Origin of the sequence: Streptomyces sp. T028 (genome assembly GCF_048159505.1) — a bacterium.
Taxonomy (GTDB): Bacteria; Actinomycetota; Actinomycetes; order Streptomycetales; family Streptomycetaceae; genus Streptomyces.
In genome coordinates this window covers 160,041-217,711 of the sequence record NZ_JBLRVZ010000021.1, presented here as the reverse complement: position 1 = coordinate 217,711, position 57,671 = coordinate 160,041, and the positions used below count along the sequence as shown (strand labels likewise).

Annotated in this window: 47 protein-coding genes and 1 pseudogene (2 of these 48 cut by a window edge); 28 read left to right on the top strand and 20 right to left on the bottom strand. The window is 70.9% G+C overall.

What is annotated here, in order from left to right; translation table 11 throughout:
• From ACLZN2_RS21860 to ACLZN2_RS21815, 10 genes are all read left to right on the top strand, one after another.
• Nucleotides 1-4,322: the final stretch of an amino acid adenylation domain-containing protein gene (locus tag ACLZN2_RS21860; protein WP_416980594.1), read on the top strand. It extends 6,139 nt beyond the left edge of the window; the window shows 4,322 of its 10,461 coding nt (coding positions 6,140-10,461); its start codon lies beyond the left edge, outside the window; the stop codon is at nt 4,320-4,322.
• Complete coding sequence (gene ccrA / locus ACLZN2_RS21855) at nt 4,322-5,566, top strand: crotonyl-CoA carboxylase/reductase (RefSeq protein ID WP_416980578.1); 1,245 nt, start codon at nt 4,322-4,324, stop codon at nt 5,564-5,566. Before ACLZN2_RS21860 ends, ccrA begins: the two co-directional genes overlap by 1 nt.
• A gap of 84 nt (nt 5,567-5,650) precedes the next feature.
• Complete coding sequence (locus tag ACLZN2_RS21850; protein WP_416980576.1) at nt 5,651-5,860, top strand: MbtH family protein; 210 nt, start codon at nt 5,651-5,653, stop codon at nt 5,858-5,860.
• A 5-nt stretch (nt 5,861-5,865) separates the two neighbouring features.
• Nucleotides 5,866-6,501, top strand: a complete 636-nt coding sequence (locus ACLZN2_RS21845; protein ID WP_416980574.1) for a 4'-phosphopantetheinyl transferase family protein — start codon at nt 5,866-5,868, stop codon at nt 6,499-6,501.
• A 44-nt stretch (nt 6,502-6,545) separates the two neighbouring features.
• Entirely contained in the window at nt 6,546-10,256 is a 3,711-nt protein-coding gene (locus ACLZN2_RS21840; protein ID WP_416980572.1) for an ABC transporter ATP-binding protein, read from the top strand.
• The gene (gene ispH / locus ACLZN2_RS21835; protein WP_416980570.1) at nt 10,253-11,287 is read left to right on the top strand and encodes a 4-hydroxy-3-methylbut-2-enyl diphosphate reductase; all 1,035 of its coding nucleotides are present in this window, start codon (nt 10,253-10,255) and stop codon (nt 11,285-11,287) included. Before ACLZN2_RS21840 ends, ispH begins: the two co-directional genes overlap by 4 nt.
• 17 nt (nt 11,288-11,304) lie before the next feature.
• Nucleotides 11,305-13,140: a 1-deoxy-D-xylulose-5-phosphate synthase gene (locus tag ACLZN2_RS21830; protein ID WP_416980568.1), complete on the top strand. Its 1,836-nt coding sequence runs from the start codon at nt 11,305-11,307 to the stop codon at nt 13,138-13,140.
• A 48-nt stretch (nt 13,141-13,188) separates the two neighbouring features.
• Entirely contained in the window at nt 13,189-14,352 is a 1,164-nt protein-coding gene (gene ispG / locus ACLZN2_RS21825) for a flavodoxin-dependent (E)-4-hydroxy-3-methylbut-2-enyl-diphosphate synthase (protein WP_416980566.1), read from the top strand.
• A gap of 80 nt (nt 14,353-14,432) precedes the next feature.
• On the top strand, nt 14,433-14,786 hold the full coding sequence (locus tag ACLZN2_RS21820) for a nuclear transport factor 2 family protein (RefSeq protein ID WP_416980564.1): 354 nt from the start codon (nt 14,433-14,435) through the stop codon (nt 14,784-14,786).
• A gap of 55 nt (nt 14,787-14,841) precedes the next feature.
• Nucleotides 14,842-15,903, top strand: coding sequence for a branched-chain amino acid aminotransferase (locus ACLZN2_RS21815; RefSeq protein WP_416980562.1), 1,062 nt, complete (start codon nt 14,842-14,844; stop codon nt 15,901-15,903).
• A 299-nt stretch (nt 15,904-16,202) separates the two neighbouring features.
• Here ACLZN2_RS21815 and ACLZN2_RS21810 read toward each other — a convergent pair whose 3' ends face one another.
• From ACLZN2_RS21810 to ACLZN2_RS21790, 5 genes are all read right to left on the bottom strand, one after another.
• Complete coding sequence (locus ACLZN2_RS21810) at nt 16,203-16,856, bottom strand: MFS transporter (RefSeq protein ID WP_416980560.1); 654 nt, start codon at nt 16,854-16,856, stop codon at nt 16,203-16,205.
• Nucleotides 16,832-17,662 carry an MFS transporter gene (locus tag ACLZN2_RS21805; protein WP_416980558.1) on the bottom strand — a complete coding sequence of 277 codons (831 nt, stop codon included), beginning with the start codon at nt 17,660-17,662 and terminating at the stop codon, nt 16,832-16,834. The genes ACLZN2_RS21810 and ACLZN2_RS21805 overlap by 25 nt, the downstream gene beginning before the upstream one ends.
• 111 nt (nt 17,663-17,773) lie before the next feature.
• Entirely contained in the window at nt 17,774-17,977 is a 204-nt protein-coding gene (locus tag ACLZN2_RS21800; RefSeq protein ID WP_416980556.1) for a hypothetical protein, read from the bottom strand.
• A gap of 250 nt (nt 17,978-18,227) precedes the next feature.
• On the bottom strand, nt 18,228-19,016 hold the full coding sequence (locus ACLZN2_RS21795; protein ID WP_416980554.1) for a 2-keto-4-pentenoate hydratase: 789 nt from the start codon (nt 19,014-19,016) through the stop codon (nt 18,228-18,230).
• Entirely contained in the window at nt 19,013-19,645 is a 633-nt protein-coding gene (locus ACLZN2_RS21790; protein WP_416980552.1) for a TetR family transcriptional regulator, read from the bottom strand. Before ACLZN2_RS21790 ends, ACLZN2_RS21795 begins: the two co-directional genes overlap by 4 nt.
• A 122-nt stretch (nt 19,646-19,767) precedes the next feature.
• Here ACLZN2_RS21790 and ACLZN2_RS21785 point away from each other — a divergent pair.
• The 4 genes and pseudogenes from ACLZN2_RS21785 to ACLZN2_RS21770 all read left to right on the top strand — a co-directional run bounded on the left by ACLZN2_RS21785 (nt 19,768) and on the right by ACLZN2_RS21770 (nt 24,785).
• Nucleotides 19,768-21,379, top strand: a pseudogene (locus ACLZN2_RS21785) (bifunctional 3-(3-hydroxy-phenyl)propionate/3-hydroxycinnamic acid hydroxylase).
• Nucleotides 21,380-21,488: 109 nt separating this feature from the next.
• A complete protein-coding gene (locus ACLZN2_RS21780; RefSeq protein WP_416980550.1) occupies nt 21,489-21,971 on the top strand; it encodes a hypothetical protein in 483 nt (160 codons plus the stop codon).
• Between the two features lie 107 nt (nt 21,972-22,078).
• The gene (locus ACLZN2_RS21775) at nt 22,079-22,717 is read left to right on the top strand and encodes a TetR family transcriptional regulator (RefSeq protein WP_416980548.1); all 639 of its coding nucleotides are present in this window, start codon (nt 22,079-22,081) and stop codon (nt 22,715-22,717) included.
• A 190-nt stretch (nt 22,718-22,907) separates the two neighbouring features.
• On the top strand, nt 22,908-24,785 hold the full coding sequence (locus ACLZN2_RS21770; RefSeq protein WP_416980546.1) for a PASTA domain-containing protein: 1,878 nt from the start codon (nt 22,908-22,910) through the stop codon (nt 24,783-24,785).
• Nucleotides 24,786-24,892: 107 nt separating this feature from the next.
• Here ACLZN2_RS21770 and ACLZN2_RS21765 read toward each other — a convergent pair whose 3' ends face one another.
• The 3 genes from ACLZN2_RS21765 to ACLZN2_RS21755 all read right to left on the bottom strand — a co-directional run bounded on the left by ACLZN2_RS21765 (nt 24,893) and on the right by ACLZN2_RS21755 (nt 28,779).
• Nucleotides 24,893-25,612 (bottom strand): glutamine amidotransferase-related protein, encoded by a 720-nt coding sequence (locus tag ACLZN2_RS21765; RefSeq protein WP_416980544.1) that lies wholly within the window; start codon nt 25,610-25,612, stop codon nt 24,893-24,895.
• 78 nt (nt 25,613-25,690) lie between these two features.
• Complete coding sequence (locus ACLZN2_RS21760) at nt 25,691-27,025, bottom strand: aminotransferase class I/II-fold pyridoxal phosphate-dependent enzyme (RefSeq protein ID WP_416980542.1); 1,335 nt, start codon at nt 27,023-27,025, stop codon at nt 25,691-25,693.
• Nucleotides 27,026-27,165: 140 nt separating this feature from the next.
• A complete protein-coding gene (locus tag ACLZN2_RS21755) occupies nt 27,166-28,779 on the bottom strand; it encodes an MFS transporter (protein WP_416980540.1) in 1,614 nt (537 codons plus the stop codon).
• Between the two features lie 186 nt (nt 28,780-28,965).
• Between ACLZN2_RS21755 and ACLZN2_RS21750 the strand changes: the two genes are divergently transcribed.
• Together ACLZN2_RS21750 and ACLZN2_RS21745 are read left to right on the top strand one after the other, a co-directional pair.
• Nucleotides 28,966-29,604 (top strand): TetR/AcrR family transcriptional regulator, encoded by a 639-nt coding sequence (locus ACLZN2_RS21750; RefSeq protein ID WP_416980538.1) that lies wholly within the window; start codon nt 28,966-28,968, stop codon nt 29,602-29,604.
• Nucleotides 29,605-29,639: 35 nt separating this feature from the next.
• A complete protein-coding gene (locus ACLZN2_RS21745) occupies nt 29,640-30,425 on the top strand; it encodes a DUF2993 domain-containing protein (RefSeq protein WP_416980536.1) in 786 nt (261 codons plus the stop codon).
• Between the two features lie 11 nt (nt 30,426-30,436).
• On the opposite strand, the gene ACLZN2_RS21740 is transcribed toward ACLZN2_RS21745, so the two are convergent.
• Nucleotides 30,437-31,072, bottom strand: coding sequence for a TetR/AcrR family transcriptional regulator (locus ACLZN2_RS21740; protein ID WP_416980534.1), 636 nt, complete (start codon nt 31,070-31,072; stop codon nt 30,437-30,439).
• Nucleotides 31,073-31,207: 135 nt separating this feature from the next.
• Here ACLZN2_RS21740 and ACLZN2_RS21735 point away from each other — a divergent pair, with 135 nt between their 5' ends.
• From ACLZN2_RS21735 to ACLZN2_RS21715, 5 genes are read left to right on the top strand one after another with little or no spacing between them, the layout of a single operon-like run.
• Nucleotides 31,208-32,353, top strand: coding sequence for a VOC family protein (locus ACLZN2_RS21735; protein ID WP_416980532.1), 1,146 nt, complete (start codon nt 31,208-31,210; stop codon nt 32,351-32,353).
• 36 nt (nt 32,354-32,389) lie between these two features.
• Nucleotides 32,390-33,328, top strand: a complete 939-nt coding sequence (locus ACLZN2_RS21730; protein WP_416980530.1) for a fumarylacetoacetate hydrolase family protein — start codon at nt 32,390-32,392, stop codon at nt 33,326-33,328.
• Between the two features lie 19 nt (nt 33,329-33,347).
• Complete coding sequence (locus tag ACLZN2_RS21725; RefSeq protein ID WP_416980528.1) at nt 33,348-34,928, top strand: bifunctional 3-(3-hydroxy-phenyl)propionate/3-hydroxycinnamic acid hydroxylase; 1,581 nt, start codon at nt 33,348-33,350, stop codon at nt 34,926-34,928.
• Nucleotides 34,925-36,892, top strand: a complete 1,968-nt coding sequence (locus ACLZN2_RS21720) for an acetoacetate--CoA ligase (RefSeq protein WP_416980526.1) — start codon at nt 34,925-34,927, stop codon at nt 36,890-36,892. The genes ACLZN2_RS21725 and ACLZN2_RS21720 overlap by 4 nt, the downstream gene beginning before the upstream one ends.
• Entirely contained in the window at nt 36,889-37,227 is a 339-nt protein-coding gene (locus ACLZN2_RS21715) for a DoxX family protein (RefSeq protein ID WP_416980524.1), read from the top strand. The genes ACLZN2_RS21720 and ACLZN2_RS21715 overlap by 4 nt, the downstream gene beginning before the upstream one ends.
• A 211-nt stretch (nt 37,228-37,438) precedes the next feature.
• On the opposite strand, the gene ACLZN2_RS21710 is transcribed toward ACLZN2_RS21715, so the two are convergent.
• On the bottom strand, nt 37,439-38,770 hold the full coding sequence (locus ACLZN2_RS21710) for an MMPL family transporter (RefSeq protein WP_416980522.1): 1,332 nt from the start codon (nt 38,768-38,770) through the stop codon (nt 37,439-37,441).
• Between the two features lie 220 nt (nt 38,771-38,990).
• On the opposite strand from ACLZN2_RS21710, the gene ACLZN2_RS21705 reads away from it, so the two are divergent.
• Nucleotides 38,991-41,087: an ATP-binding SpoIIE family protein phosphatase gene (locus ACLZN2_RS21705; RefSeq protein ID WP_416980592.1), complete on the top strand. Its 2,097-nt coding sequence runs from the start codon at nt 38,991-38,993 to the stop codon at nt 41,085-41,087.
• A 421-nt stretch (nt 41,088-41,508) separates the two neighbouring features.
• Here the strand turns inward: ACLZN2_RS21705 and ACLZN2_RS21700 are convergent, their stop codons facing one another.
• The 8 genes from ACLZN2_RS21700 to ACLZN2_RS21665 all read right to left on the bottom strand — a co-directional run bounded on the left by ACLZN2_RS21700 (nt 41,509) and on the right by ACLZN2_RS21665 (nt 53,055).
• On the bottom strand, nt 41,509-42,072 hold the full coding sequence (locus ACLZN2_RS21700; RefSeq protein WP_416980520.1) for a hypothetical protein: 564 nt from the start codon (nt 42,070-42,072) through the stop codon (nt 41,509-41,511).
• A 45-nt stretch (nt 42,073-42,117) separates the two neighbouring features.
• On the bottom strand, nt 42,118-42,678 hold the full coding sequence (locus ACLZN2_RS21695; protein ID WP_416980518.1) for a hypothetical protein: 561 nt from the start codon (nt 42,676-42,678) through the stop codon (nt 42,118-42,120).
• 387 nt (nt 42,679-43,065) lie between these two features.
• Nucleotides 43,066-43,893, bottom strand: a complete 828-nt coding sequence (locus tag ACLZN2_RS21690) for a YihY/virulence factor BrkB family protein (RefSeq protein ID WP_416980590.1) — start codon at nt 43,891-43,893, stop codon at nt 43,066-43,068.
• 53 nt (nt 43,894-43,946) lie between these two features.
• Complete coding sequence (locus ACLZN2_RS21685; protein ID WP_416980516.1) at nt 43,947-44,474, bottom strand: hypothetical protein; 528 nt, start codon at nt 44,472-44,474, stop codon at nt 43,947-43,949.
• Nucleotides 44,475-44,674: 200 nt separating this feature from the next.
• The gene (locus tag ACLZN2_RS21680) at nt 44,675-46,291 is read right to left on the bottom strand and encodes an FAD-dependent oxidoreductase (RefSeq protein ID WP_416980514.1); all 1,617 of its coding nucleotides are present in this window, start codon (nt 46,289-46,291) and stop codon (nt 44,675-44,677) included.
• A gap of 12 nt (nt 46,292-46,303) precedes the next feature.
• A complete protein-coding gene (locus tag ACLZN2_RS21675; RefSeq protein WP_416980512.1) occupies nt 46,304-47,107 on the bottom strand; it encodes an alpha/beta fold hydrolase in 804 nt (267 codons plus the stop codon).
• A gap of 38 nt (nt 47,108-47,145) precedes the next feature.
• Nucleotides 47,146-50,349, bottom strand: coding sequence for an ATP-binding protein (locus ACLZN2_RS21670; RefSeq protein ID WP_416980510.1), 3,204 nt, complete (start codon nt 50,347-50,349; stop codon nt 47,146-47,148).
• 84 nt (nt 50,350-50,433) lie between these two features.
• Complete coding sequence (locus ACLZN2_RS21665; RefSeq protein WP_416980508.1) at nt 50,434-53,055, bottom strand: FAD-dependent oxidoreductase; 2,622 nt, start codon at nt 53,053-53,055, stop codon at nt 50,434-50,436.
• A 200-nt stretch (nt 53,056-53,255) separates the two neighbouring features.
• Between ACLZN2_RS21665 and ACLZN2_RS21660 the strand changes: the two genes are divergently transcribed.
• Both ACLZN2_RS21660 and ACLZN2_RS21655 read left to right on the top strand, forming a co-directional pair.
• Entirely contained in the window at nt 53,256-53,990 is a 735-nt protein-coding gene (locus tag ACLZN2_RS21660) for an alpha/beta fold hydrolase (protein WP_416980503.1), read from the top strand.
• The gene (locus tag ACLZN2_RS21655) at nt 53,975-54,184 is read left to right on the top strand and encodes a 2TM domain-containing protein (RefSeq protein WP_416980501.1); all 210 of its coding nucleotides are present in this window, start codon (nt 53,975-53,977) and stop codon (nt 54,182-54,184) included. The genes ACLZN2_RS21660 and ACLZN2_RS21655 overlap by 16 nt, the downstream gene beginning before the upstream one ends.
• 59 nt (nt 54,185-54,243) lie before the next feature.
• Here the strand turns inward: ACLZN2_RS21655 and ACLZN2_RS21650 are convergent, their stop codons facing one another.
• The gene (locus tag ACLZN2_RS21650) at nt 54,244-54,387 is read right to left on the bottom strand and encodes a hypothetical protein (protein WP_416980499.1); all 144 of its coding nucleotides are present in this window, start codon (nt 54,385-54,387) and stop codon (nt 54,244-54,246) included.
• Nucleotides 54,388-54,730: 343 nt separating this feature from the next.
• On the opposite strand from ACLZN2_RS21650, the gene ACLZN2_RS21645 reads away from it, so the two are divergent.
• From ACLZN2_RS21645 to ACLZN2_RS21630, 4 genes are all read left to right on the top strand, one after another.
• Nucleotides 54,731-54,997 (top strand): Scr1 family TA system antitoxin-like transcriptional regulator, encoded by a 267-nt coding sequence (locus ACLZN2_RS21645; protein ID WP_416980497.1) that lies wholly within the window; start codon nt 54,731-54,733, stop codon nt 54,995-54,997.
• A complete protein-coding gene (locus tag ACLZN2_RS21640) occupies nt 54,994-55,197 on the top strand; it encodes a DUF397 domain-containing protein (RefSeq protein ID WP_416980495.1) in 204 nt (67 codons plus the stop codon). Before ACLZN2_RS21645 ends, ACLZN2_RS21640 begins: the two co-directional genes overlap by 4 nt.
• 70 nt (nt 55,198-55,267) lie before the next feature.
• Complete coding sequence (locus ACLZN2_RS21635; RefSeq protein WP_416980493.1) at nt 55,268-55,648, top strand: DUF6153 family protein; 381 nt, start codon at nt 55,268-55,270, stop codon at nt 55,646-55,648.
• A 94-nt stretch (nt 55,649-55,742) separates the two neighbouring features.
• Nucleotides 55,743-57,302, top strand: a complete 1,560-nt coding sequence (locus tag ACLZN2_RS21630) for a multicopper oxidase family protein (protein WP_416980491.1) — start codon at nt 55,743-55,745, stop codon at nt 57,300-57,302.
• A gap of 52 nt (nt 57,303-57,354) precedes the next feature.
• On the opposite strand, the gene ACLZN2_RS21625 is transcribed toward ACLZN2_RS21630, so the two are convergent.
• Nucleotides 57,355-57,671: the end of a heavy metal translocating P-type ATPase gene (locus tag ACLZN2_RS21625; protein WP_416980489.1), read on the bottom strand. It continues 2,068 nt past the right edge of the window; 317 of the gene's 2,385 nt are visible here — the last part of the coding sequence; the start codon falls outside the window, past its right edge; its stop codon occupies nt 57,355-57,357.

Here is a 57,671-nt window from a genome sequence, read left to right as displayed (position 1 = left end):
TCGGCGCGGGGGCCGCGGAACTCGGCGACGGCGGATCACCCTCTGGTTGGTCGAGCGCGTCCGACCTGAGGATCCCGCTGCTTCCCGCCGACCCCGGGATGCCCTTCGGGCACTCCCTGGAGATGAACGCGGTCACCAGGGAGCAGGCCGACGGCCCGAGCCTGAACGTGACGTACTCCTGGCCGGCGGGTCTCTTCGGCCGCGCCGACATCCAGGAGCTCGCCGATCTGTGGTTCGAGGCGCTGCGCGCGCTGGCCGATCCGGGCGGGGGCGGTGTGGGCTCCGCGCTGACGCCGGACGACCTGCCGTCGTCGGGACTGACGCAGCCCGAGATCGACGAGCTGGCGGCGGCTCCGGATGGACTGGCCGACGCGTTCGCGCTGACCCCGCTCCAGGAAGGGCTGTTCTTCCACGCCCTGCAGGCGCACGACGGGCCCGACGTGTACACCGTCCAGCTGGTCCTCGACCTCGAAGGACCGCTGGACGCCGAGGCCCTGCGCGGGGCTGGTCGGGCGGTGCTGGAGCGTCACCCCAATCTGCGGGCTGGCTTCCGCCACCGGGCCACCGGACAGGCCGTCCAGATCGTGCCCCGTGACGTGACGCTGCCCTGGGACGAGACCGACCTGAGCGGACTGCCCGAGGACGTCCGGCAGGGGCGTCTGGCCTCGCTCACGGAGGCGGCCCGTGCACAGCGGTTCGACCTGGGCCGGCCGCCCCTGGTCCGGTTCCTGCTGATCCGTCTGGGCGAGCAGCGGCACCGGCTGGTCATCACCAAGCACCACATCCTGCTCGACGGCTGGTCCATGCCGTTGTTCCTGCGCGAACTGGTGACCCTGTACGAGAACGGCGGTGACACGTCGGCGCTGCCCGACCCCGTCCCGTTCCGTTCGTACGTCTCCTGGCTGGCCGGGCAGGACCGCGCGGTGAGCGAGTCGGTCTGGCGTGAGGCCCTCGCCGGGGTGGAGGAGCCCACTCTGCTGGCTCCGGGCCGGGCATGGCCGGCCGATCCGGCCCTGCCCGAGCGGATCGTCCACGACCTGTCGCCCGAACTCACCGCGGAGCTCCGGCGCCACGCCGCCCGCGCCGGCGTCACCATGAACACCGTGGTCCAGACGGCCTGGGCACTGGTGCTGGGCCGTCACCTCGGCCGCGACGACGTCCTGTTCGGTACCACGGTGTCCGGGCGCCCGTCGGAGCTCCCGGGTGCGGAGAGCATGATCGGGCTGTTCATCAACACCCTGCCGGTCCGGGTGCGGCTCGACCCTTCGGAGCGGTGGAGCGCCGCCCTGACCCGGGTCCAGGGCGAGCAGGCCGCACTCCAGGGGCACCAGTACCTGGGTCTGGCGGACGTACAGCGGATCGCGGGCCACAGGACGCTTTTCGACACGGCCTTCGTGTACGAGAACTACCCGCTGCCCGAGAGCACCGAGAGGGCTCCCTCGCAGCTGCGTGCGACGGCGGTGCACGGCCGGGACGCGGCGCACTATCCGCTGGTCCTCGTCGCGTCGCTGCGCGACCGGGGGCTGCGCTTCCGGCTGGATCACCGGTCCGATGTGCTCGGTGGACCCCTTGCCGCGGTCCTGCTGGAGCGCCTGACCCGGCTCCTGGAGTCGGTCGCGGCCGACCCGGACCAGCCGGTGGGACGAATCCCTCTGCTGGCCCGTGAGCAGCTGGCGGACCAGGCGGACGGGGGGATGCGCACGGCGCTTCCCGAGATCGCCCCGGAGGACGGGGCGGCGCGGCCCACGGTGCACGGCCGGATCGCGGCCCTCGCCGCCCGTACCCCGGACGCCGTGGCGCTCAGCCTCGGTGGCGAGCGGATGACCTGGCGGGAGCTGGACGAGCGGGCGAACCGGCTCGCCCGGCTGCTGCTGGAACTCGGTGTCGGCCCGGAGGACCGGGTGGGCCTTCTGTTAGAGCGGTCGTTCGACCTGGTCGTCTCCTTCCTGGCCGTGCTGAAGGCCGGAGCGGTGTACGTGCCGCTGGAGCCCGGGCACCCCGAGCAGCGGCAGCGGACCGTTCTCGGACTCGCGGGCGCGAGGGTGCTGCTCACCGACGCGGCCCGGACGGCTCGGGAGGCCCGCCGGCCGACGGACCGAGGCGACGCGTGGCGGACCGTGGCGGTGGACACCGATCCGCGTCTGGTGCGACAGGAGCCGACGGCGCCCGACGTGGTCGTTCAGCCGGACCGGCTGGCGTACGTGATGTTCACCTCCGGTTCCACCGGCCTGCCGAAGGGCGTCGCGGTGACCCATCGTGACGTGCTGGAGCTGGCCGCCGAGCCGTGCTGGGCCGCCGGCGGACAGCAGCGGACGCTGTTCCACTCGCCGCACGCCTGGGACGCCTCGACCCTGGAGCTGTGGGTTCCCCTGCTCAACCACGGCACCGTGGTCGTGGCCCCGCCCGGTGAGGTGGACCTCAGGGCCATGGCGCGGCTCCTGGTGGAGGAACGCATCACCGGACTGTGGCTGTCGGCGGGCCTCTTCCGCTGGCTGGCGGAGGAGGAGCCCGGCTGTCTCGCGGGGCTGCGCGAGGTACGGACCGGCGGCGACGTCGTACCGGCCGACGCCGTGCGCAAGGTGCTGGCGGCCTGCCCCGACACGCTGGTGACCAACGGTTACGGCCCCACGGAGGCCACCGTGTTCGCCGTGCACAACGTGATAAGGGCGGGCGACCCGGTGCCGGACAACGTGCCGATCGGTGTTCCCCTCGCGGGCAGTACGGCATACGTCCTGTCCCCGTGGCTGGAGCCCGTCGGGCCCGGCGTCGTCGGCGAGCTGTACCTGGCGGGTTCCGGACTGGCCCGCGGCTACGAGAACGCCGCGGGAACGACGGCGGCCTCCTTCGTCGCCGACCCCTTCGGTCCGGCCGGTTCGCGGATGTACCGTTCGGGCGACCTCGCCCGTCGGCTCCCCGACGGCACCCTGGAGTTCGTCGGCCGGGTGGACGACCAGGTGAAGCTGCGCGGCTTCCGGATCGAGCTGAGCGAGGTCGACGCCGCGCTCATGACCCTCCCGGACGTGGCCCACGCCGTCTCCCTGATCAGGGAGGACCGGCCCGGTGACAAGCGGCTCGTCGGCTACGTGGTGCCGGTGCCGGGCCGTCCGGTGCCGGAGGAGACGGAGTTGCGCGGTTTGCTGGCCGACACACTCCCGGACTATCTCGTGCCCTCCGCGCTCGTCGTGCTCGACGCCCTGCCGCTGACCTCGAACGGCAAGGTGGACCGGGCGGCACTGCCGGCCCCCGTGGCGGGGGCGCCGGGCCCGTTTCGCGGCCCCCGCACTCCCCAGGAGGAGCTGGTCTGCGCGCTGTTCGCGGAGACGCTGGGGATCCCCGAGGCCGGGATCGACGACGACTTCTTCGCCCTGGGCGGGAATTCGCTGCTCGCGGCCGGGCTGGTCAGCCGGATCCGTAAGGTCCTCGGCGTCGAACTGGGCATCCAGGCCCTGTTCCTGGCCCCGACGGTCGCCGGACTCGTCGCCGTCGTCGACGAGGGCACCGGACCGGGCGCCCACAACGGCCTGGACGTCCTGGTGCCGCTGCGCCCGCACGGTGACCGGCCGCCGGTGTTCTGCATCCATGCCGCAGGCGGCCTGAGCTGGCGGTACGCAGCCCTGCTGCGGCACCTGCCGGGCGGGCACCCGGTCTACGGACTGCAGGCCCGCGCCTTCAGCTCCCCCGGCCACCGGCCGGCGAGCGTGGAGGAGATGGCCGCCGACTACGTCGAGCAGATCCGGGGAGTGCAGCCGTCCGGGCCCTACCACCTGGTGGGCTGGTCGTTCGGCGGGCTGGTCGCCCAGGCGGCGGCCGTGCTGCTGGAAGAGGCCGGAGAAGAGGTCGCCATGGTCGCGGTCCTCGACTCCTACCCCGCGGCGCCGGGCGAGCGGGCCGTGGTCCCGCCGACCGGGCAGGTCCTGGGCGCACTGCTCGACGCGGCCGGTGTCGGTCCCGACCGGGGCGGCGCCGAGCTGACCCCCGAGGCGGGCGCCGCACTGCTGCACGGCCGCGGCGGACCGCTCGCGGCGCTGCTGGCCGACCGGGTGGAGACGGTCGTGGACTCCTACCGCTCCGGGATCGAACTGCGCTCGCGGTACGTGCCGCGCGAACTCAGCGGGGACCTGCTGCTGTTCGTGGCGGGTGACGGCGATGCCGGCGCGGCCGACGGGAAGGCGCAGCGGTGGCGCCCGTACGTACGCGGCCGGATAGAGGTCCACGCGGTCGACTGCCGACACGAGGACATGCTGCGGCCCGTTCCGCTGACCGTGATCGGCACGGTGATCGCCGCGCGACTGAAGGTCTGTGACACACGGAAGGACGTCTGATGGCACGCGAGTTGTACGAGCTGGGCGAGACACCACCGCTCGGTGAGGTGCCCCGCTACATGTACGCCGGAGTGATCCGGCAGGAGCGGTACGGCCCGCCCGCGCGGTCCATGCGGATCGAGACGGTCGAAGTGCCCCAGGTCGGGCGCGGCCAGGTGCTCATCATGGTGATGGCGGCCGGGATCAACTACAACGGCATCTGGGCCGGACTCGGCACCCCGGCCGACGTCATCGCGGACCGGCAGCGAGCAGGGGACCCGCACGACTTCCACATCGCCGGCTCCGAGGGCTCGGGAGTGGTCTGGGCCGTGGGGGAGGGGGTCAAGCAGCTGAGGGTGGGCGACCACGTCATCGTCGGCGGCGTCGCCTGGGACGAGTCGGCCCCGGACATCCGGCTCGGCGTCGACCCGACCGCCTCCCGGTCCCAGCGGGCCTGGGGGTACGAGCTGAACTTCGGTTCGTTCGCGCAGTTCACCGTGGCCGACGAGTACCAGTGCCATCGCAAGCCCCCGCACCTGACGTGGGAGGAAGCCGGCTGTTTCCTGGGGGGCGGCTCCACGTCCTACCGCATGCTGCTCGGCTGGCACCCGCACACCGTGCGGCCGGGAGACCCCGTGCTCGTCTGGGGCGGCGCCGGCGGGCTGGGTTCCATGGCGATCCAGATCGCGCATTATTTCGGTGGAATTCCTGTCGCCGTGGTTTCGGACGACGACAAATTCGACTACTGTAAGCGCCTGGGAGCCCGCGGAGTCGTCAACCGGAACAATTTCGACCACTGGGGTCGACTGCCGGATCCGGATGATGCCGTCGCCTACCGGGAATGGATGTCGGGCGTCCGTGAATTCGGCCGCGCCTTCTGGGATGCGCTCGGTGAACGCAGATCCCCGAGCATCGTCCTGGAGCATCCGGGCCGGGCCACCCTGCCCACCTCGGTCTACGTCTGCGACCGGGCCGGGATGGTCGTCACCTGTGCCGGCACCAGCGGCTACGACGGGGCTCTCGACCTGCGGTTCCTCTGGATGTTCCAGAAGCGGCTGCAGGGTTCCCACGCCGCGAACGTGCGCCAGACCGCGGCCGTCATCGATCTCGTCGCGGCGGGACACGTCGACCCCTGCCTGAGCCGGACCATGCCCTTCACGGATCTCGGGCAGGCGCACCAGATCGTCTACGACGGCAAGCAGCCGCCGGGCAATGTGGCGGTCCTGGTGAATTCTCCTGAGCCAGGACTCAGGGATGTTTGCTGAATTCTTCCGAAAAAGGTTGCCGATCCCTCTGCCGGTTGGGTAGAAAATAGTGGCAGCGGAAAAGAAAAAGGAAAGGGAAAAGAAATGACGAACCCGTTCGAGAACGCCGAGGGCCGTTACGTCGTGCTGGTCAACGACGAGGGTCAGTACTCGCTGTGGCCCGACTTCGCCGAGGTGCCGGCAGGCTGGGACGTCGCGTACTCCGAGAACGACCGCCAGTCCTGCCTCGACTACATCGAGGCCAACTGGACCGACATGCGGCCCAGGAGCCTCGTCCGCCAGATGGCGGCCTGACTGGCGTGACCGGCCCCGGCGCCGTCACGGTGCTCTGGGGCCCCGTCGACTCGGCCGAACGGCGTGCGGCCCACGCCACCCTGCTGCGCGCCGCCGCGGAGCTGTCCGGCAGCCCGCCGCACAGCATCGGGATCGAATACGAGACCGGGGGCCGGCCCCGGCTGACGGGACCGGCCGCGGTACTCCACGTGAGCGTGAGCCACAGCCCGGGCGCGCGGGCGGTGGCGCTCAGCACCCACGCACCGGTGGGGGTGGACATCGAGACCGTACGGCCGCTCCCGGCATTGCGGATGGCGCGGCGCTGGTTCGCCCCGGCGGACGCCGACTGGCTGACCCGCCTGCCACAGCCGGAACGGGTCCGGGCGTTCTACTGGCTCTGGACCCAGAAGGAAGCGGTCGGCAAGGCCCGCGGCCACGGACTGGCCCACGGCGGGCTCACCCAGCGCTTGCCCACCCCCACGCACCGGCCATGGCGTTTCCGGCCCGGCACCCCCGCCACGCCGCCCGCACTCGACCCGCTGCCGGACGGCACTGGCACCGCCTGCGCGGTACTCCCGACCGGGCGCGGACCCCACGTCCTGGCGGTCGCCTGTCTCGACGGCGCCGACGTGCGGATCGACCTGCGGCGGTGCGACCGCTGACCGCGGCACCCCACCCAACCCGACACCATGAGAGGAACTCCGGCATGACCACTGGGCACGACCGCCCGCACCAGGGCTCCTGGGCCCGCCGGCTGACCCTCCGCTGCCTGTGCCACCGCCGCAGCGCGCTGGTGTCGGTCCTCGCCGCCGGCGCGGGGACGGCGGTGAGCGCGCTCGTCCCCATCGTGACGAAGGTGCTCGTCGACGAGGTCGTCATCCGCCCCACCCGCTCGGCCGCGCTGTGGACGGGACTGCTCCTGTTAGCCGCCGCCGTCGGATACCTCGCCGCTTTCCTCCGCCGCCTGTACGCCGGCCGGCTCGCCGCCGACGTCCAGCACGAGCTGCGCGTCGATCTATTCCGCTCGCTGGCGGCGATGGACGGCGTCCGCCAGGAGGAGCTGAACACCGGGCAGTTGCTCGGCCGTGCCTCCGGCGACCTCAACATGGTGTTCGGTCTCGTCTCGACCGTTCCCACGGCGATCGCCAGCGCGGGCACGCTTCTGGTCTCCCTGGCCCTGATGGCCGCGCTGTCCCCCCTGCTCGCGCTCGTCGCGCTCACACTGGTGCCGGCGCTGTGGTTCATCGGCCGGCGCAGCCGCACCTGGCTCTACCCCGCGACGTGGTACGCCCAGAACGAGGCGGCCGCCGTCGCGGGCGTCGTCGCCAGCTCCACCGCGGGCATCCGCGTCGTCAAGGGCTTCGGCCAGGAGCACCAGGAGATGGCCAGGCTGACGGCGGCCGCCCGGCGGCTCTTCGCGGGCCGGATGCGGGCCGTACGGCTCAACGCGCGTTACGCCCCCGCCCTCCAGGCCGTGCCCTCTCTGGGGCAGGTCGGGGTGCTCGCCGTCGGCGGCTGGCTGGCCGTCCGCGGTCAGCTGACCCTCGGGACCTTCCTCGCCTTCTCGGCCTATCTCGCCCAACTCGTCGGCCCGGTGAAGACCTTGGCCGCGCTGCTCACCATGGGTCGGCAGACCGGGGCGGGCGTCGAGCGCGTGTTTGAAATGATCGACACCCGGCCCATGCTGACGGAGGGCTCCGCACGCCTGCCCCGCCAGGTGCCCCTCGGCGTCGAGTTCGACCGGGTCACCTTCGCCTACGGCACGGGACGGCCGGTGCTGACCGATGTCTCCCTCCGCATCGCCCCCGGCGAAACGGTCGCCGTCGTCGGCGCCCCCGGAGCGGGCAAGTCCACGCTCACCCAGCTGCTGTCGCGGTTCCACGACGTCTCGGCCGGAGCGGTCCGCATCGGCGGCACCGACGTACGGGACCTGCGATTCGACTCCCTGCGCGGCGCCGTGGCCACCGTGCCCGAGGAAACGGTCCTCTTCACCGGCACCGTGCGCGACAACATCGGCTACGGCCGGCCCGACGCCACGGAGGCGGAGATCCACGCCGCGGCCCGCACGGCGCGGGCCCATGACTTCGTATCGGCACTTCCCGACGGTTACGACACCGAGGTCGGGGAAGGCGGCAGCGCCCTGTCCGGAGGACAGCGGCAGCGCCTCGCACTCGCCAGGGCCGTTCTCACCGCTCCCGGGATCCTCGTCCTCGACGACGCCACCTCCGCCGTGGACGCACAGGTCGAACAGGACATCCACGACGCGCTGCGCGACCGTGCCGAGCGGTGCACGACACTGCTCGTCGCCCGCCGCAGGTCGACCCTGGCCCTGGCCGACCGCATCGCCGTGCTGGACCGCGGCCGCATCGTAGACATCGGCACCCACGACGAACTCCGAGCACGCTGCGCCCACTACCGCACCGTCCTCCAGGACCCCGCCGACCCCGCCGACGGTACTGCGCAGCCCTGCGCCCCCGTGGACAGCCCCGGCGGGGCGCGGACCGCCGTACCCGCCCGACGGTCAGCGTCCACCCCGAAGCCCGCGCCGGACGCCCGTATACGGGCTCGGATCGCGGCCCTCCCACCGGCCACCGACACGCCCGACGTCGACGAGGAAGCGGCCGTACGGGATCTCACGGGCACGGCCGGGCGCTCGTTCGGCCTGCGCCACCTGCTGCGCGGATTCCGGGTGCCGCTCGTCCTCGGGCTGGCGCTGGTCGTCGCCGACGCGCTCGCCGGCCTGGTCCTGCCCTTCGTCATGCGCAACGGGATCGACGGCGGAACGCGCCGGCTCGCCCTCGACGCCGTGTGGACGGCCTCCCTGATGTGCCTCGCCCTGGTCGTGACGCAGTACGCCGTCCAGGGGGCCGCCATCAGGGTCACCGGCCGCACCGGGGAGCGGCTGTTGTACGCGCTGCGCCTGCGCGTTTTCGCGCACCTGCACAGACTCGGGCTCGACCACTTCGAGAACGAGGCGGCCGGCCGCACCATGACGCGGATGACGACCGACGTCGACTCGCTGTCCTCGTTCCTCCAGACCGGCTTGGTCAGCCTGCTGGTCAGCGCGCTGACCCTGGTGGGCGTCCTGGTGGCCCTCTGCGTCGCCGACGCGGGGATGATGCTCGTCGTCCTGGCGATCGTGCCGGTGCTGCTCCTGTCCACGGCGGTGTTCCGCAGGCAGTCGGCCCGGTCCTACACCCGGGCACGGGAGCGGATGGCTCTCGTCAACAGCGCGCTCCAGGAGGGCGCGGCGGGAATGCGGACCACCCAGGCGTTTTGCCGCGAGGAGTCCGCCGTGCGCCGCTTCGCCGGGCGCAGCGACGACTACCGGCGCGTCCGTGTCCGCGGACAGCTCCTGATGGCCGTGTACTTCCCGTTCATCCAGTTCCTCGCCGGCTGCGTCACCGCCATGATCCTGTGGATCGGCGCGGCGCGGGTCGGCGCCGGCACGATGACGGTCGGCACCCTGGTCGCGTACCTCCTCTACCTCGACCTGTTCTTCGCCCCCGTCCAGCAGCTCTCCCAGCTCTTCGACGGCTACCTGCAGGCCCGCGTGTCCCTGCTGCGCATCCGGGACCTGTTGCGGCTGCCCAGCTCCACGCCCGTCACCGAAGGGGCGCTGCCCGTACGGTCACTGCGCGGCGAACTCCTCTTCGACGACGTGCACTTCCGCTACCCCGGTGGCGGCGCGGCGCTGACGGGAATCCGGCTGCGCATCCCGCACGGACAGACGGTCGCGTTCGTCGGTGAGACGGGGGCCGGCAAGTCGACGATCGTCAAGCTCGTCGCCCGGTTCTACGATCCGACGCACGGCGCCGTCCGCCTCGCCGGCACCGACCTGCGGGAACTCGACCTCGCGTCCTTCCGCCAGAGGCTCGGCTTCGTACCGCAGGACCCGTACCTGTTCGCCGGCACCGTCCGCGAGGCGATCGCCTACGGACGGCCGGACGCGACCGAGGCCGAAGTGGTCGAGACGGCGCGGCGGGTCGGCGCCCACGACGCGATCACCGCACTCGACGGCGGCTACGACCACCCAGTCGGCGAAGGCGGACGCACGCTCTCGGCCGGACAACGGCAGCTGATCTCACTGGCCCGGGCTGAACTCGTCCAACCCGACGTCCTCCTGCTCGACGAGGCCACCGCAGCCCTGGACCTGGCCACCGAGGCACTGGTCAACCGAGCCACCGAGCGGCTCACCGCCGGCCGGACCACCCTCATCGTCGCCCACCGCCTGTCCGTCGCCTCCCGAGCCGACCGGATCGTCGTCATCGACCAGGGCCGGATCCACGAGGACGGCACGCACGAGGAACTGCTCGCCCTGGACGGGAAGTACGCCGGACTCTGGCGCGCGTCCCAAGGACACCCGCCCTCGGCCCCGGCATCCCGAACCCTTTCCCACGAACGGAGCGCGCCATGAGCACCATCAGCCTGCCGATTCCAGGGGCAGCCGCCGCCGGCGCGCCCCACGAACCCGCCAAGCGCATCGCCTTGGCCCAGCCGCGCGGCTTCTGCGCCGGTGTGCGCCGCGCCATCGGCATCGTGGAGCGCGCCCTCGATCTCCACGGCGCACCGGTGTACGTCCGCAAGGAGATCGTGCACAACCACCACATCGTCGCCGAACTGGAAAAGCGCGGCGCCCGCTTCGTCGACAGCGAGGAAGAGGTGCCAACGGGCGCGGTCTGCGTCTTCTCCGCCCATGGAGTGTCCCCGGCGGTGCGGACCTCGGCGGCGAACCGCCGGCTCGACGTGATCGACGCGACCTGCCCGCTGGTCGCCAAGGTGCACCAGTCGGCCCTGCGGTACGCCCGCGACGAACGGACCATCCTGCTGGTCGGCCACGCCGACCACGAGGAGGTCGAGGGCGTCCGCGGCGAGGCCCCCGAGCGCACCCTCGTCGTCGAGACCGAGGAGGACGTCGAGCGGCTCGACCTCCCGGCCGACGCGCCGGTGGCCTACCTCACCCAGACCACCCTGTCGTTCGACGAGACCACGCGGGTCGTCGAGGCGCTGCGCCGCAGGTTCACCGACCTCGTCGGCCCGGCCGGCAGCGACATCTGCTATGCCAGTCAGAACCGTCAGAACGCCGTCAAGACGCTGGCCCGCAGCAACGACCTCGTCCTCGTCGTCGGCTCGCGCAACTCCAGCAACTCCATTCGCATGGTGGAGGTCGCCCGGGAGCACGGCGCCGCCGCACACCTGGTGCCGGACGCCGGCCACCTGGACGAGTCCTGGCTCACCTCGGTGTCGCGCATCGGCATCAGCTCCGGCGCCAGCGCCCCGGAGGTCCTCGTCCGCGGACTCGTCGACCGGCTGGCCACCCTCGGCTACACCGATGTCGAAGTGGCGGAGGGAACCCCCGAGGACGTCGTCTTCTCCATGCCCGCCCGACTCGCCGCGCCGGGCACCGGTCGCGTACCGCGCACCTCACTGGCCGACGAAGCGCTGTGACCAGAACAGGATCCGTCATGACGTCGATTGAGTCGGTCCACGGACCGGACGACCTGCGTGCCCTCTCCCCGAGGCAGACCGAGGAACTCGCCGCCGACATCCGGCGGATGCTGGTGGAAGAGGTGACCCGCACCGGCGGGCACCTCGGACCGAACCTCGGGGTCGTCGAGCTGACCATCGCCCTGCACCGGGTCTTCGAGTCCCCACGGGACCGGATCATGTGGGACACAGGGCACCAGACCTACCCCCACAAGATCCTCACCGGCCGGGCCGGGGTCTTCGGTGGGCTCCGGCAGCCCGGCGGCCTGTCCGGATACCCCTCCCGGACCGAGTCCGAGCACGACGTCATCGAGAACTCCCACGCCTCGACGGTCCTGGCCTACGCCGACGGACTGGCCAAGGCGTACGAGCTGAGGGGCATCACCGACCGCGCGGTCGTGGCGGTCATCGGCGACGGAGCACTGACCGGTGGCATGGCCTGGGAGGGCCTGAACAACCTGGCGGCGGCGCCCCACCGTCCGGTCGTCGTCGTCCTCAACGACAACACCCGTTCCTACGCCCCCACGGTCGGCGGCATCCCCGAGCACCTGGCGCTGCTGCGTACCGAGGAACGCCCCCCGCACAGCGTCTTCGAGAACATGGGGATGGCCTACGTGGGCCCCGTCGACGGACACGACGTCGCCGTCCTGGAGCAGGCCCTCCAGCATGCGGCACGCCTCGGCGGGCCGGTCGTCGTGCACTGCCTGACGGAGAAGGGTCGTGGCCATGCCCCCGCCGAACAGGACGAGGCCGACCGTTTCCACGCCGTGCGCCCCCGGCCCACCACCCCGGCCGTCCCGCGGACCGACGGGCCCGCCTCGCCCGACTGGACGGACGTGTTCGGTGCGGAACTCACCGAACTCGGCGCACGACGCCCCGACCTCGTCGCCATCACGGCCGCCATGCTCGCGCCCACCGGCCTGTCCCGCTTCGCCGACCGCTTCCCGGAGCGCACCTTCGACGTGGGCATAGCCGAACAGCACGCCGTCACCTCGGCGGCGGGCCTCGCCCTCGGTGGCCTGCACCCCGTGGTGGCGCTCTACGCCACGTTCCTCAACCGCGCCTTCGACCAGATGCTGCTCGATGTCGCCCTGCACCGTGCACCGGTCACCTTCGTGCTGGACCGGGCGGGTGTGACCGGGGACGACGGCGCGTCCCACAACGGCATGTGGGACCTGTCGCTGTTGCAGATGGTGCCCGGACTGCGGGTGGCGGTCCCGCGCGACGCCGCCACGCTGCGCCGGGCGCTGCGCGAGGCCGTCGCCGTCCAGGACGGGCCCACCGCGCTGCGGTTCCCCAAGGGCAGAACGGGATGTGACATCCCGGCGGTCGACACCGCCGCCGGCATGGACGTGCTGCGCCGCGCCGGATCCGGGGAACGCGACGTGCTGCTCGTGTCGGTCGGCACGATGGCCGGGGTCTGCCTGGAAGCCGCCGACCGGCTGGCCGAGCACGGCTTCGGCGTCACCGTCGTGGACCCGCGCTGGATCACCCCGGTGCCCGCCGCCCTGGTGGACATGGGACTGGACCACGGTCTGGTGGCCACCGTCGAGGACGGCGGACGCGCCGGCGGAGCCGGAGCCGCGGTCGCCCAGGCGCTCGCCGACAGCGGTGCGCGGACCCCGGTGCGCACCTTCGGAGTGCCCCAGCGCTTCCTGGACCACGGCCGACGCGGCGACATCCTCGCCGAGTGCGGCCTGACGGGACGCGGCATCGCACGAGCCGTCGTCGAGGCACTCGCCCGACGTGACGACGCCGTGCGCATCGACGAGCTGGCCCCGCAGCCCGTCGGGGGCCGACCAGCAGTCCGGTAGTCCGGCAGCGCCCTGACCCCGCCCTCGTACCAGACCAGGAGAACGACCATGACGGTCCCGCTCGGAATACCGCCGATGCCCGCGCCGGTCCTCGCGCCGCGCCGCCCCACCCGCCAACTCCGGGTCGGCAACGTGGGGGTGGGCAGCGCATCCCCGATCTCCGTACAGTCCATGACGACCACCCTCACCGCCGACGTCAACGCCACCCTCCAGCAGATCGCCGAACTGACGACGGCCGGCTGCGACATCGTGCGGGTGGCCTGTCCCTCGCAGGACGACGCGGACGCTCTCCCGCTGATCGCCGCCAAGTCGCAGATTCCGGTGATCGCCGACATCCACTTCCAGCCGCGCTACGTCTTCGCCGCGATCGAGGCGGGCTGTGCCGCGGTCCGGGTCAACCCCGGCAACATCAAGAAGTTCGACGACCGGGTCAAGGACATCGCTCGTGCGGCCAAGGACCACGGCACGCCCATTCGGATCGGTGTCAACGCCGGGTCGCTGGACGCCCGGCTCCTGGCCAAGCATGGCAAGGCCACCCCGGAGGCGCTGGTGGAGTCCGCCCTGTGGGAGGCGGGCCTCTTCGCTGAACACGACTTCCACGACATCAAGATCTCCGTGAAGCACAACGACCCGGTCGTCATGGTCCGCGCCTACGAGCTGCTCGCCGAATCCTGCGACTACCCCCTCCACCTGGGCGTCACCGAGGCAGGCCCGGCCTTCCAGGGCACGGTCAAGTCCGCGGTCGCGTTCGGGGCGCTGCTGCGCCAGGGCATCGGCGACACCGTCCGGGTCTCCCTGTCCGCTCCGCCACTGGAGGAGGTCAAGGTCGCCAACCAGATCCTGCAGTCGCTCAACCTGCGCCCCCGCAAGCTCGACATCGTCTCCTGCCCCTCCTGCGGCCGGGCCCAGGTGGACGTCTACAAGCTCGCGTCCGAGGTCGGCGCCGGGTTGGAGGGGATGGAGGTCCCGCTGCGCGTCGCCGTGATGGGCTGTGTGGTGAACGGTCCCGGCGAGGCCCGGGAGGCCGACCTCGGGGTGGCTTCCGGCAACGGCAAGGGGCAGATCTTCGTCAAGGGCGAAGTGGTCCGCACCGTACCGGAATCGAAGATCGTCGAAACCCTGATCGAGGAGGCACTGCGCCTGGCCGAGGCACACGACTCGACCGGGACCGGCCAGGGCGCCCCCCAGGTCGAGGTGCGGGCCGCCGGCTGAACGGCCTGGGCACCTCACAGCGCTCCACACGACCGCAACGCATCCCCGTCCGATGACGCATGAGCCCGAGGAGACCGCCGGTGGACACCGAGCAGCGCATTCGCCGTTACTACGAACTGGTGGACGTGGGTGATGTGCCCGCTCTCGTCGAGCTCTTCGACCACGAGGCCGTCTACTGCCGTCCGGGCTACGACCCGTTGGTCGGCCGAGCGGAACTGGAGCGCTTCTACCGCGACGAGCGAGTGATCAAGCAGGGCCGGCACACACTGACCACCACGCTGGTGCACGAGGACGGCGCGGCGGTGCACGGCACGTTCGAGGGAACACTGCACGACGGCCGGTCGGTCTTCCTGCGTTTCGCGGACTTCTTCACCTTCTCCGAGTCCGGGACGTTCCGAAGCCGTGACACCTTTTTCTACGCTCCTTTGGTCTGATTTCTCCACCCGTTCGGGCCGACGGATCCGAAGATTCCGACGAGAGGAGTGCACAGTGACGACGAGACACGGCTTCGGGGAGCGTTTCACCGACCACATGGTGATGCTGGAGTGGACCGCCGACCACGGCTGGGCCGGCCGTCCGCGGCTGCTGCCCTTCGGCACCCTGGCGTTCAGCCCGGCGACGGCGGGACTGCACTACGGCCAGGTGGTGTTCGAGGGCCTCAAGGCCCACCGGCGGCAGGACGGGACGCTTGCCGCCTTCCGGCCGGATGCCCACGCACGCCGCTTCCGGCAGTCGGCCCGCCGGCTTGCCATGCCGGAGCTGCCCGACAAACTCTTCCTGGAGGCCGTGGACGCGTTCGTCGGCCGAGGCGGTGAGCTGCTGCCCGTCGACGACCCGACTCTAAGCCTGTACCTGCGGCCGGTGCTGTTCGCCAGCGAGCCGTGTCTGGCGCTGCGGCCCGCGCGCGAGTACACGTTTCTGCTGATGGGCTTCGTCACGGGCGGCTTCTTCTCCGACCAACCGGACCCGGTGTCGGTGCTGGTCACCCGGGACTTCTCCCGGGCCGCTCCCGGCGGCACAGGACAGGTGAAGTGCGCGGGGAACTACGCGGGAGCGTTCCTGGCGCAGCGGGCAGCGGCCGATGCCGGGTGCCACCAGGTGGTATGGCTCGACCCGGTGGAGCACCGCTGGATCGAGGAGATGGGCGGCATGAATCTCTTCTTCGTACGCGGAACAGGCCCGGCCGCCGAAGTGGTGACCCCGCCGCTCACCGGAACACTGCTTCCTGGTGTCACCCGCGACACGCTGCTCACGCTGGCCGCACAGCGCGGGTTCACCGTCCGCGAGGAGCGGATCTCCGTCGACCAGTGGCGGTCGCATAGCGAGTCGGGGGTCATCACGGAGACGTTCGCGTGCGGAACGGCGGCGCTCGTGACACCGGTCGGTGAGGCACACGACGGCGACGACCGATGGCTGATCGGGAGCGGTAAACCGGGACCGGTGACCATGGAGTTGCGTGACGCGCTCTGCGATCTCCACCAGGGACGTGCCGTGGACCGACACGGATGGCTGCGCGCCTGTGCCGTGGCCGGGGACGGCGCCCCTGCATGACGTGTCTACCCTGGAGCACCCGACCCGAGCGCCGCAGTCTGCTCAGCCCTGGGCAGGACGGACTTTCAGCCTTGACGCTCGTTTGACGCCCTGGGCGTCTGCACGAAGACGATGAGCCGAGAAACCGGTTCTGACCAGGTATTTTCCGGTTCGGCACATGTCTTGACGCTCGCTCGACGCTGTTTCTGACGGAGCGTGAGGTGGTCGTTCTGGATCGGACAGCATGGGTGAATCGACTTGTCGGCCTCAACTCGTCGAGCAGCGCGTCGGCCTCGAATGAAGTCCCCGCCGTGCCCGAGTCAGTCGGACGTCGGCGGTGCCTTCGGCGCGCGGAACAGGCAGCCGATCGCGGCGGCCAGGACGATGATGCTGACCGCGATCAGTGAGGCGGACAGGCCGTCCATGAAGGCGGACTTGACGCCGTCAGCGAGGGCCGCGCCCCGGGCACCGAGTTGATCGGCGACGTGGAGTCCCGCGGCGGCGGAGTCGCGTGCGGCTTCGGCGGCTTCGGCGGAGAGCTGGTTGAGGGAGTCGGGCAGGTTGGAGCGGTAGTGGCTGCCGTAGATCGAGCCCATGAGGGCGATGCCGACGGCCGAGCCGACCTCGCGGGTGGTGTCGTTCATCGCGGAGGCGACACCCTGCTGGCCGCGGCCCATTGATCCGGTGATGGCGGTGGTGCCCACGGATCCGGACAGGCCGATGCCGAAGCCCGCGAGGACGAGTCCACCGAGGAAGGGCAGGTAGCCGGAATCGACGTCGAGGAGGGAGATGACGAACAGGCCGGCGCTCAGCAGGAGCAGACCGGCGGTCATGGTGGCCTTCATGCCGACTCGCCGGACCAGGTGAGGGGTGGCCTGGGAGGTGGGCAGGACGACGACGGCGACGGGGACGAGGGCGGCGGCGGCCTTGAGCGGGCTGTAGCCGAGGATCAGCTGCAGGTACTGCAGGCCCACCAAGAAGAACCGAAGACGGCCATGAACTGCACGAGGACGGTGATTGCGCCGGCCCGGAAGCCGCGGATGCCGAACAGCGCGGGGTCCAGCAGCGGGTGCTGATTGCGCAGGCCGAGCCAGGCATACGCGGTGAAGGCCAGCACCGTGACGACGAGGGTGGCGATCACCACATGCTCCGTCCAGCCCTGCTCGTTGCCCTCGATGATGGCGAGCACGAGGGTGCCGATGCCGACGGCGGTGCACACGGCCCCGGGTACGTCGGGCGGGGACGGGTGCTCGTCCTTGGTGTCGGGCGCCAGGACGAGGGCGGCGACGGCGGCGGCGAGGGCGGCCGCGGCGCTGGTGATGAAGATCGACCGCCATGAGTACCACTCCAGCAGGGTCCCTGCGGCGAGCATGCCGATGATGGCGCCCGCCGCGGCGAATCCGGACCAGGTGGCCACTCCCTTGGCACGTTGCTCGGGAGGGAAGGCGGCGGTGATCGTGGACAGGGTGCCCGGCATGATCATCGCGGCTCCCAGGCCCATGACGACTCGCCAGACGATGAGGGTGGTGGTGGAGTCCGCGAAGGAGGCGGCCAGGGCGGCGGCGCCGAAGACGATGGTGCCCGCGAGGAGGACGTTGCGGCTGCCGAAGCGGTCACCGATGGCACCGAGGGACAGGACGAGAGCGGCCAGGGCGACGGTGTAGCCGTCGGCGATCCAGGTCAGCGAGCTGTTGGTGGCCGACAGGTCGATGGCCAGGTCGGGCAGGGCGAGGTTGAGCGCGGAGACGGAGGCGATGACCAGGACCAGGGACAGGCACATTGCGAAGAGGACACCGCGGTGGCCGGCGCGGCCGGTCGCGACGGCATCCTGTGTGGCTTCGGCCTGATCGTCGGGCTTGCGGAGCGGGGTTGCGGACTTGAGGAACCTGTCTTAGTCGGTGCCGGGCTGGACGAGCTTGAAGACAAGACGCGCGGCGGTGCGCTGGGCCGCCATCAGTTCCAGTGCCGACTCGGGGGTCCAGTCGGGCAGGGCCCGGCCGCCGGCGTCGGCGATTCCGGCCTTGGCGAGCTCCGCCTGGTAGAAGTCGGGCACCACGTGCTGGTGGACGTCGATGCGCTGTGCTGAAGGGGACATGTAACGGGGCCTTTCATGCGGTCTGCGCGCTATGGCGGGGAAGTCGTGTCATTCCGGCCGCCGACCACGCACTGCCGACCGCGCGACGAGCAGGCTATGGGCGTCGGTGCCCCGGGGCCCGAAGGAGTTCGGTATGGCGGTGACCGTGAGCCATTTGGAAGACCGGGAGAGAGGATCGGGGTCGGGACTGGGGGCGGATCGGGAACCTGGCCTTTGATGTCTCTGGCGGGGTGGCGGGCGGCGCGGTCAGTCAGACGAAGTACACCGAGACCGAGCCGAGGGCTCCGAAACGGGCCTCCGCCTTCTGTCCGGCGCCGACGAAGGGCGCGGTGGTCATGGCGCCGGGCAGGACCACGTGTCCGGGGTCCAGTCCGGTACTGAAGGCGGCAAGGGTGTTGGCCGGCCAGGCGACCGCGGCGGCCGGGTGGCCCAGGACCTCCTTGCCGCTGCCGGACGCCACGTGGTCCCCGTTCACATACAGGTCGACGGTGACCGCCGCGAGGTCAGGCGCGTACTCCATCGGTGTCCAGGAGCCGCAGACCAGCCCCGCGGAGCTGGCGTTGTCCGCGACGGTGTCGGCCAGGGTGATCCGCCAGTCGCGGATGCGGCTGTCGACGATCTCCAGTGCGGGAGCGACCGCCTCGGTGGCCGCGAGAACGTCCTCGGCGGTGACGCCGGGGCCGCGCAAGGGTCGGGCGAGGCGGAAGCAGATCTCAGGTTCGACGCGCGGGGCGCAATACCGTGCGGCGGGGACGGTTGCGCCGTCCTGGTGGATCATGTCGTCGAGCAGGTGGCCGAAGTCGGGTTCGTCGACGCCGAGGAGCTGCCGCATCGCGACCGACGTCAGGCCGACCTTGTGGCCGATGACCCTGGCGCCGTCGGCCAGGCGCCGGGCGATGTTGTCCCGCTGCACGGCGTAGGCGTCGGCGAGGCCGAGGCCGGGCAGCGCGGCCGACAGCGGCTCGATCGGCTCCGCGTGGTGCTCGGCCTCGCGCAGCAGCCGGGCGGCCTGTGCGCGCTGCCGACCGGTGAGGCTCATCCCGGGTTCCTCGCCGCCATACGTATGGCCGCCTCGTGGACCAGTTGCGCATGCAGCTCGAACATGGCCACCAGGTCGACGGCGTCGCCGCTGATCTCCCGCTGGACGAACAGCCCGTCGGCGCCGGCGACGGCATACGTGGTGAGGGTGCGCACGGCGCCTTCGTCCAGGTCCGGAAGCAGGGCCCGGATGACTTCGGTGATCTTCTGGCTCGCGATGTCGCGGACCTGGAGGAACGCGGTCCGGCCGCGGGGCTCCGTGGGCCGTCGCTCCAGGGCGAGCATGAGGCCGAGGCGCAGGAAGTCAGGCGCGTCGACCAGTGACTTCGCCACGTTCGCCGCCATGGCCGTGACCCGCTCCAGGGGCGTACCCGTTTCTTCCCCCGGCAGTTCGACGGCCGCGAGCCAGGTCTCGAAGCTGCGCTCGATGACCGCGGCGATCAGGTCGTCCTTGTCCTTGAAGTGCCAGTAGATCGAACTGGCGGGCAGTCCGCACTTGGCGCTGACCGCCGCGATGGACGTGCCTTCGTACCCGCGCTCTCCCGCGATCTCCACGGCGGCATCCAGGATCCTCTGCCGCGACTCCACCCCGTTGGCGCGCTTCTTGCGTGTCGTCTGCGGCCTGGTCATGCAGTGCCCTTCCTGTCGCTTCGGCCCTTGACCGTCTCTGACCCCCAGCTTACCGTAGCGGCCATTCCAATTGGAGTGACTGTTACAGCAAGAGCCGTCAGGGACGACAGTGAGGTGGCCTGGTGAGCGGTGTCAGCGCCGAGGACAGAGCCGAGGGCAGCGAGGGCAGTACGTACGACGTGGCAGTGATCGGCTATGGGCCGACGGGAGTGTCCGCGGCGAACCTGCTCGGGGCGACGGGCCTCAGAGTCGTCGTACTGGAGCGCGAGGCGGAGGTGTTCTCCCGTGCCCGGGCGATCTCCACGGACGAGGAGGTCGTCCGCATCTGGCAGCGCGTCGGCCTGGCCGACCGGCTGAAGCGGGACATGCTGGCCGAGCGGCCGCTGGACTTCGTGGACGCACGCGGCCGCGCCTTCATCAGCGCGCACCCCACCCCGCGCGGCCACGGTCATCCGCCCCAGATGTTCATCTACCAGCCGGCACTGGAGCAGGTCCTGCGTGAGGGCGTCGACCGCTACCCGAACGTGGAAGTGCTGCTGCGCCATGAGTGCCTGCGGCTGCGGCAGGACGCCGACGGCGTCGAACTCACGGTGGTGGGCACCGACGGCGATTCGGTACGGCGCCTGCGTGCCGCGTACGTCATCGCGGCCGACGGCGGCTCCAGCCTCACCCGCGCGCAGTTGAACGTGGGGTATGAGGGACGGACGTACGAGGACCGCTGGGTGGTCATCGACACAGAGATGCTCAAGCCGTGGCCGGACCACGACCGGCTGCGCTTCCGCTGCGACCCGGCCCGCCCGGCCGTGGACTGCCCGACCCCCCCTCGGTCACCACCGCTGGGAGTTCCCGATCCTGCCCGGCGATGACGAGACGTACCTGACCACTGACGAGGCGATCCACTCGATGGTGGCCAGGTACGGGATCGGCCGGGACCAGATCAAGATCCTTCGGGCCACCGTCTACAGCCACCACGTCCGCTTCGCCGCCCGCTTCCGGGTCGGCCGGGTCTTCCTCGCCGGGGACGCCGCCCATGCCATGCCGCCGTGGATCGGCCAGGGCATGGCCGCCGGCGTGCGGGACGTGGCCAACCTGTGCTGGAAGCTGGATGCCGTGCTGCGCGGCGAGCTGCCGGAAAGCGTGCTCGACAGCTACGAGGCCGAACGCAAACCGCACGTCAAGGAGGTCACCAAACGCGCGGTGTCCGTCGGGCGGATCATCACCGAACGGCGCACCGCCGTCACCCGGGTCCGCGACTGCGTGCTTCCCGTCGTGAACCGCCTCCCGCGCTTCAGCCAGTGGCTTCAGGACTCCAACTGGATCCCCGCAGCCCACTACGCGGATGGCTTCCAGGCCCGCCCCCGCACCAAGGCGACCGGGCACCAGATACCGCAGCCCTGGGTCACCGCCCCCGACGGCAGCCGCGTCCGCCTGGACGACGCCCTCGGCGGCCGGTGGCTTGTCCTGTACGGGGGACTGCCCGTGCCCCAGCCCGCATGGGAGCGCCTGGGCATTCCCTCGCTCGCGGTCACGCCCGCCGGTTCCCGCCCGGCCGAGGGCACCCTTGTCGACAGTGACGGCGTCCTGCTGCCCTGGATGGCCAAACGCCGCATCACCACCCTCGCCCTGCGCCCGGACGGCTACGTCTACGCCGCCGCACCCCCGGGAGCCGAACTCCCCCCGCCTCCGGTCGGATTCACCCCCTCACCGCGCAAGTCCGCCTCCCTCACCCGGTAAGGACCGCCATGCCCACGCACACCGAACGCGCGCCGGCCGGCCCCTCCCGCCCGCCGTCGAGACCCTGGCCGCCGCCAACGACCACATCCTCGGCGAGACCTTCCACTCCATGGCCGCGCTGCGCTACGGCGACCACGTCGCGAAGATGTCCGCCGCACCCCGCTCGGCGAACGTCAAGGCCCTCACCGGCAGCCACGTCGACAAGAAGGCCGGCGAGTCGGCCCTGCGCGACCTCGTTGTCGACTTCTTCGCCCACCACAGTGCCGAGTACGACCTCCGCGCCCAGCTGTGCACGGACATCGACCGGATGCCGGTGGAGGACGCCTCCGTCCTGTGGCCGGAGGAGCTGTCACCGCACCAGACCGTGGCCGTGCTCCACCTGCCCGCCCAGGACGCCTACAGCGACGCCCGCCGCCGCTACGCCGACGACGTCCTCTCCTTCAGCCCCTGGCACGCCCTGGAGGCCCACCGCCCGCTGGGCTCGATCATGCGCTCGCGCCGCGCCGCGTACCCCGCCTCCAGCGACTTCCGCCACCGCTTCAACGGCATCGAGCCGCGGGAACCGTCCGACATCAAGGACCTTCCCGCCTGACCGGGGCCCGCCCGATCCCGGATGCGGCTGCGGATCGGTCGGGCCCCCACCCACGTGCCAGAGTGGAGAGGTCCGTTCTCCATTCCGGCTTCTTCGAGGTTCCTGTCGTGTCCCAGACCGTCGGCCGTGTGCCCCAGCGACGCAACGCACGGGTCAACCGGGCGCGCATCCTGGCCACCGCGCGCCAGGAGCTGCGGCGGAACCCCGACATCACCCTGGAGGAGCTCGCCCGCGCCTCCGGCGTCGTACGGCGCACGCTGTTCGGGCACTTTCCAGGACGGGCGGCACTCCTGGATGCGCTGGCAGAGGAGGCCGCCGAGGCGCTCCAAGCCGCCGTGGCGCTCGGAGCGGAAGAGGCAGAGCCTGCCGATCGGGCGCTCGCACGGTTCTCGCTGTCACTCTGGCCCGTGGGCGACCGCTACCGGATGCTTCTGGCGCTGGCCCGGAGGGACCTCGGCATGGACCGTGTCGCAGGGATCCTGGTGCCCGCCCGGGTCAGGGTCACGGCCATCATCGAGCGGGGACAGCGGGACGGCGTCTTCCACTCCCACCTGCCGGCCCCGGTGCTGAGCGCCGGCTTGGAGGCGATGACGGTCGCCCTGCTGGAAGAGGTCAACTCGGGGGCTCTGGAGGACGACGGCACCCGCGTGGCCGTGACCACGCTCATCGCGGCCGGTGTGTCGGAGCACCAGGCGCGAGCCATCGTCGACGACGTGGCCGCGACCCAGGACGTCCCTCGCGACTGAGCCGCGGCCCGGCCCTTCACCCCGAACATCGAACAGACCCCGGTGCCCAAGGCGCCGGGGTCTTCTCATGCACACCCCCACTTCTTTAGTTACCCGGAGATGTGCAATTATCGTGCTCTCGACTTCCGGCCCACAGGGGAGAAGCGCAGTGAACTTCGGCGGACCAGACGATCTGGCCTTCTCTCACCCCATGCCGGTGGCGGTCTTCGGAGACAGGTACGAGCTGCGCCTGCTGCTCGGCTCCGGAGGCATGGCCGAGGTGCATCTCGCGCACGATCTCCGGCTCGACCGCAGCGTCGCAGTGAAGACGCTGCGCACCGACCTCGCCTACGATCCGGCGCTCCAGGAGCGGTTCCGGCGGGAGGCCCAGTCCACCGCCTCGCTCAATCACCCGGCCATCGCCGCCGTCTACGACACGGGTGAACACCTCTCGTACGGGGCTCAGTTGCCGTACCTCGTGATGGAGTACGTCGAGGGCACGACCCTGCGCGAGGCCCTGCACTCCGGGCCACCGCTGACCGTCGAACGCGCCTTGGAGGTGACGGCCGGAGTCCTGGAGGCGCTCGCTCATTCCCACCAGCACGGCATCGTGCACCGGGACATCAAGCCGGCCAACGTGATGATGACCTGGTCCGGCCAGGTCAAGGTCATGGACTTCGGCATCGCCCGGGACACGCGGGACGTCGGCATGACCCAGACCTCCATGGTGATCGGCACCGCGCAGTACCTCTCCCCGGAGCAGGCGATGGGACACGCCACCGACGCCCGCTCCGACCTGTACTCGGTGGGTTGTCTGCTCTACGAACTCCTCACCCTTCGCCCGCCGTTCGCCGGCGACTCGCCGATGGCGGTGATGTATCAACATGTCCAGGAGGAACCACGGCCGCCGAGCCTCTACAACCCCGAGGTCGGCCCACAGGTCGACACGATCGTCCTGCGGGCCCTGACGAAGGACCCCGCGTACCGCTACCAGTCAGCGCAGGAGATGCTCGCCGACGTAGAGGCGTATCTCGGGGCACCGACTGTCCTGGACCGGACATTCGACGGTGGCGACGAGGAACCGGACGCCGGCGAACCGGCGGAGAGCGGTCGCCGCAGAGGAAGTGCCGCGCTGATCGGGGTGGGTTTCGCGGTCGTCGTCGTGGCGCTCGTGCTCGGCTGGTTCATGTTCGGGCGCGGTACGGCCGACGACGGCAAGGCGGACGTACCTGATCTTGTCGGCGAGACCCTTGAGGACGCCCGGCGTAGGGCGGACAACGTCGGGCTCACGCTCAACGTCACCGAGAAAGAGCCCTGCGCGGACCAGCCTGAGGGCCACATCTGCGAACAGACTCCGGTGGACGGTCGGCTCGACAAGGGCGATGCCGTCTCGGTCACCGTCTCCACCGGCGCGCCGAAGGTCGAGGTGCCGGACGTCACGGACAAGGACGAGGACGACGCCTCCCGGATCCTGGAGGACAAGGGCTTCAAGGTGAAACTCCGGCACAAAGTGTCCGACGACGACGCCGGGACCGTCCTGGAGCAGGACCCGGCCGGCGGCGAGAGCGTCGAGAAGGGCACCGAGATCACCCTCACGGTGGCCAAGGAGGCCGAGAAGGCCACGGTGCCCGACCTCACCGGCAGCACTTTGAGCGAGGCCCGCAAGCTGCTCGCCGAACACGACCTCGAACTCGGCGACACCACCGAGGTGGAGAGCAGCGCCGAGGCCGGGACCGTCGTCGAACAGAGCGCCACCGCGGGACAGAAGGTCGAGCCCGGTACCTCGATCGACGTCCAGCTCGCCAAGTCGGTGCAGACCGTGCAGATCTCCACGGACATCCTCGGAAAAACGCTTGCCGAGGTCCAGAACGAGCTGGGCGCACTCGGTCTCCAGGTCACCGTCGCCTCCGGGTATCCCCAGGCTTCCGACGCCGTGGTCACGTCGAGCACCCCGGCGGCAGGGAGCGAGGTCGAGGCGGGCAGCACGGTGGTCGTCGTCACCGAGGAGGCCGAGGACGCCTCGTCGGACGCCGGGACACCGGCCGGCGACACGGAGACGACGCCGGGCTCGACGACCGACGGCCAGTAAGGCTTCCTGCCTGTGACCACCGCGCCCCAGCAGAGTTTCTGGCGATCAGGCCTACATCCACTCCCCATGCCCTGGCGAACATCACTGGTCGGCTTGTGGCCTGGCTGTCAGCGGGCGGCGTAGTCCGCAGTGAGCCGGTCGAGGAACGTCATGAGCTTGGCGTTCATGCCGGTGTAGTCGTTGGCGCGCAGCTGGTCGGGCTGCTGGACGTAGGGGCGGTCAGCGAGCGCGGCCAGTGTCTTGGCGTCGTGCTCGATCAGGGCCTCGATGCAGTCCGGGGTGAACTCCATGTGGCACTGGAAGCCGTACACGTAACGACTGTAGGCGACGATCTGGCGGGGGCATCCGGCGCTGGTGGCCAGCACGGTCGCGTCGTCGGTGAGGCCCGGCATGTCGTTGTGCCAGTGGCCGGTGTGGAAGGAGTCGCCGAAGCCCGTCAGGAAGGGGTGCTCGCGGCCGGCGTCGGTGAGCGTGATGGGGAAGGAACCGATCTCCGTGTTCGGGCTGGGCGCCCAAGCGGCGCCGAGGGACTCGCCGACGAGCTGGGAGCCGAGGCAGATACCGATGACGGCCTTGTCCGCCTCGATACAGGAGGAGATGAGGGACTTTTCCGCGGCGGCGTCGAAGTGCGGGCACTCCTCGACGGTCGTGCTGGGCTGCTGGGGGCCGCCCATCACGATCAGCAGGTCGATGTCCTGGCCGGACGCGGGCAGCACGTCGCCCTCGTAGACCCGGGAGAGGCCGAGGTCGTGGCCCCGGGATCTGGCCCAGTCCTCGAAGGCCCCGGGGGCCTCGAATGCCTCGTGGACGACGATGTGTGTGCGCATGGCTGTGCGAGCCTCTCTGTTTGATTCTGTTTGTCCGTCGGAAAGGGCAGCCGGGAACCGGGCTGGTCCCGGTGCGGGTCAGGCGGGGTGGGCGTGGAGGACGGCGGCGAGGTCGTCGGTGAACTCGCGGGCCTGCTGCGCGGTGAGCGTGGAGGTGGTCACCCGGATCTCCTGACTGGCGACGGGACCGGCGGCGAAGAGGTGGCCCGGCTGCACCGCCCACCCGCGTCGTGCCAGCGCATCCGCGACCTGACGCGCCTCCGTGCCCAGTGGAACCCAGACGTTCAGGCCGTCCGGCCGGTAGCCGCCTGGACGGCCGATATCCCGCTTCCCCAGCTCGGCGAGCAGCAACGCGCTGCGCTCGGCATAGGCGTCACGCGCCCGGGCGGTCAGGTCCGTCACGTGCGGGTCGCTCAGCAGCCGGTACACCGCGTACTGCAGCAGTCGGCTCACCCACGTCGTCCCGGTGTTCAGCCGCGTCTGCAGACGGTGGGCGCTCTCCTCGTCCGTCGCGACGAGCGCGAGGCGAAGGTCCGGCCCGAGGAACTTCGACACCGAGCGCACCAACGCCCACCGGGAGACCTCGGGCGGCGTGATCCGGTCGTACGGCGAGTGGGAGACGGCCCAGAAGTGGTCGTCCTCGATGACCAAGACCTGGGGGTACGCCGCGAGGACCGACCGCAGTTCGGCGGCGCGCTCGCGGGTGACGCTCACACCGGTCGGGTTGTGGGCCCGCGGCGTCAATACCACCGCCCGCGCCCCGCCCTCCAACGCCGCCCGCAGGGCGTCCGGCCGCATCCCCGCCTCGTCGACCGGGACCGCGACGGTGCGAAGGCCGTTCAGACGCAGGGTGCCGATGCTGGCCAGGAAGCACGGATCCTCCACCGCGACCGCGTCGCCCCGGGTGAGATAAGCGTTCAGCAGCCGCTCCGTGGCGTCGACCGCGCCATGCGTGACCAGAATCTGGAAACCGTCCCGGGAGACGTCCGGCGCGAACCGCTCCCGCGCCCATGCGGCCAGGTCCGGATCGACCGACGGCGCGCCGTACAGCGCGGGCCGGTACCCGCCGCCCCGAAGCGCCTGCAGCGCATCGGGGAGCAGCTCCGGGTCGGGGTTGCCGCTGGCCAGATCGATGAGCCGGCCACCGAACCACGCCCCCTCACCGGCCAGTTGCGGTACCCCCGTCACGACCGTCCCGCCGCGGCCGCGGGTCTCCGCCTCGCCGGCGGCCACCAGCTGCCGGTACGCCGAGGCCACCGTGTTCCGGTTCACCCCCAGTTCCTCGGCCAGCTTGCGCACCGGCGGGAGCAGATCCTGCGGCGCCAGCTGACCCGACGCGATCAGGTCCCGCACACTGCCCGCGATCTCCGTCGCCGTCGTCCCGCTGATCTCCACCGGGTACCACCTCCTCACCGCAAGAACATTTGTCATAGGATATAAAAAATATGTCCTATGACAAATTCAGGGACGGTGGCCGTGCGCCGCTCAAGGCACGGCCCGTCCTGGGGGTGTGGGAGGCCGGAATCGGGGTTCCGGCCTCCGGTGTACGGGGCTCAGGCCCCCACGGTCTCGGTCTGTTCCTCGGTTGCCGGCGCCGTCTCTTCCTGGCGGTGCTTGCCGGTGTGCTTGCGGCCGGGCAGGACGGCGATGACGATCAGGGTTCCGGCGGCCATGATGATGCCGCCGATGAGGCTGGTGTGGGCGATGGCGTGGGCGAAGGACTCGTGCACCGCGCCCAGCAGGGTCTGGGCCTGCTCGGCGCCGCCCTGGGGGTTCTTGGCGACCTGCTCGGCGACCGCGATGCCGCCGCCGACGGAGTCCTTGGCCACGTCCATGGCCTCGGCCGGGAGGTGGCCGCCGACCATGTCGGTCAGCTTGTCCTTGTAGGACGTGGCCAGCAGCGACCCGAGGATGGCGATGCCCAGGGCGCAGCCGAGTTCCAGCGCGGTGTCGTTGGCGCCGCCGCCTACGCCCAGTTCCGACTCGGGGAAGGAGCCCATGATGGTGTCGGTGGCGGGGGACAGGCTCAGGCCGATGGCGAACCCGAGCAGCAGCAGGGGTGCCAGGAAGTCGGTGTAGGTCGAGCCGGACTCGATCTGCGTGAGCAGGAAGACGCCCGCCGTGCCGATCACCATGCCAGTGCCGACCACGACCTTCACGCCCAGCTTCGGAGCCAGCTTGCCGGTGACCGCGGCGCCGACGAACACGGCTCCGGCCAGGGGCAGCAGGCGGATGCCGGTCTCCAGGGCGTCGTAGCCGAGGACGAACTGCAGGAACTGGGTGGAGTAGTAGATCGAGCCGAAGGTGCCGAAGAAGAAGAACAGCACCGCGAGCATCGAGCCGCTGAAGGGGCGCTCGGAGAACTTGCGGACGTCCAGCATGGGGTTGGGGTGCTTCAACTCCCAGGCCACGAAGGCCAGCAGACCCACCCCGGCGACCACGGCCGCGGTGATCGGGCCGGCGCCCCAGCCGAAGTGCGGGCCCTCGATGGTCGCGTAGACCAAGCAGCCGACCGAGACGATCGACAGCAGACCGCCGACGTAGTCGATCCGGCCCATGCCCTCCGCCTTCGACGGCGGCACCAGGAGCAGCGCACCGACCACGCCGAGGACGGCGACGGGGACGTTCATGAGGAAGGTGGAGCCCCAGGCGTGGTTCTCCAGGAGCCAGCCGGCAGCCAGCGGGCCGGCGGCGATGGCGAGGCCGGAGGTGGCGGACCAGGCGGTGATCGCCTTGGCGCGCTCGGCGCGCGGGAAGATCGCGACCAGCAGTGACAGCGTGGCCGGCATGACGACGGCCGCGCCGACGCCCATGATCGCGCGGGCAACGATGACGAGGTTCGTCTCGGAGACCAGGCCGCCCATCACCGAGCCGCCGATGAAGATCAGCAGGCCCAGGACGAGCGCACCGCGGCGGCTGTACTTGTCGCCTATCGCGCCGAGCACGAGCATCAGCGCGGCGTAGGGGACGGTGTAGCCGTCGATGACCCACTGCAGGTCACTGCTGCTCAGCCCCAGGTCCTTGGTCATGTCGGGGGCCGCCACGATCAGCGACGTATTCGCCATGACCACGATCAGCAGGCTCAGGCAGAGCACCAGCAGCGCCCACCAGCGGCGTGGATACGGCTCGGTCATCTTCTCGACGGGTGTCTTCGCAAAGAGCGGCATCGTCAGGCTCCTCGGCAGGAGGTGAAGCGGAGGCTTCGGGGTGCGGATCGATGGGAGCGGTGCGCGTGAGGCCAAGAGAAGGCCATGCACCATGGGCAGTTAATTGCCCGCTGATGTGCAGACTAGTTTATTGCCCGTGGGTGTGCAACTATCGAGTCGTCCTCCCCGCCGAACCGGAGGTCCGACATGACCCAGGCACCCGTTACAGCCGCCCCGGAACGCAGCCGAACCCTGCTCACGCGGGCCCGCATTCTCGAAGCGGCCAGGCAAGAACTCGGCCGCGACCCAGAGAGCAGCCTCGGCGACATCGCCGAGGCGGCAGGCGTGGTGCGCCGTACGGTCTATGGCCACTTCAATGGCCGGGCCGCACTCATAGAGGGGCTGGTGGAGGAGGCCGCGCAGGCGTTGCGGGAGGCGCTCGCGGTGCAGCGGGCCCCGGTGGCGGATGCCGTCACGGAGCTGGCGCGCTTCGTCCTCGCGGTATGGCCTGTCGGTGACCGCTACCGCATTCTGCTGCGCCTCGCCCCTCACGACCTCGGACCCGAACGGGTTGCCGAAGTCCTCGCCCCCGCGCGCGACACGGCGGAGACGATCATCTCCCGGGGGCAGCGGCAGGGAGCTTTTCAGACGAGCGTTCCGCCGGCGGTGCTGACCCGGGCTCTGGAGGGACACCTGCTGGGGCTCCTGGACTGCGTGAACAGCGGGGCCTGGAGCGACGACGGCACGGGCACCGCGACCGCTGCCCTGATCGCGATGGGCGTGGACGGTCCCAGCGCCGCGACGTGCGTTCGCGGGCTCGGCCGACCCGAAGGCGACGCCGCGTAGACACCTTCCCGATGCACCACTCGAATTGGAGAACCATGTACCAGTCCCACCCCGACGAGGAGTACGTCGGCGAGCCCTACTACGGCGACGGTGCCGTGTACGTAAGCCCCCCGACCCGAACCCGGCGGCGTCTGATCATCGCCGCCGCATCCGTGGCGGCATTGCTGATCGGTACCGTCGCGGTCGACCGGATCGCCGCCGCGCGCGCGGAGAGTCGTACGGCCAAGGCATTCCAGGACGGCATGGGAACCGCCGATCGGCCATCGGTGCACGTCAGCGGCTTTCCCGTGCTGACCCAGCTCGCCGAAGGCCGCCTGAACCACGTCGACCTCACCGCCCACGACATACCCGCGAACGGCACGACCCGGCCTCTGCCGGTGACAAAACTGACGGTCGACATGGACGGACTGAAGACTTCGGGAAGCGCCGACGAGGCGCATGCCCGCAGCGTTCGGGCAACCGCTCACCTGTCCTACGCGGACGTGTCGAGCGCGCTCGGCGTGGAGGTGTCGCAGGGCGACGAGTCGGGCCGGATCAACGCCACGGCCAGTCTGCCGCTCGTCGGCGACGTGACCGTGAGCGCGGCCGTTTCGGCGGCGAGCGGCAACAGCATCTCCTTCACCGACGTCCGCGCCGAGCAGGGTGAACTGCTCCCTCCGCTGAAGTCGCTGATCGACAAGGCGCTGGACGAGCCCATTCCTCTGCAGAACGTGCCCGAGGGACTCCACCTGCGGTCGGTCGCCACCACAGAGAACGGGATCGACGCCCGCTTCACCGGCCGATCGGTCACCTTCAGCCCAGACTCGTCGTCGGGCTCCTAGCGGCAGGGCGGTCAGTCAAGGTCGGGCAGGGGGCGCCGGGCGACCTCGTGGGCGTCGTCCGGTGACAGGCCCAGCATCCGCAGGACCATCTCGGCGAGGTTCACCGCGGCCTCGTCGCCGTCCACCTCCGGGCGGGCAAAGCGCAGCTCCACCAGCGACAGCAGGGTTCCGCCCAGCGCAGAGAGGGCGACCACTGGGTCAAGGGTGGTGAAGCGGCCGGAGGCGATGCCGACCTGGAGATCGCGCAGGGCCCGGCGGGCCAGGCCGTTGTCCGAGTGGATGTGTCCCAGTCCTCGGCGGCGCAGGACCTGCATCAGCTCCGGATGGGAGTCGGCCATGCGGGCGCTGAGTCTGAAGCCGGCGGCGACCAGCTCCGCCGGGTCGTCGATCCCGGCCAGGCGCTCGTCGAAGTTCTGGCCGAACTCCTCCAGGGCGTCCACCACTGCCGTCTCGAACAGCTCCGCCTTGGAGTCGAAGTGGTTGTAGAAGGAGCCGAAGCCCACGTCCGCACGTTCGGCGATCGCCTGGATGCTGGCGCTGGTGTCACCGCTCTCGGCGAGTATCTGCCGGGCCGCTCGCACGAGAGCCCTGCGGGTCTCCGCACGACGCCGCTCGAACCGGTTGCTGGGCGGGGCTGACGTAGACATGCGCAGAGTCTAACCGTCGGGACGATGACGATCGCAGTCCTGATGAATTCGTCATTTCCTGCCGCGAACATCTTGACGACAGAACTGTCACAGTTGATGATTTCCTCATTACGGCAATGTTGCTCGGAGGGCACCATGTCTGAAATCCGCGTCAACGGGGCCGACGTCATCACGGCCCACCAGGACCTCCACAGCGAGCAGGGCGCCCTGCGCGGCGAACACCCCGGCCGCTCCCGGAACCCTGTGATCAAGGCGGCCGACCTGGCCTGGCTGGAGTTCCAGAAGCCCGACCTGGACCGCGCCGAGGTCTTCGCCCGGGACTTCGGGTTCGGCATCGCAGCGCGCACCGAGCGGGAACTGTGGCTGCGCGGCACCTTCGCCGGCTCGCCCTGCATGGTGATCCGCAAGGGCCGCACGTCCCGCTTCATCGGCCCGGCGTTCCGCGCCGCGGAGCGAGCCGACCTCGACCGGCTGGCCCGCGCCACGGGCACGTCCGTGCGGGAGACTGACGTGCCGGGCGGCGGCCACTCGGTCGACCTGCTCGACCCCTCGGGCTTCCCGGTCCGGGTCGTGCACTGCGCCGAACAGCTCCCCGCGCTGCCGGAGCAGCAGCCGCTGCTGCTGAACTTCGGCACGGATCACCGTCGTACGAACACCACCCAGCGCCCGCCCCGCGAACCGTCCCGCATTCAGCGCCTCGGCCATGTGGTGCTGGAGACAAGGGTGTTCGGCCGCGCCCTGGACTGGTACCTGGACACCCTCGGGATGATCGTCTCCGACTTCCTGTTCCTGGACGGACAGCGCGGTCGCGGCCCCACGATGGCATTCATCCGCTGCGACCTCGGCAGCGTACCGGCTGATCATCACACCCTGGCCATGCACCTGGGGCCGGGCACCGGGTACGTCCACTCGGCCTACCAGGTCACCGACCTGGACTCCATCGCCGCAGGTGGCGAGTACCTCAAGGAGCGAGGCTACAAGCGCAGTTGGGGCATCGGGCGGCACATCCAGGGCAGCCAGCTCTTCGACTACTGGCGCGACCCGGACCACTTCATGCTGGAGCACTTCGCCGACGGGGACCTGTTCTCCTGCGACGTGGAGCCGGGCTGGGCGCCCATGTCGACCAGTGGTCTCGCTCAGTGGGGCCCGCCGGCCACCCGTGACTTCCTCGGCGCCAGTCCCTCACCGCAGCGGGTCCGCGATGTCATCGAGGCCCTGCGCGGCGACAACGAGATGGACCCGGCCCGACTGTTCGGCCTGCTCAAGGCCGCCAACTCCTGAACCCCCGCACGCGAATCCCCTCACGAAGGCACTGACATGAGCACCAATGTCCTGCGCACCGCCGACGGCTGGTGGGTCGTCCGAGGCGACCGGGCCGTCCCCGTCGAAACCAAGGCCGTGACCACCGCCGAACTGCTGGCCGACCGCGCCGCCGTCCGCGAGGCCGCCGCCTCCGGCGAGCCGGGCACACCGATCGCCGACCTGGTGGCGATCTCGCCGGTCACCACGCCCTGCCGGGTCGTCGCCCAGATGGTCAACTATCGCAGCCACGCCCGCGATTCGGGCTTCAAGGGCGACATCCCGCCCGCCTTCTTCCGCAAGGCGTCCGGCTCGGTCAGCGGCCCCGGCGACGCCGTCGTCCGCCCCGCGCATGTGAGGTTCCTCGACTACGAGATCGAACTCGGGCTCGTCATGGGCGCGCCGCTGCCCGTCGGCACCGTGGTGGAGGAGCGGGACCTGCCGTCGTACGTCGCCGGACTGGTGATCACCAACGACATCAGCGCCCGCGAGGTACAGCTGACGAAGACGCAGTTCTACGAGAGCAAGTCGTACCCCACCTTCACGCCGACCGGTCCGTACCTCACGCTGCTCGAGCCGGACGACTTCGCCCATCTCCTCGATCTGCGCCTGACGTTGAGCGTCAACGGCGAGCTGCGCCAGGACCGCACCCTCGCCGACATGATCGTCCGCCCGGCGCAGGCGCTCACCCTGCTGGCCCGGTTCCAGGCCCTGAACGCCGGCGACCTGCTGCTCACCGGCACCCCCGGCGGCACCGCCCTCAAGGCTCCGCCGAAGGCCGTCGAGAAGATCGGCGCCCTGCTGCCGCCCGCTGTGAAGTGGAAGGCCTTCTTCAAGAGCCAGACGAAGAACCCGCACTACCTGAACGCGGGTGATGTCATCACCGCGACGATCGCGACCGCGGACGGCCGCATCAACCTCGGCGAGCAGCGCACGCCCGTCGCGGACGCGAACTAACACCCGAGGTGAGCCGCACATGAACGTCGACGAAGCCGCACGTGTGCCCGTCGTGATCGTCGGCGCCGGGCCGGTGGGCGTGACCGCCGCCCTCCTCCTGGCCCGGCGCGGAGTCCGCAGTGTTGTCCTCGAACGCCACGAGGACGTCTACCCACTCCCACGTGCCGTCGCAGGCGACGACGAGATCCACAGGATCCTTCAGGCCGCAGGTGTCGGTGAGGAGTTCACCGCGATCTCCCGCCCGGCGAACGGGCTGCGGCTGCTGGATGCCCGGCACCGGGTGATGGCCGAGTTCCGGCGCTCCCGGCAAGGGCACCACGGGTATCCGCAGTCCAGCATGTTCGACCAGCCCGAGCTGGAACGCGTGCTGCGTGACGCCCTGGCTCAACGCCCGGAATGCGACCTGCGCGGGGGTGCGGAGGTCACCGGTGTCGGCCCGGACACCACCGGACCCGTACGCGTCACCTACCGCGACGACCATGGCGAGCATGAGCTGTGGGCCGACGCGGTCCTCGGCTGCGACGGCGCCAACAGCCTCACCCGCGAAGCCATCGGCGGCGTCTGGGAGGACCTGCACTTCGAAGAGAAGTGGACCGTCATCGACGCCGAGACAACGGGCCCCGTCCGCTGCTGGGAGGGCGTCGACCAGGTCTGCGACCCCGACCGGCCCGGGACCTTCATGCGGGTGAACGACACCCGCTACCGCTGGGAGTTCCGGCTCCGGGACGGGCAGGAGACGGTCCGCGAGCTGATCGCACCGTGGCTGCCGACCTCGTACGACGGGGACTTCGAGGTCGTCCGCGAGACGCAGTACACCTTCCGGGCCCGCGTCGCCGACCGCTGGCGCAGCGGACGGGTCTTCCTGCTCGGCGACGCGGCACACCTCACCCCACCGTTCATCGGGCAGGGCCTGTGCGCGGGGCTGAGAGACGCCTACAACCTCACCTGGAAGCTCGCCCGGGTTCTCCAGCAGGGCGGCGACGAACGGCTGCTCGCGACCTACGAGAGCGAACGCAAGCCGCATGCACGGCATGTGGTCCGCCTCGCGGTCGCCATGGGCTGGGCCATGACCGGCGGCCAGGACGGCGCCGCCGCGTTCCGCCGCAGGGCGCTGGCCGCGGCCTGCCGGATACCGGGCCTGACCGAGCTGGCCGGCCGTGACCTCAGCCCGCCCCTGACCGCCGGGCCGCTGGTGCGGCGGGGCGTCCGCCGAGGTCTCGTGGGCACGCACTGCCCCCAGCCATGGGTGAGCGTCGCCGGACAACGTACCCGTCTCGACGACGCGCTCGGCGACTCCTTCGCCGTGCTGACCGCCTCCGAACCCGGCCCCGCGCTGACCGCGCTCGCCCACGGTCTCGGCGTGCGCGCGGTTCCGGTGACCGACCTCGGCGGCGACGGCACCCTCGCCGCCTGGCTGCGCGCCGGACGCGCGGACGCCGCCCTGCTGCGGCCCGACCGCGTCGTGATGGACGTCGTCCCGTCAGGCGGCCGCGACTTCACTTCGACCGCCGCATGGGCGTCCCTGCTGCACACCACACGAAGCCCTGTTCCTTCCGCACGGACGGCCCCGAAAAGCCTGTTGAGGAGTACGACGCGATGAGCACGCCCTTCTTCACGCCCGACCCGGAGGCGGCGGCCACCAGTCGCATCGCGGAGTTCGCCCGCTACGTCGGCGTGAACGACACCGACTACGCCGCCCTGCACCAGTGGTCGGTCACCCACCTGGAGGGCTTCTGGGGCGCGGTGTGGGAGTACTTCGCCATCGACTCCGACACCCCGTACCAGCAGGTCCTGGCCGACGAGACCATGCCCGGCGCCCAGTGGTTCCCCGGCGCCACCCTCAACTACGCCCACCACGCCCTGCGCAACGTCCGGGACGACAACACGGCGATCGTCGCCCTCGACGAGACCGGCTCCGGGTACGAGGTGACCGGCGGCCGGCTGCGCGACCTGGTGGCCTCCGTGACCGCCACCCTGCGTGATCTGGGCGTCGGCAAGGGCGACCGGGTGGTGGGCTATCTGCCCAATACCCCGCACGCCATTGTCGCGTTCCTGGCCGCAGCGAGTCTGGGCGCCGTGTGGTCGGTGTGCGGGCAGGACTACGCGCCCAAGGCCGCCGCCGATCGCTTCGCCCAGCTCGAACCCACTGTGTTGATCGCCGCCGACGGCTACCTCTTCAACGGCACCACCCACGACCGCCGCGACGCCGTCCTCGATCTCGCCCACGCGCTGCCGACGCTGAAGGCGACCTTGCTGGTGGACCACGTGGGTCTGCCGTGGCCCTCGCGGGCCTACCCATCGCTGGTCGTCCCGTGGGAGGACGCCTCCACCCGGACTGAAGAACTCGCGTGTGTGCCGGTGCCGTTCGACCACCCGCTGTGGGTGGTGTTCTCCTCCGGCACCACCGGTCTGCCCAAGGGCATCGTCCACGGCCACGGCGGCGTGCTGCTGGAGCATCTGAAGACCCTGGGCCTGCACTCCGACCTGGGCCCCGACGATCGACTCCTCTGGTACACCACCACCCACTGGATGATGTGGAACCTGGTCGTCTCCACTCTGCTCACCGGCGCCACGACCTGCACCTACGACGGCAGCCCGGCGCCCTTCGCCAAACCGGACGTCCTGTGGGAACTGGCCGCCCGCCACCGCGTCACCGTGTTCGGCACCAGCCCCCAATACCTGCTGGGCATGGCCAAGTTCGGCATCGACCCGGCGGTGCACGACCTGTCGTCGATCCGCGTGGTGGGCTGCACCGGCTCCGCCCTGCCGGCCTCTGCCTACCCGTGGGTCCGTGACCACGTGGGGGAGAGGGTGCTGCTGGTCTCCATCAGCGGAGGCACCGACATCGTCTCCGGCTTCGCGGGCAGCGCACCCAACACCCCCGTCTGGGCGGGCGAGTTGTCCGCGCCGCACCTGGGCGTGGCGCTGGCCGCGTACGACGCCGAGGGCCTGCCCGTCACCGACCAGGTCGGCGAACTGGTCGTCACCCGCCCCATGCCCTCCATGCCGCTGTACTTCTGGAACGACCCCGACGGCATCCGCTACCGCGACGCCTACTTCTCCTCCTACCCCGGCAGCTGGCGGCACGGCGACTGGATCACCCTCACGAGCCACGGCTCGGTGATCGTGCACGGCCGCTCGGACAGCACGCTCAACCGCAACGGAGTCCGCCTCGGCAGCGCCGACATCCATGATGTCGTCGAGCGCCTTCCCGAGGTCGCCGAGGCGCTGGTCATCGGCGCAGAGGAGCCGGACGGCGGCTACTGGATGCCGCTGTTCGTGGTCCCGGCGCCCGGTGTGACGCTGGACGACGCCCTGCGCGACAAGATTCGCGACGCCGTCCGCACGGGCGCCTCACCGCGCCACGTCCCCGACGAGATCCTCGAAGTCCCGGGCGTCCCGCACACCCGCACCGGCAAGAAGCTGGAGGTCCCGGTCAAGCGCCTGCTCCAGGGCGCCCCGGTCGAGGAGGTCGTCAACCCCGCCACCGTGGACAACCCCGAACTCATCGACCACTACGCGCGGCTGGGCGCCGAGCGCCGCGAGGGCTGGACCACCGCATGACCACTGTGCTCGCCATCGCCCTCTCTCTGGTCTTCCTCCCGTTGGGCCTGGCCAAGCTCGCCGCGATGCCGGTCATGCGGCAGGCAGCGGGCCACCTCGGTATGTCGGTCCAGCTCTACCGCGTTGTCGGCGCGCTGGAGCTGGCCGGCGTCGCCGGTCTGCTGATGGGGCTGGCCTGGACTCCGCTGGGCGTGGCCGCCGCGTCGGGCCTCGCTCTCCTGATGGCCGCGGCGGCCGTGGTCCACCTGCGTCATGGTGACCCGCCGGTGAGGTGCGCCCCCGCCGCCGTACTGGCCCTGATCGCCGTGACGTACGCGGCAGCGTCCGCCGGCTGACGCGCCTCCTGTACGAGCCGGGTGCGGGCAGCCCCTTGTGAGGGTGGCGGCTGCTCTTCCCCTGGCTCCCCCGCGGGTCGCCACCGCACACCCGGCCTCCCCCTCCCCCCGAGGCCGGGGCGGCCTGCGCCAACGTCCGGGGCCTGCGAGACGGCTGGGCTCGACAGGCCCCGGACGTGCTGTCCCTGATATGACCTCGGCCTTGGCGGTGTCAGTCGCGCTGCGAGACAGCGGAGGGCGTCCCGCTCGGCTGTGCCGGCGGCTTGGGCAGGTCGCGTCCTTCGATGTCCACGTTCGGCAGGACCTTCTGCAGTCGGGGAGGCAGCCACCAGCCGGCCTGGCCGACCCACATGAGGACGGCGGGCACGAACGTCATCCGGATCAGGAAGGCGTCGATCAGCACTCCAAAGGCCAGGGCGAAGGCGATCGGCTTCACGATCGCGTCCTGCATCGTGACGAAGACCGCGAAGACCGCCACCATGATCAGTGCGGCCGCGGTGACCACCCGGAACGCCAGAGGGGAGCCCTTCAGGACAGCCCGGCGGGCGTCGCCGCCATGGGCGTACCCCTCGTGGATGCTGGAGACGACGAACACCTCGTAGTCCATGGCGAGTCCGAAGAGCACGGCCATGAGGATGATCGGAAGGATGGACACAACCGGCCCGGTCTTCGCGACGTCGATGAAATCCGTGGCCCAGCCCCATTGGAATACCGCCACCACGGCACCGAACGATGCAGCGACCGAGAGCAGGAACCCGACCGTCGCCTTGACCGGGACCACGAGGGAGCGGAAGACGATCAACAGGATCAGCAGGCACAGGCCCACGACCACGATCGCGAAGGTCAGCAGCGAGTCGCTGAGTTTCTGGGACACATCGACGTTGACCGCGGTCTGGCCGGTGGCCTGGAGCGAGATCCCGGTTTCGGACCGGATCGAGGACTCCTTGTCCCGCAGTGCCTTGACCAGGTCGCTGGTGGCCTCGTCGCCTGAACTGGTGGTCGGCACCATGGTCAGCAGCGCGTGCTCGGAGTCGAGTTGCCGGGCCGCCGAGGCGAGAGCGACGCCCTCGGTGTCGGCCAGGTCCTGGCGCACAGTGTTGAGCTCGGCGGTCAGCTCCTTGGCGGAGGTCGCCTTGGCGTCGCTGGTGTTCATGAGGATCAGCAGTGGGCCGTTGAGGCCGGGGCCGAACTCCTCGGTGATGGTGTCGTAGGTCTGGCGCTGGGTGGTGGACTCCGGGGCGCTGCCGTTGTCGGGCAGTGCGAGTTGGAGGTCACGGGCGGGCCAGGCTGCGACCAGGAGTCCCGCGGTGACGAGGACGACGGTGAGAGCGGGTACGCGAGTTACCGCCCGCACGCACCGGGCGCCGAGCGTCGGTTTCGGCTCGGCCTGGTCGCCGAGCGGGGGCGCCTTCTTGGGCTTGGGCTTCAGCCGGTCGCCCGCGAATCCGAGCAACGCGGGGAGCAGGGTGAGGGCGACGAGTGCGGCGATCGCCACGCCACCCGCGCCGGCCAGTCCCATCGCGGTCAGGAGGGGTGCACTCACGGCCGAGGCCGGTGGTTCACCGGCACCACGCGACCCGTGGGTGCGCGCTGCTCGCCGCCGTGTCGGCCCGGCGGCAGCGGCACCGTCGGGGTGACGACAGCTGCCGGCTGACTGCTCGGCACGCGCTCCGTCCGCACGAGAGGCCCCTCGACGTCTGAGGGCTCATGAGCCTGCCGTTCGGCGTAATGTCGACAGTGTGGAGCTGGCCGCCGAGGGTCTCATGTCCCGTGCCGCGCGTGAGCTCGCCCCGCGAGCGGACGAGCTGATCGCCGATGTGACGCGACGCCTGCGGCGTGAGGTTCCCGAGCTGTGGAGCGCCCCGGACCTCGCCCGCATGACCTCCGAGAACATCGCCGAACACGTCGTCGGCGTCCTGGCCGGCTTGGAGCTCGGCATAGAGCCGAGCGACATCGAACCGCCGTCGGCCGACGCGGACCGCGCACGTCGGCTGGCCCGGCACGGCACGCCCGTCACCGCGATGCTGCGGGCACACCGGCTCGGTCAGGGCGTCGTCCTCGACAGACTGCTCGCGGAGATACCCCGGCTGACCAACGATGGCGAGCTGATCAGCGCGGCATCGCGCCGACTGCTCTCGATGGCCACCGGATACGTCGACCGCGCCTCCGAGCAGGGCGTCCTGGCCTTCCAGGACGAACGGGACCGTCGACTGCAGTGGCGGCTGTCCGTGGTCAATGAGGCCGGCCTGCGCATCGGAACCACTCTGGACATCGCCCGCACCGCCCAGGAGCTGGCAGACCTCGCCACCGACCACATCGCCGACCTCGTCACCGTCGATCTGCTCGACTCCGTGGTCCAGGGGCAGGGCGCTTCCGCAGCGGGCCCGCTCGTACTGCGCAGGATGGCCCAAGGGGCGGTGGCGGGAGGTGGGCCGGAACCGACTGTCGAGGTGCAAGAGCTCCATACCTGTCCGGCAGGATCCCCCTCGGCTCGCGCCCTGGCCACCGGGCAGCCCTCCCGGTACACGGAGGGGAGCCGGTCGACGCTGGTCGTGCCGCTGAGCGCGCGCGGCACGACCCTCGGCGTCGCACAGTTCTCCCGGTACCGCACCCCCGACCTCTTCGACGACGAGGATCTGCTCCTCGCCCAGGAGGTCGCGGCCAGGGCAGCGGTGGCCGTCGACAACGCCCGCCGCTACACGCACGCCCGTGCCATGGCCCTCACTCTGCAGCGCAGTCTGCTGCCGCGGCGTGCGGCAGAACAATCCGCCGTCGAGGTCGCCTGCCGCTACCTGCCTGCCGGTGCCCAGGCCGGCGTCGGCGGCGACTGGTACGACGTGATCCCCTTGTCCGGCGCCCGGGTCGCCCTGGTGGTGGGCGACGTGGTCGGCCACGGCATCCACGCCGCCGCCACGATGGGGCGCCTTCGGACCGCGGTCCGCACCCTCGCCGACATCGACCTGCCCCCCGACGAACTGCTGACGCACCTGGACGACGTCGTCATCCGGCTGTCCGCCGAAGCCTCGGCCGACCCCGACACGGAGGTGGCCGGGGACATAGGCGCCACGTGCCTGTACGCCGTCTACGACCCCGTCGCCGGCCGCTGCTCTCTGGCCCGCGCGGGGCACGTACTGCCGGCCGTGGTGACCCGCGACGGAACCGTCGATCTTCTCGATCTGCCGCCCGGCCCGCCGCTGGGCCTGGGCGGCCTGCCGTTCGAGGCGACGGACGTCGACCTGCCCGAAGGCAGCCTGCTCGCCTTGTACACCGACGGCCTGATCGAAGCCCGCGACCACGACGTCGAGACGGGCCTCGCCCTCCTGAGCCACGCACTCACCCGGCCCTCCGCATCCCTGGAGGCAGCCTGCGACACCGTGCTCCGAGCCCTCCTACCCGCCGACCGCCCCCACGACGACGTCGCCCTGCTGCTGGCCCGCACCCGCACCCTCGGGGACGGCCAGGTCGCCGCCTGGGACCTCGACGCCGACCCGGCGATCGTGACCGAGGCCCGCGCGAGCGTCACCCGGCAGCTGGCCGCCTGGGGCCTGGACGACCTCGACTTCACCACCGAACTCGTGGTCAGCGAACTCGTCACCAACGCCATCCGCTACGGCCGACCCCCCATCCACCTGCGTCTCATCCGCGACCGCGCCCTCCTGTGCGAGGTGTCCGACGACGGCAACACCACCCCCCACCTGCGGCGGGCCCGCGCCTTCGACGAGGGCGGGCGTGGCCTGCTCCTTGTCGCCCAGCTCGCCGAGCACTGGGGGACGCGCCATGCCCGGCACGGCAAGACGGTCTGGGCCGAGCTCAGCGAGACCGGAAACGCCGGGCTCCTGGAGTTGGCGTCTTTGTCTTGAGGCGACGTCTCGATTGGTGGTGTCCGTAGGCTTCGCTCATGGAGCGTGGGCTTGAGACGGTGTGCCGGGTCTGCGGGCTGGACGTTGGTGAGGTGCGCTTCGACGATCACGGCTTGGCGCTGTTCGTCGTCTGTGATTGCTGCGGTACTGAATCCGGCGTCGGAGACGACACCCTGGCTCAGGCCCGCCGCCTTCGTGGCCGTTGGCTCGCCGCTGGATCCGCATGGTTCGAGCCCAAAGCCCGACCGTGAGATGGCGTTGTGGAGCTGGAGGATCAAGAAGGACTACGGCCTCACTCATCACAGCGACAGCGGGTCGCAATACGTGTCAATTCGGTATGCCGACCGGCTGTCCGACGTCGGCGGGCGTTGTCGACGTCGGCGGGCGCAGTCGTGGCGTGGAGCGGGGCGTTCTCCGCGGCTCAGCCGGCCACGGCGGCCTTGGTACGAGCGCGAACGGTGGAGGCCGACTTGGCGGGCGCTTCGGCGTGACCGATGCTCTTCAGGGCGACGGTGACCAAGGCCGTGACGAGGGCGCCCGCCGCGACGGCGGCGACCATCAGCAGCGGCTTGCCGAGCTTGTCGGAGGCGAGGAATCCGCCGTACGGCACGGCCATGGTCGAGCCGAACGTCATGACCAGTACGCCGGCGACGGAGCCTCCGGCCATGCAGGCCGGGATCACCCGCAGGGGGTCGCGCAACGCGAAGGGGACCGCGCCCTGGGGCGAGGCGGCCATGGAGAGCAGCCACGCCACCTTGCCGTACTGGCGCTCGGACTCGGTGAACAGCCGGCGCCGCGCAAGTGTCGCCAGCGACATGCCCAGAGACGGGGCCATGGCGGCCGCCAGCACCGTGGCCATGAAGGTCAGGTGGTCCGGGGTGGGGGTGTACGTGTCGACACCGGCGAGGGCGTAGCCGAACGCGATCTTGTAGACGGCTCCGCCGAGGTCGCAGCTGATGGCCAGGCCGAGCACCAGACCGAGCACCAGGTGGTGGTCGGTGAGCTCCCACTTGATCAGCTTCCCGTTGAGTCACGAGTTGAGATGGGCGAGCCCAGGTTCGACCAGCCCGGAGAAGAACGCGACGCCGACCAGGGTGGAGAGCAGGGGGACGGCCGCCGCGAAGAGGGTGCGCCACTTGTCGGAGACGGTGATCCGCTGGAGCGCGTGGGTCGTGATGCCGGCGAGCACACCTGCTGCCAGGCCTCCGAGGTAGCCGGTGTTCATGCTCATCGCGGTCACGCCACCGACCAGGGCCGGGATCAGCGCCACTCGGCCGGCGATGCCGTAGGCGATGTACAGGGCGATGGCCAGACCCAGCATCTGCAGGGCGAGGTTGCCGGTGTGCAGCATGACCGTGGCCCAGCTGTCGGGTCGGAGCCAGGAGAAGCTGCTGCCCGTGACGGCCGTGGACGCCGCGGTGATCTGCCAGCCCCCGATCACGTAGGCGAGGAGGACCAGGATGCCCCCGACGCCGGTCAGGGCGGCCAGGGCGTCTGTCCCCTGGGCGATCCACTCGCGAAGTCGGGTGACGGACAGGCCGCCCGCCACGGGCTGCCGGTCCACGGCGCGGACAGAACGGGTGGGGGACATGGGTCTGACCCCAGGGGTGTGCAGTGCTGCGCGGGAGGCGGGAGGGTGGTTCTGAGGGGCTTGACGGCGCGCGGTCCGGGGAGTGGCCGTTGGTCGGCGCTCCGGGCCGTCGCGTACGGGAGACGGTGGCGTGAGGGGTGTCGTGTCCGGCAGGGTGTCGTCTGCCGCAGCGCGTGTGCGCGGACGACACCCAGCGTCGGGCTCGGTGCCGGCGGCGCCGACGCCGAGCCCGGCGGAGCCGGTCAGGACGCGCCTTTGAGGCGCGGTGCCGTGCTTCCAGCGCGAGTCCGCCGCGCCGCAACCAGGGCGGCCCCCACGCGATTGCCCGCCTGGCGAGCCGCCGATCTCTGTCGCGCAAGGCGCCCACGGCTGCGCCGCGCCTCCGTGTCAGGTCCCGGGGCGGCGGTGGTCCTCCTCGTCCCACGTCCGGGTGTCGCGCGGCTCGACGTACGGCTCATCGTCGGCCCGGTGGCCTCCGGCGACGGCGCGTTGACGCGCCAGCTCCGCGTCGAACTCCAGGCCCAGCAGGATCGCCAGGTTGGTGATCCACAGCCACACCAGGAAGATGATCACGCCCGCGAGAGCGCCGTACGTCTTGTTGTAGGAGCCGAAGTTCGCCACGTACAGCGCGAACCCGGCGGAAGCGGCTATCCAGATCAGCAGCGCCAGGAAGCTGCCCGGCGTGATCCACCGGAAACCGCGGACGCGCGCGTTGGGAGCGGCCCAGTACAGGACCGCGATCATCACCGTGACCAGGGTGAACACGACGATCAACGCGCTGATCACCGCCATCACCATCAGCACGACGGTCACGCCGACCCGTACCGGCAGCACCTTCCACACCGGCCGGCCCTCGGGGATGTCGTAGACCGCGTTGGCGCTGCGGATGAACGCGGCCACATAGCCGGACGCCGACCACACCGCGAGCACCAGACCCACGACGGCCATGAGCGAGCCGAGCCCGCCCCTGCCCTGCATCTGCTGCACCGCGCCCCGCAGGATGTCCTGAGCCGCGCCCGGGGCGAGCTTCTGGATGTTGTCCAGCACCGCCCGCGTGGCCGACTGCCCGACGACCCCCAGCAGTGACACCAGCGCGAGCAGCGCCGGGAACAGCGCCAGGATCGAGTAGTAGGTCAGCGCCGCGGCCCGGTCGGCGAGCTCGTCCTTCTTGAACTCCTTCAGGGTGCCTTTCAGCACCGCTGCCCAGGGCCATATCGGGTTTTCACTCGCTTATCGGTCGTCCGACCCGTCGGTCTTCCCGCTCCGCGTCAGCCCGTGAGCAACACGTCCCGGACCGCTCTGGCGCGCAGCTCCTCCAGCGTGTTCATGTGCCGCTCGGCCCGTGCGATCAGTCCGTCGAGCTCCTGCTCGTCGAGGCGGCCGTCCGCCTCGGCCAGGGTGCGCAGCGTGCGCCAGCCGAGTTCTTTGCCCTTCACCCCCAGCCGGAGGAACTCGAGTTCGATCACCAGCGTCAGAGGTGAACGCCTGTAGAGGCGCCCATTGCTCTTGAGACGCCCCAGCAGCTCGACCGCGCCGGATGCCACGACCTTGTAGCGGCGCTTCGGCACGCCCAGGCTCCGCATGATGCGCAGCAGGCTCGCACGGTCCTCGGCGATCTCGCCCGCGAGGTGCCGCAGTGGTTCCGCGTAGGGCGGGTCGCGATGCGACCGGGCCATGAACAGGGAGCGTCCGGCTCCGACCGTGGAACCTGCCAGGTGGTCGTTGAGGTAGATCCCGAGCAGGTCCGTGCGGATCCTGCGGAGCTGCGGGCGGGTGCCCGGCATCGGTGTCGTCATGGCTCATGCCCTCGCTTCTCTCGCCCGGGTGCGGCTACGTTGCACGAGTACCCAGGCGGAACGTGTCCAGCCCCGGTGGCATCCTGCCCGGAGCGACGAGAGTGCGCAGCACCGGCCCAGCCCTGAGCAGGACGGACTGTCGGCCTTGACCTGCCGCCAAGGGCTCCTGGCGGAGGCCGTGGCGGCGGTCCGTGGATGCCTCAGTCGCCGGCCAGTGACATGTGGACGGAGGAGACCGCGCCTGCGCCGTCGCCGACGGCGGTGGCCACTCGTTTGGTCGAGCCCGCGCGGAGGTCGCCGACCGCGAAGACCCGGGGGGCGCTTGTCTGGAAGGGCAGGGGCGCAGGGGACGACCACAGCCGGCTGTCGGTGAGGACGAAGCCGTCGTCGTCCTGGGCCACGCCCGCGAGCCAGTCCGAGGCAGGGGCGGCGCCGATGAAGCAGAACAGCGCGCGGCTGTCCAGCCGGTCCCGGCGCCCATCGGACCTCTCGACGACGATCGAGGTGAGGGAGTTCTCGCCGGCCAGTCCGCGGACGGTGCTGTGCGTGTGGACGTGGATCCGGGAGTGGGCCCGGATCCGGTCGGTGAGGTAGGACGACATCCGGGCCTCCGGGTCCGCGCCGCGGATGATCAGCTGCACCGTGGCGCCCCACGCGGCGAGGGACAGGGCCGCCTGTCCGGCGGAGTTGGCACCTCCTACGACGGTCACCGGCTGGTCCTCGTAGCCTCGGACGTCGAGTTCGGTCGCGGCGTACCGGATGCAGCCGGACTTCTCGAATGCCGCCCATCGTGGGATGTCGAGGCGCCGGTAGAGCGCCCCGGTGGCGGCGATCACCGCGCGGGACGGGATGCGCCTGCCGTCGTGCAGCAGGACGGTCGGCCGCCGGTGGTCGGAGAGGTCGAGGCCGGCCACTGTGCAGGGCGAGTGGATCCGTACGCCGAACTTGAGCGCCTGGACCATCGCGAGGCGGGTGAGGTCCTCGCCGCTGACCCCGTGCGGGAAGCCCAGGTAGTTCTCGATCCGGGCGCTCGTCGCGGCCTGTCCGCCGAGGCCGGCGCGGTCCAGCAGTACGGTGGCGAGGCCTTCGGACGCCCCGTACACGGCGGCGGCCAGACCCGCCGGGCCGGCGCCCACCACGACGAGGTCGACCGGACGTCCGTCGGCCCGGTAGGTGAGACCGAGCGCCTCCGCCACGGAGGTGGGTGTCGCGCGCCGCAGTACCGAGCCGCCCACCATCGCGGCCGGAAGTTCCTCGTCGTCGAGCCCGGACAGGGTCATCAGCGAGCGCCCGTGGCGCGAGGCGGCGTCCAGCCAGGTGTGCGGCAGGAGATTCCGCGCCAGATACGTGCGCAGAGCCAGCGTCTCCGCCGTGTCCGGCAGGCCCACGAACTCCAGGGCGTTGCCGGCCGCGGCCCGGATGACGTCGCGCCGTTCCCGGAACGCCTCGATCAGGATGTCGGCGATGTCGACCTGCTCGGCGAGGGCCCGGCGCAGCATCGCCGCGCCGATCCGGACGACCGCGCCGGCCGTCACCACCCGGGCGGTCAGGTAGACGTGCTGGCCGGTCAGCAGGTTGAGCTCGCCGAGGAAGTCGCCCGGGCCGCCACGGTAGATCAGGCGCTCCGGCTCGATCGTCGTCGCCTCGCGGACGATGTCCACGGTGGCCGTCCGGAGCAGGAAGAAGTCGTAGGAGCTGTCACCCGACGTGAACAGATCCCGGCCGGCGTCGGCCTGCTCGGGCGCGCCGTACTCGGCGAGCCTGCGGAACTGCTCGTCGTCCAGGACCGGCCCGCGCTGCGTGGGCTCCTCTTTCATGTGGTTCCTCCGTCACACCTTGTGGCGCGCGGCGCGCTTGATGAGGTCGGCGGTCGCGGCGGGCTGGGAGATCATCGCGACGTGCGAGGCGCCGACCTCCCGGACCCGCGCGCCGGCCCGCTGTGCCATGAACCGCTGTGCCGCGGTGGGCAGTACCCGGTCCTCGCGGGCCACGAGGTACCAGGACGGAACGGTCTTCCACGCCGGGGTACCGGACGGCTCGCCCAGGGTGCGGGTGTCGGCCGGCCGCTGCCCGGCCCACATCAGCTCGGCGGTCGCCCTCGGCACGTCACCGGCGAAGACGCCCCGGAAGACCTCCTTCTTGATGTAGCCGTCGACGAAACCGTCGCCGTAGGGACGGAAGTCCAGCGCCGCCTCGTTCAGTTGGCTTCCCGGGTACCGGGTCTGCAGCCCCAGCAGCGTCTCCCCCTGATCCGGCATGAACGCCGCCACGTAGACCAGCGCCGTCACGTTCGGGTTGCCGGCCGCGGCGTTCGTGATGACGATCCCGCCGTAGGAGTGCCCCACGAGCACCACCGGTCCGCCCAGGGTGGCCAGGACGCTCGCCAGGTAGGCGGAGTCGGAGGACACGCCGCGCAGCGGGTTCGCCGGGGCGATGACCGGGTAGCCGTCGCGGACGAGCCGACCGGCGACGCCGTTCCAGCCGGAGGCGTCGGCGAACGCGCCGTGCACGAGCACGACGGTCGGCTTGGGGCCCTTCGCCGGAGTGTGTGCCTGAGCGGCCGATGTGCCGAGCACACCGCTGCTCGCGATCGCGGCGGATCCGGTCAGCAGCGTACGACGAGTGGTCGTCATCAATTCACGCCCTTCGATTGAGTTCTTCTCTGGAGTGGTCACGTCAGCAGGTCTTCGGCGCGGTGGGCGAAGAGGTGGGCTTCGCGTTCGGTGGACAGTCGCCGGGCTCGTTCGGCGGTGGTGCGGACGGTGGCGGCGGGTTCGCCGCGGGCCTGTGACACCCGCGCGCGGAGGAGGAGCAGGCCTTCTGCGTAGCGCTGGCCGTAGGTGTCGAGGGCCGAGTCCGCCTGGTCGAGGGCCGCGGCGGCTTCGTCCAACTTGCCTGCCGCGAGCCACATTTCGCCGAGGAGGCCGTACCAGGTGGCCAGGCCGGAGCGTGGTGGGTCGGCCAGTGCCGCGGTGATCAGCCGTTGTGCCTCCGCCGCGGCGCCGGCCGGGTCGTCGCCGGTCACGGCGCGCGCCCAGCACAGAGCCAGCCGCTGGTAGCTGCCGAAGTACGAGAAGGAGAACCCCGGGTCCACGGCCATGCCCCGCCCCGCCACGAGCAGCGCCCGCGCCGGGTCGCCGGCCAGTGCCGCTGCCGTGCAGGCGAAGGCGGCCCAGACGGTGATCACATAGGGGTCGTCGTCAGCGGCGGCCTCGATCGTGTCGAACAGTGACCGCGCCGTGTCGACGTCGCCGTGCAGCGCGGTCATCAGCGCGAGCATGACAGGCCCCATCAGGCGCAGATCGCGCCGGAGCGGGTCCTCCCCGCCGTGGGTCAGTTCGTCGAGCATGGCCGAGCCGGTTCGGCTCAGGTACCGGAACGCCTCACCGATGTCGCCGACACTCCACTGGTGGATGCCCCAGGCGTACTGGCCGTACGTGCGCACGACCGGGTCGGCGGATGCCTCGCCCTGGTCCAGCAGCCGTCGTGCCAGTCGTCCGGCACGGTCGAGCTGGATGCCCTGGGAGTGGGCGGCCCAGCGGGAGAAGAGGAAGTCGGCTGCCTCCCGTTCCCGGCCCAGGCCACGCGCCAGGTGCTCGGCCCGCTCCAGCAGTTCGAGCGCCGAACCGAGCTGTCCCGCCCGTATCCCGCCCACCGCGGTGAACAGCGACAGGGCCGACAGTTCCAGCTCCGCCAGGCCCGCTCTTCGCGCCACCCGCGCGGCTGACTCCAACTGCCGTGCGGCGGCCTCGAACGCCGACTTTCCCGCCGCGCAGCGGGCCGCGCGTATCAGTGCGGCGGCGGTGCGGGCCGGGTCCGCGAGGGGGCCGGCGGCCCACAGGTGATGGGCGAGGAACTCGGCCACCGGCTCGTCGTCCGCCGCCGTGTGCTCCAGTGCGTCGGCGACGAGCAGGTGCAGTCGGGTCGCCCGTGGTGGCGGTGTGGCGTCGGCGACGGACTCGCGGACCAGGTCGTGCGCGAAGCGGAACGCGTACGGGTTCCCGGGCGAGGGTTCGAGGAGGCCGAGTTCCTGCAACGGCTCGAGGCGGTCGAGGCAGGTCTGCATGTCGAGTCCGGCGGCGCGCGCGAGCAGCGCGAGGCCGACGTCCCGGCCGATCAGCGCGGCGATCTGCAACAGCCGTACGACATCGTTGTCCAGTGTCGCCACGTGTTCGCGGACGACGTCCCGGACGGTGGCGGGTACCGCGGTCCGTGCCGTGGCGGCCTCGGTGAGGACGCTGCCGTCGGCGAGGAGGCGGGACAGTTCCCGGACGAAGAAGGGGTTGCCCGCGGTGCGGGCGTGGATGTTGCGGGTGGCACCGGGTCCGGGCTCCTGGCCGGTCTCCTGGCGGACGAGTTCTGCCACTTCGGCCGGACCGAGAGGCCCGAGCCTTATCCGGCGGTGGCGGGGCAGCCGGCTCGCCGCGGCGAGCATCCGCTCCAGGTCCGAGCCGGGCACCGGCACACGGTCGCGGAACGCCCCGATCACAGCGGTGCCGTCGGGCATCCGGGCCGCCAGGTGACCGAACAGATTCAGCGAGGCGGCGTCGGCCCACTGGAGGTCGTCGACCACGAGCACCACCGGCCGCCGTGCCGACACCTGACGGACGAGCGCGACCGTCTGCTCGAACAGACGGAACCGGGCGGTGCTGTCCGGCAGTACCGGCGCCGCCTGCCCGCTGCGGTGGGGTGCCATGAGGCGGCCGAGTTCGCCCGTGTGCCAGTCCTCCCGTTCCGTGGTCGGCACGTCGGCCAGGATCGCGCCGACGGCCTGCACCCAGGGCCACATCGAGGGCGTGCCGTCCCCCTCCAGACAGCGGCCCCAGACGACGAGTGCGCCGCGTCGGTCCGCCTCGGCGTCGGCCTCCAGGAGCAGACGGCTCTTGCCCACCCCGGGTTCTCCCTCGACGATGACGAGCCCCGCACCTCCGGCGAGCGCCGACTCCACCGCCTGTCGCAGCACCGCGAGTTCCTCGGCCCGGCCCACCAGGCGGCTCACGCTCGGCGTCCCGGCGGTGGGTGCCGCCGGCCGCGTGGAGATCGCTTCCTCGACCGGAGCCGGAGCCGGAGCCGGAGCCGGAGCCGGAGCCTGGGCCGGAACCGGTGCCTGTTCCAGTACGCGCCGGTGCGCGGACACCAGCGCCGGGCCGGGATCGATGCCCAACTCCTCGGCCAGTTGGGCGCGTACGGTCCGGAACACCGCCAGCGCTTCCGCCTGTCGGCCGGCGGCGGCCAGGGCGGTGACGAGACTCGCCTGCACCGTTTCGTGCAACGGCGCCATCCGGGCGGCCAGACGCAACGGCTGGAGTACGCGCGCGGACTGCCCCAGCGACACCGCGAGTTCGGCCGCCGCGACGCACGCGTCGAAGAACTCGCCGTCCAGTGCGGTGAAGACCGCCATCGCGGTCGATTCGTGGGCGAGTCCGTCACCGGCCGAGCCGTGCCAGAGCCCCACCGCCTGCACGTACCCGTCGAGCGCGACGTCCGGTCGCAGTTCCGCGGCGGCGGTTCTGGCGGCCCGGACCAGCTTCCGGAAGGTGACGACGTCCAGCATTCCGGGGGCGGCGACGAAGAGGTAACCGTTGCCGCGGCGCTGCAGGTACGAGCCGGGTTGGCGCGAGGGCAGGGCGGGCTCCAGCAGTCGCCGCAGCGCACCGACGTACTTCTGCAGGATGTTGACGGCCGACGCCGGGGCGTCCTCGGCCCAGATCAGGTCGACCAGTTCGCTCATGCTGACCGGCCTGCCCGCCTCGGCGAGCAGCACCGCCAGCAGATACGCCTGCTGCGGAGGCCCCGCGTCCAGTTCGACACCGCCCCGCCAGATCCGCAACGGACCGAGAATCTGCAGACGCACAGGCGCGCCGGAGGAAGCCATTCGTGTTCCCCTTCCCGCTGATGTCGCGCGCCGGTGGTGGATCGGCAGCTCTGGAATGAAGTCGGGTGATGCGACCGCCCCGTCCTACAGAGCGATCACCAGGTTCTCGGTGGGCAGCGTCTGGCAGGCCAGCCGCCAGCCCGCGGTCAGCTCGTCCGCGGAGAACATCCCCCGGGTGTCGGTCTCGTAGGAGCCGGAGAGCACCCGCACCCGACAGGTGCCGCACGCGCCTTCGCCGCACGACTGCGGCACCGGGACGTCGGCGGCGTTGGCGGCGTCGAGGACCGACTGCCCGGGGGCGCAGGGGAACGCCGGGTCGCCGCCGTCCCTGTCGATCCTGTACTCGGTGACACCGGCCGCCGCGGCGGCGAGAGCGACGGCGTGCGCCTTCTCCCGGCGGGTCTCCTTGCTCCGGCCCGACACGAACGCCTCGGTGTGGATGGCCTCTCGCGGCACCTTCAGTTCCGTCAGACGGCCGATCAGGTCCTGCATCATCGGCGCGGGTCCGCAGAGGTGCACGCGGGTCGCCGGGCCGGCGTGGGGCCGCAGCTCGTCGAGGCCGATCCGTCCCTCGCGTCCGGTGACGAAGACCGACACCTCCAGCCCCGGCAGCCTGGGCCGCAGCGCCGCGATCTCCGGCCGGAACAGCACTTCGTCGTCGGTCCGGAAGCTCGCCAGCAGAACGATCCGGCCCGTGTGACCGGCGTCGGCGGCGGCGACCAGCACACTCATCAGCGGGGTGATCCCGACGCCCCCGGCGATGAGCAGCAGCGTCTCCTCCGTGCCCGCCGTCTCCCCCGTGCCCGCCGTGCCGTCCCCGGAGCCCGGATCCCAGGTGAACTCGCCGTGCGGGCCGCTCACCCGCAACGCCAGCCCGACTTCCAGCTCGTCATGCAGGAAACCCGAGCCGAGCCCGTCCGGTTCGTGCTTCACGGCGATCTCGAGGAAGCCGCGCTCCCCGGGGCCGCTGCAGATCGAGTACGACCGTTCGATCGGCTCGACGGCGACGGGCATGTCGACCTTCACGTACTGCCCGGCGGTGAACGAGAACGGCAGCGTCCCCCCGTCCAGCGGTTCGAAGCGGATCCGCCGGACCGTCGGGGTCAGCGTCTCGGTCCAGGCCACCCGCAGGTAACCCTGCCAGGGCGCGGCCGGGTCCCGGGTCACCCCGCCGGAGCGGACGGCGCGCCACATGGTCCCGAGCTGCCGCGGTCTCAGGACCGCGTTGGCCGCCATCAGCCCGCCCGCCAACGCCCCCACCACGCCGGAACCCCAGGCGTCCTGTCCGGCCACGAAGAGCCCCTTGACCGGTGTACGGCATCCCGCCCGCGCGGACCGCAGCCGCTGGGGAGTCGCCGCGAGACCGTAGAAGGAGCCCCGGACGCTGTGCTGATACGTCTCGAACGACAGCGGTGTCGCGAGTTCGGCGAACGCGATCGCCTCCCGGAAGCCGGGCCACTGTTCCTCAAGGCGGGCGATCAGCCGTTCGGTCAGTTTCTCCTTGAGCTGCCGGTAGCTGTCCGGCCGCTCTTCCTCGGGCGTCCCGCGCCACTGGTCGACCACCTTGGGATCGACGAGTTCCAGCGCCTCCACCGTGTGGAACCGGGCGGCCGGGTTGTTGAGCGAGGCGAACGACACGTAGAGCGTGCCGTCCCCGGGTGGGCGACGGAAGCCGTCGTGGCCGTCGAGGTCCGGCATGAACCAGTGGTTCTCGCCGCGTATCCCGAACTCGGCCGGTGACCGGTCCAGTCCGAGGAACAGCATGACCGCCGACGGCTCCTCGGGCAGGTCCGCCAGTTCGTGGCTCTTCCCGATCAGGGCGTACGTGTTGCGCACCCCGGCCGCCGAGACGACGGTGTCCGTCCGTACGCGGTAGCGGCGGCCGGTGGCCGTGTCCTCGACGTCGACACCGGTCACCCTGCCCCGCTCGACGACGACCTCGTCGACCCGTTGCCGGGGGCGCAGCACCACGCCGTGCCGCTGGAGGATCTCCAGAACGATCCGGCCGAGCTCCTTCGGGCCGCCCACCGGGTGCGCGGTGCCTTCCATGAAGAAGGTCAGCGGGACCGCCGCGTGGTAGCCGAACCCGCTCTGGGCCGGCGGAGTGCCGTAGAGCCCCCACCGCGCGGCCAGAACGGCCCGCAGACGCGGATCGCGGAAGCTGCGGGAAACCTGGTCCCAGAGCGATCGGTACGCCGACGGGAAGAGCCGCTCGATGACGGGCGCGCCCGCTTTTCGTATGCCGGCGGGGAACGAGGCGAGGACATTGCGCGCGGTCAGCCCGGTCATGGCCCGGCGCGTGGTCCGGAAGAAGGCGTCGATGGCGTCGGCCTCGGCCGGAAAGTGTTCCTCAAGACGCGCCCTGAATCGTTCCTTCGTGGCGGGGACGGCGAAATCGAACCCCGGGAAATGCAGCGCGTCGTAATCGTCCGGCAGGGGGGAAAGCTGCACCCGCCCGTCCGTCATGAACTCCAGGAACGGGCCGGCGTTCACGCTCATGTAATGGAGCCCGGTGCCGAACTCGTAGCGCCCGGCACGGGCGAACTCGTGCGTCATCCCACCGAGCGTGTAGTGCTGTTCGAGGACGAGAACCCGCTCTCCGCCGAACTGCGCGATCGCGCGGGCAGCCGCGAGACCGCCCATGCCCGACCCGATCACGACGACATCGGCTTCCTCGGTTTCCCCTGTTTCCTCGTTCGCCACCATCAACGCTCCCAGTCGTCCGTCCTCAGGAGGCTCACAGTGGCCAACCGGGCTTTACGTCGACTGAAGGATCCGTGGACGCCGTACGGAACCGCGCGCCGATCGCATTCCATTCCCGTCCATTGCGCCGCCGTAGCTTTGGGCCGCGCGAACGCGAGTTGAGCCGTTGTGGCTCGTCGCTGAATTCATCCGGGAGGTTGTTCATGGTGGGCAGGAAACCGACGGTCGTGCTCGTGCACGGAGCCTTTGCCGACAGCAGCGGCTTCAACGCGATCGCCAAGCGGCTTGTCGCCGACGGCTATCCCGTGGTCGCCGCGGCGAACCCGCTCCGGGGGCTCGCCTCCGACGCGGCGCAGGTCAGGGCGCTGCTGGACAGCATCGAGGGAGCGATCGTGCTGGTCGGGCACTCGTACGGCGGTGCGGTCATCTCCACCGCCGCCGTGGGGAACGCGAACGTGAAGGCCCTGGTCTACCTGGCGGCGTTCGTGCCGGAGACGGGCGAGAGCGCGCAGTCACTGGTCGAGAAGTTCCCGGGCAGCACCGTGGGCGAGTCCCTGAAACCCGTGCCGCTGCCCGACGGACAGGTCGACCTCTACATCGACCCGAGGGTCTTTCACGCCCACTTCGCGGCCGACGTGTCCGCCGAGGAGGCCACCCTCTACTCGATCACGCAACGCCCGGCCGCCGGCGCCGCCCTCGGCGAGCCCGCCGCCGGTCCGCAGGCCTGGCACACGATCCCGAGCTACAGCCTGATCAGCGATGCCGACAAGATCATCCCGTCGGCGGCGCAGGAGTTCATGGCCCAGCGCTCCGGTGCGAAGGTCCAGGTGGTCGAGGGCGCCTCGCACATGGTGTTCGTCTCCCGGCCGGGCGCCACGGTGGCTCTCATCGAGACGGCGGCGCAGGAGCTCCGGGAGGGAAAATGCACAAAAGCCTGAAGGCCATGAAATGGGGTCTGTGGACCCACGTTTTCTGGTACGTCGTCGCCAACGTGGCTCAGATAGTTCTGTGGGCGCTTCTCACCCCGGACGTGTTCTTCTGGCCCCTGTGGTCGATTCTGGGCTGGGGGATCGGACTGGTGGCCCATGTCTGGGCGTTTCGCTCGAAATCCCGATCATTCGTCCGGCCATGACCTGAGCAGGTCTTCGGCGCGGTGGGCGAAGAGGTGGGCTTCGCGTTCGGTGGACCCGCTCAGAGCGACGCGTAGGCCAGAGCCGCTTCCCAGCCGCCGGAACCGACACAGAAGACGATCACGCAGTAGTCGAAGAACTCCCCGCCGAAGGGGTTCCACCAGTCGGCCACGTACAGCAGGAACGACAACGAGGCGAAGCTCATCACCGCCAGCAGCAGCGGTGTCCAGCGGCCGAGGTCGGAGTGGTAGAGCCGCTAGGCGCCGAGCGGGAAGTACAGGCTCGCCGGACCGCCGATGATCATCCACGCCATACCGAGGCGCGAATCCACGATCCGCTCGATCCATCGCATCGGACCACCCGGATCCGCCGGCGGGTGCGCTCGCCCCGAGAGGCCTGCCGACGGCTCTCCGCCCGTCCGGCCGGGGACGCGGTACGCCGCCCTCGCGGGGTGGGCGCCGGGACGCCGCCCGCCGGAGCGGCGGCGGCCCGTTGCTGGCGCCACTGGATGTAGGCGATCACGGTGCTGGCCACACCGGCAGCATCTGATGTTGGTCGCCGAACTCCGAAACGTGGAGATCCAGGTGATGCCACTGGACCGGGAGGACAACGCCGGGGTTGACGGACCGTTCACAGTGTTGCACCGTGCGGATGGCGATCAAGTGGCCTACCTGGAGGCACAGGGACGCAGCACAATGGTGAGTGACCGGCGCGAGGTCCAGGGAATCGTGTCGCGCTACGGGATCGTCCGTGCGCAGGCGCTCACCCCACACGAGTCGCTGGCCTTCATCGAAAAGCTGCTTGGAGAGGTGTGAAGGTGAAACGAACTGAGGGCGTCGCGGCGGAACTGCACTGGATCAGGAGCAGCTACAGCGGTGGAGCCGGGGGCGAGTGCGTCGAAGTGGCCGCCTGCCCTCAAACGATCCACGTACGCGACTCCAAGGACACAGCGCGCCGTGGCCTTGCCGTCGATGCTGCGGCCTGGACCGCGTTTGTCGGCTTCGCCGTCAGGTAGAGCTCTGCCTTTTACCCCTAGGGGGTATATTTGTCGGGCAGCCCTCTAGACAGGAAGCCCCGGTGAAGTGATGGCGGTACAGGCAGCCCTCGTCTGGACGCGCGCTGCTGTCATCGCCCTGTTCGTCGCGCTGGCCGTACTGGTCCACCACGAGGTCACGGCCGCGCCCATGCCCCCGACCCCGTCACCGTCGTCCGCCGTGCATGTGATGCCCGGGGACATGGCGATGTCCGGGCACACGCACGGGGCGGCGGCAGGTTCATGTGCCGGTATGGCCATGCAGCACTGCGCGCCCGTGAGCGTCGACAAGGTCGCCCTCGTGCCGCCGCCGGACTCGTCGGTGCCCGACGATCTCGCCGCTCAGGGAGCCGCCGTCCTCGGCGCGGTACCGGCCGCGGCGGTGGGCCGGGCGCCCCCGGATCTGTCCGTTCTCTCCCAACTGCGCATCTAGGCCGTGCCCAACGGCCTCCTCGCCGCCTGCTCAGGCCGAGGAGCCGTCTCCGCACGTGCCCCCCATGCGTACAGAGAGATTGAGGACAACCCAGATGAACAGCATCGACCGCCGCTCCGTCCTGCTGGCCGGCCTCGGCATCGCGGGCGCGGGCGCGCTCGCCGCCTGCAGCAGCGGCTCCGACAGTACGTCTTCCCTCGTCAGCCCCTCCGGCCCGGCGGTCGCCGCGGCCGAGAAGAAGCGCCCCAGCACCGGCACGGTGCGCGACGTGACCCTGACCGCCGCGCCCGCCACCCTCGACCTCGGCGGCGGTGTCACGGCCAGGAGCTGGGCCTTCGGCGGCCGGGCCCCGGGCAACGAGATCCGGCTGTCGGTCGGCGACACGCTGGCCGCCGAACTCTCCAACCAACTGCCGGACCGGACCACCACGTCCGTCCACTGGCACGGCATCGCCCTGCGCGGCGACATGGACGGCGTGCCCCCGGTCACCCAGCAGGCGGTGCGGGCGGGCTCCAACTTCACCTACCGCTTCCTCGCCGACGCCCCCGGCACCTACTTCCTCCATCCCCACGTCGGCGTCCAGCTCGACCGGGGCCTGTACGCGCCGCTGATCGTCGAGGACCCCAAGGAGCCGTTGTCGTACGACGACGAGTGGGTCGTCGTCCTGGACGACTGGATCGACGGTGTCACCGGCACACCCGACGAGGTCCTCGCGGAGCTGCGGCACGGCATGGGCGGCATGGAGGGCATGGAGGGCATGGAGGGCATGGAGGGCATGGAGGGCATGGAGGGCATGGACATGGGGGACATGTCCATGAAGTTCATGCTGATGGGGGCCGAGAGCGAGCTGCTCGGCGGTGACGCCGGTGACGTGAAGTATCCGTACCACCTGGTCAACGGACGTGTCCCCGCGGACCCGGACGTCTACCGGGGCGAGCCCGGGAAGCGCGTACGGCTGCGCGTCATCAACGCGGGCGGCGACACCGCGTACCGCGTCGCACTCGGCGGCCACAAGCTGACGATCACCCACACCGACGGCTTCCCGGTCGAGCACCAGCAGGTCGACGCCCTGCTGATCGGCATGGGCGAGCGCTACGACGTCCTGGTCACCCTCGGCGACGGCGTCTTCCCGCTGGTCGCCCTGGCGGAGGGCAAGGATTCCGGCGGCATGGCCCTGGTCCGTACCGGATCCGGCGGCGCGCCCCGGGCGTCCGTCCGGCCGAGGGAACTCGACGGCAGGATCCTCACCGCCGATCAGCTGACCCCGGCGGACGACGTCAGGCTCTCGTCGAAGAAGGCGGACCGGGTGCACCGCGTCCGGCTGACCGGCGGCATGGGCATGTACAACTGGGCCATCAACGGCAAGGCCTTCGACATGGACGACCCGACCGCGAACCCCCTCCTCGTCGAGGAGGGCGAGCGGGTACGGCTGGACTTCGTCAACACGACGGAGATGTGGCATCCGATGCACCTGCACGGCCACACCTACCAGCTCACCGGCGGCGGCCCGCGCAAGGACACCGCGATCGTGCTGCCGAAGAAGACGCTGTCGGTGGAGTTCGACGCGGACAACCCCGGCCAGTGGATGCTCCACTGCCACAACGCGTACCACGGCGAGGTCGGGATGATGGCGCTGGTGGCCTACCAGGCCTGATCATCGGCCGTACGGTTGCCCGGCCGTACGGCTGCCCGGCCGTACGGGTCGTCTACAGGCGCAGTCCTTTGAGGGCCAGTGCGTTGACGGCGACGATGACGCTGGAGCCGGACATCGACAGGGCCGCGATCTCGGGCCGCAGGACGAGGCCGAAGGCGGGCTCGAAGACGCCGGCGGCGATGGGCAGGGCGAGGGCGTTGTAGCCGATCGCCCAGCCCAGGTTCTGGCGCATCTTGCGCAGGGTGCCGCGGCCGATGCGCAGGGCGGTGGGCACGTCCAGCGGGTCGGAGCGCATCAGGACGAGGTCGGCGGTCTCGATGGCGACGTCGGTGCCCGCGCCGATGGCGATGCCGAGGTCGGCCCGGGCCA

Bases quoted from the DNA above. Each gene is read 5' to 3' on its own strand.
- ACLZN2_RS21755 (WP_416980540.1), bottom strand. From the start codon at position 28,779: ATGCCGCTCTTTGCGAAGACACCCGTCGAGAAGATGACCGAGCCGTAT.
- ACLZN2_RS21705 (WP_416980592.1), top strand. From the start codon at position 38,991: ATGTCCCGTGCCGCGCGTGAGCTCGCCCCGCGAGCGGACGAGCTGATC.
- ispG (WP_416980566.1), top strand. From the start codon at position 13,189: ATGACGGTCCCGCTCGGAATACCGCCGATGCCCGCGCCGGTCCTCGCG.
- ACLZN2_RS21750 (WP_416980538.1), top strand. From the start codon at position 28,966: ATGACCCAGGCACCCGTTACAGCCGCCCCGGAACGCAGCCGAACCCTG.
- ACLZN2_RS21645 (WP_416980497.1), top strand. From the start codon at position 54,731: ATGTTGGTCGCCGAACTCCGAAACGTGGAGATCCAGGTGATGCCACTG.
- ACLZN2_RS21670 (WP_416980510.1), bottom strand. From the start codon at position 50,349: ATGGCTTCCTCCGGCGCGCCTGTGCGTCTGCAGATTCTCGGTCCGTTG.
- ACLZN2_RS21715 (WP_416980524.1), top strand. From the start codon at position 36,889: ATGACCACTGTGCTCGCCATCGCCCTCTCTCTGGTCTTCCTCCCGTTG.
- ACLZN2_RS21735 (WP_416980532.1), top strand. From the start codon at position 31,208: ATGTCTGAAATCCGCGTCAACGGGGCCGACGTCATCACGGCCCACCAG.
- ACLZN2_RS21660 (WP_416980503.1), top strand. From the start codon at position 53,256: ATGGTGGGCAGGAAACCGACGGTCGTGCTCGTGCACGGAGCCTTTGCC.
- ACLZN2_RS21795 (WP_416980554.1), bottom strand. From the start codon at position 19,016: ATGAGCCTCACCGGTCGGCAGCGCGCACAGGCCGCCCGGCTGCTGCGC.
- ACLZN2_RS21685 (WP_416980516.1), bottom strand. From the start codon at position 44,474: ATGACGACACCGATGCCGGGCACCCGCCCGCAGCTCCGCAGGATCCGC.
- ACLZN2_RS21725 (WP_416980528.1), top strand. From the start codon at position 33,348: ATGAACGTCGACGAAGCCGCACGTGTGCCCGTCGTGATCGTCGGCGCC.
- ACLZN2_RS21800 (WP_416980556.1), bottom strand. From the start codon at position 17,977: ATGTCCCCTTCAGCACAGCGCATCGACGTCCACCAGCACGTGGTGCCC.
- ACLZN2_RS21850 (WP_416980576.1), top strand. From the start codon at position 5,651: ATGACGAACCCGTTCGAGAACGCCGAGGGCCGTTACGTCGTGCTGGTC.
- ACLZN2_RS21765 (WP_416980544.1), bottom strand. From the start codon at position 25,612: ATGCGCACACACATCGTCGTCCACGAGGCATTCGAGGCCCCCGGGGCC.
- ACLZN2_RS21805 (WP_416980558.1), bottom strand. From the start codon at position 17,662: ATGTGCCTGTCCCTGGTCCTGGTCATCGCCTCCGTCTCCGCGCTCAAC.
- ACLZN2_RS21830 (WP_416980568.1), top strand. From the start codon at position 11,305: ATGACGTCGATTGAGTCGGTCCACGGACCGGACGACCTGCGTGCCCTC.
- ACLZN2_RS21675 (WP_416980512.1), bottom strand. From the start codon at position 47,107: ATGACGACCACTCGTCGTACGCTGCTGACCGGATCCGCCGCGATCGCG.
- ACLZN2_RS21635 (WP_416980493.1), top strand. From the start codon at position 55,268: ATGGCGGTACAGGCAGCCCTCGTCTGGACGCGCGCTGCTGTCATCGCC.
- ACLZN2_RS21740 (WP_416980534.1), bottom strand. From the start codon at position 31,072: ATGTCTACGTCAGCCCCGCCCAGCAACCGGTTCGAGCGGCGTCGTGCG.
- ACLZN2_RS21680 (WP_416980514.1), bottom strand. From the start codon at position 46,291: ATGAAAGAGGAGCCCACGCAGCGCGGGCCGGTCCTGGACGACGAGCAG.
- ACLZN2_RS21730 (WP_416980530.1), top strand. From the start codon at position 32,390: ATGAGCACCAATGTCCTGCGCACCGCCGACGGCTGGTGGGTCGTCCGA.
- ACLZN2_RS21780 (WP_416980550.1), top strand. From the start codon at position 21,489: ATGGCCGCGCTGCGCTACGGCGACCACGTCGCGAAGATGTCCGCCGCA.
- ispH (WP_416980570.1), top strand. From the start codon at position 10,253: ATGAGCACCATCAGCCTGCCGATTCCAGGGGCAGCCGCCGCCGGCGCG.
- ACLZN2_RS21665 (WP_416980508.1), bottom strand. From the start codon at position 53,055: ATGGTGGCGAACGAGGAAACAGGGGAAACCGAGGAAGCCGATGTCGTC.
- ACLZN2_RS21770 (WP_416980546.1), top strand. From the start codon at position 22,908: ATGCCGGTGGCGGTCTTCGGAGACAGGTACGAGCTGCGCCTGCTGCTC.
- ACLZN2_RS21840 (WP_416980572.1), top strand. From the start codon at position 6,546: ATGACCACTGGGCACGACCGCCCGCACCAGGGCTCCTGGGCCCGCCGG.
- ACLZN2_RS21655 (WP_416980501.1), top strand. From the start codon at position 53,975: ATGCACAAAAGCCTGAAGGCCATGAAATGGGGTCTGTGGACCCACGTT.
- ACLZN2_RS21745 (WP_416980536.1), top strand. From the start codon at position 29,640: ATGTACCAGTCCCACCCCGACGAGGAGTACGTCGGCGAGCCCTACTAC.
- ACLZN2_RS21695 (WP_416980518.1), bottom strand. From the start codon at position 42,678: ATGTCCCCCACCCGTTCTGTCCGCGCCGTGGACCGGCAGCCCGTGGCG.
- ccrA (WP_416980578.1), top strand. From the start codon at position 4,322: ATGGCACGCGAGTTGTACGAGCTGGGCGAGACACCACCGCTCGGTGAG.
- ACLZN2_RS21630 (WP_416980491.1), top strand. From the start codon at position 55,743: ATGAACAGCATCGACCGCCGCTCCGTCCTGCTGGCCGGCCTCGGCATC.
- ACLZN2_RS21650 (WP_416980499.1), bottom strand. From the start codon at position 54,387: ATGAGCTTCGCCTCGTTGTCGTTCCTGCTGTACGTGGCCGACTGGTGG.
- ACLZN2_RS21790 (WP_416980552.1), bottom strand. From the start codon at position 19,645: ATGACCAGGCCGCAGACGACACGCAAGAAGCGCGCCAACGGGGTGGAG.
- ACLZN2_RS21720 (WP_416980526.1), top strand. From the start codon at position 34,925: ATGAGCACGCCCTTCTTCACGCCCGACCCGGAGGCGGCGGCCACCAGT.